The 54,711-nt window shown below is 69.8% G+C and carries 55 protein-coding genes, 3 pseudogenes and 1 riboswitch (2 of these 59 running past the window's edge); of the genes and pseudogenes, 26 read left to right on the top strand and 32 right to left on the bottom strand.

Going from position 1 to position 54,711, the window contains the following annotated elements:
- Both ACFWSK_RS01785 and ACFWSK_RS01780 read left to right on the top strand, forming a co-directional pair.
- Window positions 1–453 carry the 3' portion of an SPFH domain-containing protein gene (locus tag ACFWSK_RS01785; RefSeq protein ID WP_383780518.1) on the top strand. 588 nt of this gene lie to the left of the window's left edge, so only the last 453 of its 1,041 coding nucleotides appear in the window; its start codon lies off the left edge, out of view; its stop codon occupies window positions 451–453.
- A gap of 23 nt (window positions 454–476) precedes the next feature.
- On the top strand, window positions 477–881 hold the full coding sequence (locus ACFWSK_RS01780; RefSeq protein WP_383780516.1) for a hypothetical protein: 405 nt from the start codon (window positions 477–479) through the stop codon (window positions 879–881).
- Window positions 882–914: 33 nt separating this feature from the next.
- On the opposite strand, the gene ACFWSK_RS01775 is transcribed toward ACFWSK_RS01780, so the two are convergent.
- Window positions 915–1,820: an SMP-30/gluconolactonase/LRE family protein gene (locus ACFWSK_RS01775; protein WP_383780798.1), complete on the bottom strand. Its 906-nt coding sequence runs from the start codon at window positions 1,818–1,820 to the stop codon at window positions 915–917.
- Window positions 1,821–1,928: 108 nt separating this feature from the next.
- On the opposite strand from ACFWSK_RS01775, the gene ACFWSK_RS01770 reads away from it, so the two are divergent.
- The 6 genes from ACFWSK_RS01770 to ACFWSK_RS01745 all read left to right on the top strand — a co-directional run bounded on the left by ACFWSK_RS01770 (window position 1,929) and on the right by ACFWSK_RS01745 (window position 7,835).
- The gene (locus ACFWSK_RS01770; RefSeq protein WP_383780796.1) at window positions 1,929–2,366 is read left to right on the top strand and encodes an Lrp/AsnC family transcriptional regulator; all 438 of its coding nucleotides are present in this window, start codon (window positions 1,929–1,931) and stop codon (window positions 2,364–2,366) included.
- Between the two features lie 157 nt (window positions 2,367–2,523).
- Window positions 2,524–4,053, top strand: coding sequence for an SDR family oxidoreductase (locus ACFWSK_RS01765; protein ID WP_383780513.1), 1,530 nt, complete (start codon window positions 2,524–2,526; stop codon window positions 4,051–4,053).
- Between the two features lie 73 nt (window positions 4,054–4,126).
- Window positions 4,127–5,506: a cryptochrome/photolyase family protein gene (locus tag ACFWSK_RS01760; protein ID WP_383780511.1), complete on the top strand. Its 1,380-nt coding sequence runs from the start codon at window positions 4,127–4,129 to the stop codon at window positions 5,504–5,506.
- 153 nt (window positions 5,507–5,659) lie between these two features.
- Window positions 5,660–6,916 (top strand): ATP-binding protein, encoded by a 1,257-nt coding sequence (locus ACFWSK_RS01755; RefSeq protein ID WP_383780508.1) that lies wholly within the window; start codon window positions 5,660–5,662, stop codon window positions 6,914–6,916.
- Between the two features lie 111 nt (window positions 6,917–7,027).
- Window positions 7,028–7,234, top strand: a complete 207-nt coding sequence (locus ACFWSK_RS01750) for a DUF5988 family protein (RefSeq protein ID WP_383780506.1) — start codon at window positions 7,028–7,030, stop codon at window positions 7,232–7,234.
- A 178-nt stretch (window positions 7,235–7,412) separates the two neighbouring features.
- Window positions 7,413–7,835 carry a DUF6069 family protein gene (locus tag ACFWSK_RS01745; protein ID WP_383780504.1) on the top strand — a complete coding sequence of 141 codons (423 nt, stop codon included), beginning with the start codon at window positions 7,413–7,415 and terminating at the stop codon, window positions 7,833–7,835.
- Window positions 7,836–7,872: 37 nt separating this feature from the next.
- Here the strand turns inward: ACFWSK_RS01745 and ACFWSK_RS01740 are convergent.
- Window positions 7,873–7,962: pseudogene (locus tag ACFWSK_RS01740) on the bottom strand (IS630 family transposase); the annotation flags it as partial.
- 68 nt (window positions 7,963–8,030) lie between these two features.
- Here ACFWSK_RS01740 and ACFWSK_RS01735 point away from each other — a divergent pair.
- The 3 genes from ACFWSK_RS01735 to ACFWSK_RS01725 all read left to right on the top strand — a co-directional run bounded on the left by ACFWSK_RS01735 (window position 8,031) and on the right by ACFWSK_RS01725 (window position 10,147).
- Complete coding sequence (locus tag ACFWSK_RS01735) at window positions 8,031–8,177, top strand: hypothetical protein (RefSeq protein ID WP_383780502.1); 147 nt, start codon at window positions 8,031–8,033, stop codon at window positions 8,175–8,177.
- A 353-nt stretch (window positions 8,178–8,530) separates the two neighbouring features.
- A riboswitch (cyclic di-AMP (ydaO/yuaA leader) is annotated at window positions 8,531–8,717 on the top strand.
- A 4-nt stretch (window positions 8,718–8,721) separates the two neighbouring features.
- On the top strand, window positions 8,722–9,540 hold the full coding sequence (locus ACFWSK_RS01730) for a transglycosylase SLT domain-containing protein (RefSeq protein ID WP_383780499.1): 819 nt from the start codon (window positions 8,722–8,724) through the stop codon (window positions 9,538–9,540).
- A gap of 106 nt (window positions 9,541–9,646) precedes the next feature.
- Window positions 9,647–10,147: a GNAT family N-acetyltransferase gene (locus ACFWSK_RS01725; protein ID WP_383780496.1), complete on the top strand. Its 501-nt coding sequence runs from the start codon at window positions 9,647–9,649 to the stop codon at window positions 10,145–10,147.
- 89 nt (window positions 10,148–10,236) lie between these two features.
- Here the strand turns inward: ACFWSK_RS01725 and ACFWSK_RS01720 are convergent, their stop codons facing one another.
- The gene (locus ACFWSK_RS01720; RefSeq protein WP_383780493.1) at window positions 10,237–11,127 is read right to left on the bottom strand and encodes a PepSY domain-containing protein; all 891 of its coding nucleotides are present in this window, start codon (window positions 11,125–11,127) and stop codon (window positions 10,237–10,239) included.
- Between the two features lie 186 nt (window positions 11,128–11,313).
- Here ACFWSK_RS01720 and ACFWSK_RS01715 point away from each other — a divergent pair, with 186 nt between their 5' ends.
- From ACFWSK_RS01715 to ACFWSK_RS01695, 5 genes are all read left to right on the top strand, one after another.
- A complete protein-coding gene (locus ACFWSK_RS01715; RefSeq protein ID WP_383780490.1) occupies window positions 11,314–11,562 on the top strand; it encodes a DUF6296 family protein in 249 nt (82 codons plus the stop codon).
- Window positions 11,563–11,793: 231 nt separating this feature from the next.
- Window positions 11,794–12,555 carry a DeoR/GlpR family DNA-binding transcription regulator gene (locus tag ACFWSK_RS01710; RefSeq protein ID WP_383780794.1) on the top strand — a complete coding sequence of 254 codons (762 nt, stop codon included), beginning with the start codon at window positions 11,794–11,796 and terminating at the stop codon, window positions 12,553–12,555.
- Entirely contained in the window at window positions 12,552–13,499 is a 948-nt protein-coding gene (gene pfkB / locus ACFWSK_RS01705) for a 1-phosphofructokinase (RefSeq protein WP_383780488.1), read from the top strand. The genes ACFWSK_RS01710 and pfkB overlap by 4 nt, the downstream gene beginning before the upstream one ends.
- Window positions 13,500–13,581: 82 nt before the next feature.
- Window positions 13,582–15,582: a fructose-specific PTS transporter subunit EIIC gene (locus tag ACFWSK_RS01700; protein WP_383780486.1), complete on the top strand. Its 2,001-nt coding sequence runs from the start codon at window positions 13,582–13,584 to the stop codon at window positions 15,580–15,582.
- Window positions 15,583–15,653: 71 nt separating this feature from the next.
- Window positions 15,654–15,926, top strand: coding sequence for an HPr family phosphocarrier protein (locus tag ACFWSK_RS01695; protein ID WP_383780484.1), 273 nt, complete (start codon window positions 15,654–15,656; stop codon window positions 15,924–15,926).
- Window positions 15,927–16,036: 110 nt separating this feature from the next.
- Here the strand turns inward: ACFWSK_RS01695 and lepB are convergent, their stop codons facing one another.
- From lepB to ACFWSK_RS01665, 6 genes are all read right to left on the bottom strand, one after another.
- Complete coding sequence (gene lepB, locus ACFWSK_RS01690) at window positions 16,037–16,729, bottom strand: signal peptidase I (protein ID WP_383780482.1); 693 nt, start codon at window positions 16,727–16,729, stop codon at window positions 16,037–16,039.
- A gap of 146 nt (window positions 16,730–16,875) precedes the next feature.
- Entirely contained in the window at window positions 16,876–17,193 is a 318-nt protein-coding gene (locus tag ACFWSK_RS01685) for a hypothetical protein (protein ID WP_383780479.1), read from the bottom strand.
- A gap of 147 nt (window positions 17,194–17,340) precedes the next feature.
- On the bottom strand, window positions 17,341–17,850 hold the full coding sequence (locus ACFWSK_RS01680) for a DUF664 domain-containing protein (protein WP_383780476.1): 510 nt from the start codon (window positions 17,848–17,850) through the stop codon (window positions 17,341–17,343).
- A 56-nt stretch (window positions 17,851–17,906) separates the two neighbouring features.
- Window positions 17,907–18,140 (bottom strand): hypothetical protein, encoded by a 234-nt coding sequence (locus ACFWSK_RS01675; protein ID WP_383780474.1) that lies wholly within the window; start codon window positions 18,138–18,140, stop codon window positions 17,907–17,909.
- A gap of 5 nt (window positions 18,141–18,145) precedes the next feature.
- Window positions 18,146–18,823, bottom strand: a complete 678-nt coding sequence (locus ACFWSK_RS01670; RefSeq protein WP_383780472.1) for a TNT domain-containing protein — start codon at window positions 18,821–18,823, stop codon at window positions 18,146–18,148.
- Window positions 18,824–18,979: 156 nt separating this feature from the next.
- Window positions 18,980–19,420 carry a nuclear transport factor 2 family protein gene (locus ACFWSK_RS01665; protein ID WP_383780470.1) on the bottom strand — a complete coding sequence of 147 codons (441 nt, stop codon included), beginning with the start codon at window positions 19,418–19,420 and terminating at the stop codon, window positions 18,980–18,982.
- A 97-nt stretch (window positions 19,421–19,517) separates the two neighbouring features.
- Between ACFWSK_RS01665 and ACFWSK_RS01660 the strand changes: the two genes are divergently transcribed.
- The gene (locus ACFWSK_RS01660; RefSeq protein ID WP_383780467.1) at window positions 19,518–20,090 is read left to right on the top strand and encodes a PadR family transcriptional regulator; all 573 of its coding nucleotides are present in this window, start codon (window positions 19,518–19,520) and stop codon (window positions 20,088–20,090) included.
- Window positions 20,091–20,443: 353 nt separating this feature from the next.
- Here the strand turns inward: ACFWSK_RS01660 and ACFWSK_RS01655 are convergent, their stop codons facing one another.
- The 3 genes from ACFWSK_RS01655 to ACFWSK_RS01645 all read right to left on the bottom strand — a co-directional run bounded on the left by ACFWSK_RS01655 (window position 20,444) and on the right by ACFWSK_RS01645 (window position 24,874).
- Window positions 20,444–20,959, bottom strand: a complete 516-nt coding sequence (locus tag ACFWSK_RS01655) for a DinB family protein (RefSeq protein WP_383780465.1) — start codon at window positions 20,957–20,959, stop codon at window positions 20,444–20,446.
- Entirely contained in the window at window positions 20,956–21,786 is an 831-nt protein-coding gene (locus ACFWSK_RS01650; RefSeq protein WP_383780463.1) for a DUF4389 domain-containing protein, read from the bottom strand. Before ACFWSK_RS01650 ends, ACFWSK_RS01655 begins: the two co-directional genes overlap by 4 nt.
- 193 nt (window positions 21,787–21,979) lie before the next feature.
- Window positions 21,980–24,874 (bottom strand): glycoside hydrolase family 48 protein, encoded by a 2,895-nt coding sequence (locus ACFWSK_RS01645; protein ID WP_383780460.1) that lies wholly within the window; start codon window positions 24,872–24,874, stop codon window positions 21,980–21,982.
- 322 nt (window positions 24,875–25,196) lie between these two features.
- Here ACFWSK_RS01645 and ACFWSK_RS01640 point away from each other — a divergent pair, with 322 nt between their 5' ends.
- Both ACFWSK_RS01640 and ACFWSK_RS01635 read left to right on the top strand, forming a co-directional pair.
- Entirely contained in the window at window positions 25,197–26,690 is a 1,494-nt protein-coding gene (locus ACFWSK_RS01640; RefSeq protein WP_383780457.1) for a cellulase family glycosylhydrolase, read from the top strand.
- A 16-nt stretch (window positions 26,691–26,706) separates the two neighbouring features.
- Window positions 26,707–28,431 (top strand): glycoside hydrolase family 6 protein, encoded by a 1,725-nt coding sequence (locus ACFWSK_RS01635; RefSeq protein ID WP_383780454.1) that lies wholly within the window; start codon window positions 26,707–26,709, stop codon window positions 28,429–28,431.
- Here the strand turns inward: ACFWSK_RS01635 and ACFWSK_RS01630 are convergent.
- Window positions 28,416–29,117, bottom strand: a complete 702-nt coding sequence (locus ACFWSK_RS01630; RefSeq protein WP_383780452.1) for a VanZ family protein — start codon at window positions 29,115–29,117, stop codon at window positions 28,416–28,418. The two genes, ACFWSK_RS01635 and ACFWSK_RS01630, sit on opposite strands and share 16 nt — an antisense overlap.
- 134 nt (window positions 29,118–29,251) lie before the next feature.
- Here ACFWSK_RS01630 and ACFWSK_RS01625 point away from each other — a divergent pair, with 134 nt between their 5' ends.
- Window positions 29,252–29,752, top strand: coding sequence for a tetratricopeptide repeat protein (locus ACFWSK_RS01625; RefSeq protein ID WP_383780450.1), 501 nt, complete (start codon window positions 29,252–29,254; stop codon window positions 29,750–29,752).
- A gap of 239 nt (window positions 29,753–29,991) precedes the next feature.
- On the opposite strand, the gene rpmG is transcribed toward ACFWSK_RS01625, so the two are convergent.
- Complete coding sequence (gene rpmG, locus ACFWSK_RS01620; protein WP_362847823.1) at window positions 29,992–30,156, bottom strand: 50S ribosomal protein L33; 165 nt, start codon at window positions 30,154–30,156, stop codon at window positions 29,992–29,994.
- A gap of 363 nt (window positions 30,157–30,519) precedes the next feature.
- Between rpmG and ACFWSK_RS01615 the strand changes: the two genes are divergently transcribed.
- Window positions 30,520–31,953: a PP2C family protein-serine/threonine phosphatase gene (locus ACFWSK_RS01615; RefSeq protein ID WP_383780448.1), complete on the top strand. Its 1,434-nt coding sequence runs from the start codon at window positions 30,520–30,522 to the stop codon at window positions 31,951–31,953.
- A gap of 114 nt (window positions 31,954–32,067) precedes the next feature.
- Here the strand turns inward: ACFWSK_RS01615 and ACFWSK_RS01610 are convergent, their stop codons facing one another.
- The gene (locus tag ACFWSK_RS01610) at window positions 32,068–33,561 is read right to left on the bottom strand and encodes a hypothetical protein (RefSeq protein WP_383780446.1); all 1,494 of its coding nucleotides are present in this window, start codon (window positions 33,559–33,561) and stop codon (window positions 32,068–32,070) included.
- Between the two features lie 231 nt (window positions 33,562–33,792).
- Between ACFWSK_RS01610 and ACFWSK_RS01605 the strand changes: the two genes are divergently transcribed.
- Entirely contained in the window at window positions 33,793–34,926 is a 1,134-nt protein-coding gene (locus ACFWSK_RS01605; RefSeq protein ID WP_383780443.1) for an aminoglycoside phosphotransferase family protein, read from the top strand.
- Window positions 34,927–35,080: 154 nt separating this feature from the next.
- Here ACFWSK_RS01605 and ACFWSK_RS01600 read toward each other — a convergent pair whose 3' ends face one another.
- The gene (locus tag ACFWSK_RS01600) at window positions 35,081–36,412 is read right to left on the bottom strand and encodes an N-acetylmuramoyl-L-alanine amidase (protein WP_383780441.1); all 1,332 of its coding nucleotides are present in this window, start codon (window positions 36,410–36,412) and stop codon (window positions 35,081–35,083) included.
- A gap of 326 nt (window positions 36,413–36,738) precedes the next feature.
- Between ACFWSK_RS01600 and ACFWSK_RS01595 the strand changes: the two genes are divergently transcribed.
- Window positions 36,739–38,958: a germacradienol/geosmin synthase gene (locus tag ACFWSK_RS01595; RefSeq protein ID WP_383780439.1), complete on the top strand. Its 2,220-nt coding sequence runs from the start codon at window positions 36,739–36,741 to the stop codon at window positions 38,956–38,958.
- Here ACFWSK_RS01595 and ACFWSK_RS01590 read toward each other — a convergent pair.
- The 9 genes and pseudogenes from ACFWSK_RS01590 to ACFWSK_RS01550 form a co-directional block, all read right to left on the bottom strand.
- A pseudogene (locus tag ACFWSK_RS01590) lies at window positions 38,940–39,309 on the bottom strand (glycoside hydrolase family 95-like protein); the annotation flags it as partial. The gene ACFWSK_RS01595 and the pseudogene ACFWSK_RS01590 overlap by 19 nt on opposite strands.
- Window positions 39,310–39,556: 247 nt before the next feature.
- Window positions 39,557–39,880, bottom strand: a pseudogene (locus tag ACFWSK_RS01585) (glycoside hydrolase N-terminal domain-containing protein); the annotation flags it as partial.
- Window positions 39,881–39,994: 114 nt separating this feature from the next.
- The gene (locus ACFWSK_RS01580) at window positions 39,995–40,495 is read right to left on the bottom strand and encodes a hypothetical protein (protein WP_383780437.1); all 501 of its coding nucleotides are present in this window, start codon (window positions 40,493–40,495) and stop codon (window positions 39,995–39,997) included.
- Window positions 40,496–40,608: 113 nt separating this feature from the next.
- A complete protein-coding gene (locus tag ACFWSK_RS01575) occupies window positions 40,609–41,010 on the bottom strand; it encodes an ACT domain-containing protein (protein WP_383780435.1) in 402 nt (133 codons plus the stop codon).
- 10 nt (window positions 41,011–41,020) lie between these two features.
- Complete coding sequence (locus ACFWSK_RS01570) at window positions 41,021–41,650, bottom strand: CGNR zinc finger domain-containing protein (RefSeq protein WP_383780432.1); 630 nt, start codon at window positions 41,648–41,650, stop codon at window positions 41,021–41,023.
- A gap of 227 nt (window positions 41,651–41,877) precedes the next feature.
- Window positions 41,878–43,044 (bottom strand): thiolase domain-containing protein, encoded by a 1,167-nt coding sequence (locus ACFWSK_RS01565; RefSeq protein ID WP_383780430.1) that lies wholly within the window; start codon window positions 43,042–43,044, stop codon window positions 41,878–41,880.
- Window positions 43,037–44,089 (bottom strand): thiolase domain-containing protein, encoded by a 1,053-nt coding sequence (locus ACFWSK_RS01560; protein ID WP_383780427.1) that lies wholly within the window; start codon window positions 44,087–44,089, stop codon window positions 43,037–43,039. Before ACFWSK_RS01560 ends, ACFWSK_RS01565 begins: the two co-directional genes overlap by 8 nt.
- On the bottom strand, window positions 44,090–45,037 hold the full coding sequence (locus tag ACFWSK_RS01555; RefSeq protein WP_383780425.1) for a Zn-ribbon domain-containing OB-fold protein: 948 nt from the start codon (window positions 45,035–45,037) through the stop codon (window positions 44,090–44,092).
- A 15-nt stretch (window positions 45,038–45,052) separates the two neighbouring features.
- Complete coding sequence (locus ACFWSK_RS01550; protein ID WP_383780423.1) at window positions 45,053–45,853, bottom strand: crotonase/enoyl-CoA hydratase family protein; 801 nt, start codon at window positions 45,851–45,853, stop codon at window positions 45,053–45,055.
- 168 nt (window positions 45,854–46,021) lie between these two features.
- On the opposite strand from ACFWSK_RS01550, the gene ACFWSK_RS01545 reads away from it, so the two are divergent.
- From ACFWSK_RS01545 to ACFWSK_RS01535, 3 genes are all read left to right on the top strand, one after another.
- Window positions 46,022–47,650 (top strand): acyl-CoA synthetase, encoded by a 1,629-nt coding sequence (locus ACFWSK_RS01545; RefSeq protein WP_383780421.1) that lies wholly within the window; start codon window positions 46,022–46,024, stop codon window positions 47,648–47,650.
- Window positions 47,651–47,965: 315 nt separating this feature from the next.
- Complete coding sequence (locus ACFWSK_RS01540) at window positions 47,966–49,039, top strand: nitrous oxide reductase family maturation protein NosD (RefSeq protein ID WP_383780418.1); 1,074 nt, start codon at window positions 47,966–47,968, stop codon at window positions 49,037–49,039.
- Window positions 49,040–49,074: 35 nt separating this feature from the next.
- Window positions 49,075–50,145 (top strand): methyltransferase, encoded by a 1,071-nt coding sequence (locus ACFWSK_RS01535; RefSeq protein WP_383780415.1) that lies wholly within the window; start codon window positions 49,075–49,077, stop codon window positions 50,143–50,145.
- A 68-nt stretch (window positions 50,146–50,213) separates the two neighbouring features.
- Here ACFWSK_RS01535 and ACFWSK_RS01530 read toward each other — a convergent pair whose 3' ends face one another.
- From ACFWSK_RS01530 to ACFWSK_RS01500, 7 genes are all read right to left on the bottom strand, one after another.
- Entirely contained in the window at window positions 50,214–50,546 is a 333-nt protein-coding gene (locus ACFWSK_RS01530) for a TcmI family type II polyketide cyclase (RefSeq protein ID WP_383780413.1), read from the bottom strand.
- A 13-nt stretch (window positions 50,547–50,559) separates the two neighbouring features.
- The gene (locus ACFWSK_RS01525; protein ID WP_383780411.1) at window positions 50,560–51,039 is read right to left on the bottom strand and encodes an SRPBCC family protein; all 480 of its coding nucleotides are present in this window, start codon (window positions 51,037–51,039) and stop codon (window positions 50,560–50,562) included.
- A gap of 1 nt (window position 51,040) precedes the next feature.
- Complete coding sequence (locus tag ACFWSK_RS01520) at window positions 51,041–51,298, bottom strand: acyl carrier protein (RefSeq protein ID WP_383780408.1); 258 nt, start codon at window positions 51,296–51,298, stop codon at window positions 51,041–51,043.
- A gap of 16 nt (window positions 51,299–51,314) precedes the next feature.
- Window positions 51,315–52,565, bottom strand: coding sequence for a ketosynthase chain-length factor (locus ACFWSK_RS01515; protein WP_383780406.1), 1,251 nt, complete (start codon window positions 52,563–52,565; stop codon window positions 51,315–51,317).
- The gene (locus ACFWSK_RS01510) at window positions 52,562–53,830 is read right to left on the bottom strand and encodes a beta-ketoacyl-[acyl-carrier-protein] synthase family protein (protein WP_383780404.1); all 1,269 of its coding nucleotides are present in this window, start codon (window positions 53,828–53,830) and stop codon (window positions 52,562–52,564) included. Before ACFWSK_RS01510 ends, ACFWSK_RS01515 begins: the two co-directional genes overlap by 4 nt.
- Window positions 53,827–54,261 (bottom strand): cupin domain-containing protein, encoded by a 435-nt coding sequence (locus tag ACFWSK_RS01505; RefSeq protein ID WP_383780402.1) that lies wholly within the window; start codon window positions 54,259–54,261, stop codon window positions 53,827–53,829. Before ACFWSK_RS01505 ends, ACFWSK_RS01510 begins: the two co-directional genes overlap by 4 nt.
- A gap of 76 nt (window positions 54,262–54,337) precedes the next feature.
- Window positions 54,338–54,711 carry the end of a TcmI family type II polyketide cyclase gene (locus ACFWSK_RS01500; protein WP_383780400.1) on the bottom strand. It continues 751 nt past the right edge of the window, so the window shows 374 of its 1,125 coding nt (coding positions 752–1,125); its start codon lies off the right edge, out of view; the stop codon is at window positions 54,338–54,340.

The following is a 54,711-nucleotide window of genomic DNA, read 5'->3' as shown; positions in this document are numbered from 1 at the left end:
CAGCGCCAGGCGCAGATCCTCACCGCCGAGGGCGACAAGCAGTCCGCCGTGCTGCGCGCGGAGGGCAACCGCACCGCCGAGATCCTCAAGGCCGAGGGCCAGTCCAGGGCCATCGACGAGGTGTTCCAGGCCGTGCATCGCAACGATCCCGATCCCAAGCTCCTCGCCTACCAGTACCTCCAGACACTTCCCCAGCTGGCACAGGGCCAGGGCAGCACCTTCTGGGTGATTCCGAGCGAGGTCACCTCCGCGCTGCAGGGCATCTCCCGGGCCTTCGGTGAGGCGCTGCCCCAGTCACCGGCCACACGGGAGAGGACGCCCGACGACAAGGCCGCGTACGACGCCGCCGACGACACGGCACAGGCCGCCGAGGCCGCGGCCGAGGCCCTCGCCGACGCGGCGAAGGCCGATGGCGCCTCCGCCGGCCCTCTCCCCTCGACAGGCCCTCGGTGACGACGGTGTGGCAGGCTCGCCCGATGACTGACGGGCGGAGCCACCACCGGACGGAGTACGTACGCTTCCAGGCCGTCGTCCCGAATGAGCGGGGCCACTTCACCGGGGTGTTCGGCCTGGTCAACAACCTCGGTCGCAGTGGCCGGCTCAGCACCGCCGAAGATCGCTTCCGTCTCCTCAACAACGCCTGGTACGACGCCGCCCATCCCGACCCCTCGACGGTGGACCCGGCGGTCCACGACCTGGCCGTCAACCCCGCCGCCGCCTGGTTCAAGGCGACGGCGACGCATCTCCCCGAACGTGTCGACGGGTATCCGGCCATGCTCCGGGCCCACGGCATCGCATGCGAGACGCTGAGGTCGACCGCACCGGGGCGCGTGGTCCACGAGGACGACGTCCAAGTCGTCGTCGTGCCGCGCCCGTTGTGACCGGTCGGGCCTCCGGCCTGCCGCGACCTGGGATCAGCGGACCCGCGGCAGTCCCGTAACCGCCATCACGAGCGAGTACAGCGAGGTCGTCGCCGTGATGAAGAGCCGGTTGTTCTTCGGTCCACCGAAAGCGATGTTGGAGACCGGCTCGGGCACATGCAGTCGGCCGATGAGGGTGCCGTCCGGGTCGTAGCAGTGCACCCCGTCGTCGAACGCGGCGGCCCACAGCCGTCCGCCGTCGTCCAGACGGATGTTGTCGAAGCCGCCGTCGGTGCGCTCGGCGAAGACCCTGCCTTCGGAGAGAGTGCTATCCGCGCGCACATCGAAGACGCGGATCAGCCGGGCTCGCGTGTCGGCGACGTACAACTGCCTTTCGTCCGAGGAGAAGACCAGGCCGTTCGGCCCGTCGAAACCGTCCGCGACCCTGCGGACCTCACCGCTCACCGGATCGATCCGGTAGACGTCGCAGGTGCCGATCTCGCTCTCCGCGCGGTACCCCTCGTAGTCGCTGGTGATCCCGAAGTCCGGGTCCGTGAACCAGACCGAGCCGTCGGAGCGTACGACCGCGTCGTTCGGACTGTTGAGGCGCTTCCCCTCGAAACGGTCGGCGAGCACGGTGACGCGGCCGTCGTGCTCGGTGCGGGTGACGCGGCGGTTTCCCTGCTCGCAGCTCACCAGCCGGCCCTCGCGGTCCAGTGTGTTGCCGTTGACGTGCCCCGCGGGGGAACGGAAGACGCCGATCGCGCCCGTCGTCTCGTCCCAGCGCAGCAGGCGGTCATCGGGGATGTCGCTCCAGATCAACTGCCGCCAGGCAGGCAGGTAGAGCGGCCCCTCGGCCCAGCGGCAGTCGGCGTGGAGCCGTTCGAGCCGCACGTCGCCGTTGGTGCACCTGCCGGTGCGGAAACGCTCGTCCAGTACCTCGTACAGGTTGTTGACCATCGTGCCGGACACAGTCCACCCCTCACAGACATTCCCGAACCACATTCAGGATGATCTCAATATGTCAGAACCAGATATGGTGTGACCATGGGAACTCCGAACGGGACCGTGGACGCTATCGACCGCGCGCTGATCGCGGAGCTCCAGCGCGACGCCACACAGGCATATGCGGCGCTCGGCAAGGCGGTCGGGCTCTCGGCGGGCGCGGCGCACGAGCGCGTACGCAAGCTGCGCGAGCGCGGCGTCATCCGCCGTACGACGGTGGAGGTCGAGCCGGCCGCCCTCGGCCGCGGCGTGCTCGCCTTCGTCATGGTCGACTCCTCGGCCTGGATGGGCGACTCGGCGGACGCCTTCGCCGCCATCCCCGGGATCCAGGAAGCGCACGTCATCGCGGGCGCCGCCTCGGTCCTGGTGAAGGTGCGCACGGCAACCACCGAGGAGTTGCAACAGGTCCTGCGGCAGCTGTACGCCATCGAGGGCGTGAGCGGCACGCACGCGACGGTCGCGCTGGAGACCTTCTTCGAAAGGCCCGTCTCCCCGGCCTGACCGTCCCTAGGTTCCGACGCCGTGCCGTCGTCGTGCATCTGCGGACACCGCATGTACTGAAATCGCAGTACGGGACGCGCCCGGGTACGCCCCGGGAAGCCGGACCGCCGCCGTGCGGACACAGTGGACGAAGGACACGAGCCGAAGCGGAGGCGCTATGGAGAGCATGGACACCGGGACCGGGCTGCGCTGCCTGGTGACGGGGGCGACCGGGTACATCGGCGGCCGCCTCGTCCCCGAGCTGCTGGACGCGGGTCACGGCGTGCGCTGTCTGGCGCGCACTCCGGAGAAACTGCGTGACCACCCGTGGGCCGACCGGGCGGAGACCGTCAAGGGCGACGTGACCGACGCGGAGTCGCTCCGCCCGGCCCTGCGGGACATCGATGTCGCCTACTACCTCGTGCACGCGCTGGGCACGGGCTCCGGCTTCGAGGAGACGGATCGAGAGGCGGCCCGCACCTTCGGCCGGGAGGCACGGGCCGCGGGTGTCCGGCGCATCGTCTACCTCGGCGGTCTCACTCCGTCGGACGTCCCCGAGGAAGAACTGTCACCGCATCTCCGCTCCAGGGCGGAGGTGGGCAGAATGCTCCTCGGCTCGGGCGTGCCGACCACGGCGCTGCGTGCCGCCGTCATCATCGGCTCGGGGTCCGCGTCCTTCGAGATGGTGCGCTATCTCACCGAGCGGCTGCCGGTCATGGTCACGCCCAGTTGGGTGTCGACGAGGATTCAGCCGATCGCCGTCCGCGACGTACTGCGCTATCTCGTGGGCAGTGCGCGGATGCCGGACGAGGTGAACCGCTCCTTCGACATCGGCGGCCCCGACGTCATCACGTACCGCGACATGATGCAGCAGTACGCGCGGGTGGCGGGTTTGCCGCACCGGCTGATCCTGCCGGTGCCCATGCTGACGCCAAGACTCTCCAGCCACTGGATCGGGCTGGTCACGCCGGTGCCCCGGTCGATCGCCCGCCCGCTCGCGGAGTCCCTGCGCCACGAGGTGGTGTGCGACGAACACGACATCGCCCAGTACGTCCCCGACGGGCCGGGGCAGCCCTTTCCGTTCTCCACCGCGCTCGCTCTCGCCCTGCAGCGGGTCCGCGAGGCCAAGGTGACGACCCGCTGGTCCTCGGCCTCGACCCCCGGCATTCCCAGTGATCCGCTGCCCACGGACCCCGACTGGGCGGGCGGAAGCCTGTACAGCGATGTGCGGGAACGCGAGGTGGACGCACCGCCCGAGGCGCTCTGGCGCGTGATCGAGGGCATCGGCGGCGACCACGGCTGGTACTCGTTCCCGCTGGCCTGGGCCGTACGGGGCTGGCTCGACCGGCTGATCGGCGGGGTCGGGCTGCGCCGCGGCAGGCGGGACGCCGAACGGCTCAGGATGGGGGACTCGCTGGATTTCTGGCGGGTCGAGGAGATCCGGCCGGGGCGCCTGCTGCGGCTGCGCGCGGAGATGCGCCTGCCCGGTCTGGCCTGGCTGGAGATGTACTGCGAGAAGGGCGCCGACGGCCGGTCGCACTACCGCCAGCGTGCCCTGTTCCACCCGCGCGGCCTGCTGGGCCACGCCTACTGGTGGAGCGTGTCCCCCTTCCACGCCGTCGTCTTCGGTGGCATGGCCCGCAACATCGCGCGCGCGGCCACCAAGGTCGCCGCACCCACACGGGTGAAATCCACGGCACTTGACTGAACGCCGCAACCAAGGAGTGCGGCGGGACGGAAGGTGTCAGCGTTCCGCTCCGACTCCTGTCAGAGGTACCCCCATGACCGTCGCAGTCGTCCTGTTCACCTCCAATCTGCGGCTGCACGACAATCCGCCCCTGCACGCGGCACTCGCGGCGGCGGACGAGGTGGTGCCGCTGTTCGTCCTCGACGAACACATCGCGGACGTGGGCTTCGGTGTGCCCAACCGCCGCGCCTTCCTCGCCGACTGCCTCGCCGACCTCGACGCCGGCCTCCGCGACCGCGGCGGACGTCTGGTGATCCGCTCGGGCGTGCCGGCCGAGGAGGTGTGCCGCGTGGCCGCCGAGGCGGGGGCCCGGGACGTGTACCTGGCGGCGGGAGTCACCGCGTACGCACACCTGCGCGAGGAGGGGCTCCGCACCGCCCTGGAATCGCAGGGGTGCCGACTGCACGTCCATGACGCGGTGGTCACGGCCGTCGCCCCGGGCGCGCTGACCCCGGCCGGTTCGGGTTCCGACCACTTCGCGGTGTTCACGCCGTACTTCCGGCGGTGGTCCGGGCAGCCCGTGCGGGAGGTGTTCGCGGCCCCCCGCACGGTGCGCGTGCCGCGCGGTCCCGGCTCGGAGGCCGTTCCCTCGCGTACGGCCGTGCCGGGTGTCGCCGAAGGACTGGCCCGGGGTGGCGAGACCGAGGCACGGAAGCGGTTCGCCGCGTGGTACCGCGACGGGATCGCGGAGTACGAGGACCGCCACGACGATCTGGCGGGCGATGCCACCTCACGGCTCTCCCCCGACCTGCACTTCGGAACCCTCTCCCCCGTCGAGCTGATCCACCGGGCCCGTACGACGGGCGGAGCGGGCGCCGACGCCTTCGTACGCCAGCTGTGCTGGCGGGACTTCCACCACCAGGTCATGGCCGCCCGCCCGGCGGCCGCGCACGCCGACTACCGGACACGGCGGGACCGGTGGCGCACCGAGCGGTCCGCGGCCGGCGACATCGCCGCCTGGCAGGAGGGCCGGACCGGTTATCCGGTGGTGGACGCCGCCATGCGCCAACTGCGCCACGAGGGATGGATGCACAACCGCGGACGCCTGCTCACCGCGAGTTTCCTCGCCAAGACCCTGTACGTCGACTGGCGGATCGGCGCCCGGCACTTCCTCCGCCTGCTGGTGGACGGCGATGTCGCGAACAACCAGCTCAACTGGCAGTGGGTGGCGGGAACGGGCACGGACAGCCGGCCCAATCGCGTACTCAACCCCGTACTCCAGGGCAAGCGGTACGACCCCGACGGCACGTACGTGCGCCGTTGGGTGCCCGAGCTGACGGGCATCGAGGGCGGTGCGGTGCACGAGCCGTGGAAGCTGCCCGGCCCGGCGCGGGCCCGGTACGCCTACCCGGAGCCCGTCGTGGGACTGGCGGAGGGGCTCGCCCGGTTCAAGGAGGCGCGCGACCTGGCGTGAGGCTCCCGCAGCCCCGCCCCGTACCCGGAATCCACCGCTCGTACCGTTTCCCTTTCGTACGACTGCGGCCGTGGTGTTGTCCTCGACGGCGCACGACGGCCGGCCGCTGGGGATCTAGCGTCTCCGGGACCACCCCGAGGCGAGGAGCGGCACGTGAACTGGCTCATCCATGACTACCGCGAGGACGATCTGGCGGCAGTAGTCCATCTCATCGATACGACGGCGGGCCTCGGCCAGGAGTCCGTCTTCTCCCTCGCCGAGTGCATCAGCGCACTGACGTCCCGCCAGCCCGCGGTGGTGGCCGTCCACCGCGGGCGGCCCATCGGCGCCGCACTGGCGCATGTGTCGGGGGGCCGGGCCTGGGTGATGCGGATCGCCATCGAACCGGCCTGGCGCGGCCGGGGCCTGGCCAGCGCGCTGCTGGTGGAGCTCGAACGCCGGCTGATCGAGGCGCGGGTGCGCCGGATCGCCTACGTGCTGGCGGAGGAGGAACTGCTCGGCGAGGGGCTGCGCAAGGCCGGGTACACACGGCGGCCCGCCGTCGCCTATTTCGAGAAGGCGGAACCGGCCACGGGCACCCCGGCCGATCTCCTGGAGGAACTGGGCGGCAGGGTGCTGTCCGGTGATCTGTGGGACAGGGTGGCGGGCATGGAGGCGGAGAAGAGCCTCATCGAGCGCCGTGTCGTCATGCCCCTCGCCGAACCGGAGCGTGCGGCCCGGCACGGGGTCCTCCCGCCCCGCGCCATCACCCTGTTCGGTCCGCCGGGGACCGGCAAGACCACCTTCGCCCGGGCCATCGCCTCACGCCTCGGCTGGCCCTTCGTCGAACTGCTGCCGTCCCGCCTTGCCGACGAGGGCAATCTCGCCGCCGCACTGCGCACGGCCTTCGCCCGGATCGCGGAACTGGAACGGGTGCTGGTCTTCATCGACGAGGTCGAGGAGATAGCTCCCGTACGCGGAGAGCGCCCGGAGCCCGGCCTGCACGGCGTCACCAATGAACTCCTCAAGCTCATCCCCGGCTTCCGTGAACGGGACGAGCGGCTACTGGTGTGCGCCACCAACTCCATCCGCTCACTGGACCCGGCCTTCCTCCGTCCGGGGCGCTTCGACTACCTGGTGCCGATCGGCACCCCGGACGCGGCGGCGCGGGCGGCGATCTGGTCACGCCATTCGGCCCGGCGGGACGACGTCGACGTGGACGCGCTGGTCGCGGCGAGCGAGCTGTTCACCCCGGCCGACATCGAGCACGCGGCCCGGACCGCGGCCCAGGCCGCCTTCGAACGCGACGTCGCCGAGGCCGGTGCGGACACCGACGACTATCTCGCCGCCCTCGGCCAGTGCCGGCCGACCGTCACCCCTGCCGTCATCGCCGAGTTCACCGCCGACATCACCACGCACGCCCGCACCTGAGCCGATACCGGAGCTGCCCGTCATCCCGGGCCCCCTGCCCCTCCGGCGCACGATGCCGTGACCTCGGCGCGTCATGGAGGAGCCGGGCAGCTCTCCGGGCAGACTTTCCCCATGGCCAACGCAACGAAAGCAGCCCTAGAAGGCGGCCCCGACGACCTTCCCGAGCGGATCGTCTCCGTCACCGGACCCGGGCCGGACGTCAAGGTCCCGTTCCGAGGCGGGTACGAACACTTCAAGGCGACCGACCGTCAGAAGGAAACCTCCGAGGGCCAGTTGCCCGTCTACGAATGGTGGGAGCGCACGGAAGTACCCGGTTAGTCGACAGCGGGCCTGCTCTCGTCGTACCACGGGATGTCGCACAGACGGCTCTTGACCTCAAGCGCGGTTCAGGTTGGAGGCTACTCGTACGCACCACTGGCGGCCAGTGGCGGCGCAGCACTTCACACATCGGAGAAGCCCCATGTCGAGCAATACGGTTCAGAACCCCGGCCCCGCAGTGTCTGACGCACCCCCGGTCCACCGCTCCGGCCTCACCTGGTGGAAGGCGCTGGCCACCGGGGCGGTCTGCGCGGTCGTCGTCAATCTGGTCGTCCTCGCCGTCGCCAAGCTGGCCGATGCCTCGCTCATCATCGTCAACGGCGGCGAAGAGCATCCGATCACGGTCGGGGGCGTCATCGGCGCCTCGGTCGTCCCGCTGGTCGTCGGGACGGGCGCCGCCCTGCTGCTGTCCCTGTGGAAACTGGTCTTCCTGCGGATCGCGCAGTACTTGGGCGGCGGCCTGGCACTGCTGTCGGTCGCCGGTCCGCTGTCGTCCGGCGCCGATGGCGGCACCGTCGCCGCCCTGGCCCTGATGCACATCACCCTCGGGGTGATGGTCGTCACCACTCTGGAGCTCCACCGCCGCCACCGGCTCCTCTAGGGCTGTGGCCGTGAACCGACCTTTGCCGGGTTGGATGTCAGGCGGCGATGGGTAGTGGTCTGCCACCCCAGCGGATGCCCTTCTCGTTTCGGATGCGGGCGCGTTCACACCGTTGGGGGGCCAGGACGTGTCAGCCTCAACGCGGCCGACCCGGCGGGGATCGGCGCCGGCGCGATCGCCGGTCCCGAGGGAATCGTGCGCCAGCAGGCCGGCGCGGGCGAGGAGGTCCTCGTCGACGTCCTCGATCTCGACACCGTCACGCGCGTCCGTACGGTTCCGCCGGCCTCAACCGGCCGTGGGACCAGCTCGCACGGTACGGCAGCCGCGTCCGCCTGCCGATGACGGAGGGTCGTTCCAGCCGACCCCGAACGGCCAAGCCGCGCGGAAGCCAAGCAAATAAGGCGAATACGGACTTTTAGCGGCAATGGTCCTCTATGGCTCATAGCATTCTTTTGACCCGAACCGCACTGACTCCCCTTCGCGCAAATCGCCCTTTTCGGACTCAGTGGCCAGCGTCACGTCACGGATCGGCAGCTTCCCGATCCGTGCCCCGCATCCCTTCTGCGGGAAGAGAGTTGACTCCGCGGTCCGGGTGAATTCAGCGGCGATCCCGTTCATCGATCTTGTAAATGAATTGTGATCCGGAATTCGGGGCTTGTCGCTTTCGGCTTTTCTCGCCTACGGTCACCCTCAATCCGGATGGAACGCCGAATCCTGCCGCCGTCCGGGAACCCAGACCACCCACGCCCGGCAGGAGCGGGGGACCCAGGTAAGTCGCCGATCCGTTATGCGGAACGGCTTGGGGTTAAGTCGCATGCACCTGCGGCCAGGCATCTCCAGCCTGAACCCGACAGCTCACCTCGTAGGCGACGGAGAGGAATTCGCCATGCCCACGATGGGTAAGCACCGTCGTACCAAGTCCAGCCCGCTGACCCGGGGTCTCGTCGCCATCACCGCGGGCGGAGCCGTTCTCGCCCTTCCGGTGATCGGCGCCACCACCGCGTCCGCCGCGCCCGCGCAATCGTTCTCCGCCGAAAAGGCAGGTGCGCCGGCAGCCGCTCCTGCCAAGGCAATCACCGCACAGAAGGCCGGGATCACCAGCTATTCCGTGATCAAGGGTGATTCCCTGCACAAGATCGCCGAGGGACACTCCCTGAATGGCGGTTGGCAGAAGCTCTACAAGGACAACGAGAAGGCCATCGGCGACAATCCTGGGCTTATTCGCCCGGGTCTGAAGCTGACCATTGGCGCCAAGTCCGAGGCCAAGGCTTCCGGTTCGTCCACCGACCGCACGGCTGCGGGCAGCGACCGCGCGGACCGTTCGGAGCGGTCCAGCACACTGGCCGCGAAGACCGCCGCGCCCGCCGCCCAGCCCGCGACGTACACGAACGACCTCGACGGCTGGATCAAGGAGTCGCTGGCAGTCATGGCCGAGCACGGCATCCCCGGCACCTACGAGGGCATCCACCGCAACATCATGCGCGAGTCCTCGGGCAACCCGCAGATCGTCAACAACTGGGACTCGAACGCCGCGGCGGGCACCCCGTCCAAGGGCCTTCTCCAGGTCATCGACCCGACGTTCGAGGCGTACCACGTGCCCGGTACGTCGACGGACAGCTTCGACCCGGTCGCCAACATCACCGCGGCGTGCAACTACGCCGCCGACAAGTACGGCTCCATCGACAACGTCTTCGGCGCCTACTGATACTCCGGCACCGGCCGCGGTTCACGACTGCCGGGTGGTGAGGGTCCGACAGGCCCTCACCACCCGGCAGTTCCGCATGTGCGCCGACCATGGAAGACTCGCACGCATGCCCGAACTCCAGCTCCTGAGACCCGACCACGCCGCCGCCCTGCTCGCCTTCGAGCAGGAGAACCGGGCCTACTTCGCCGCCTCGGTCCCGGACCGCGGCGACGAGTACTTCGCACGGTTCGACGCACGGCACAGCAGCCTCCTGGCCGAGCAGGCCGACGGGCTGTGCTATTTCCATGTGCTGGTGGGCGAGGGCGGCGAGGTGCTTGGCCGGGTGAACCTGGTGGACGTGGCGGACGGCTCCGCCGACCTCGGATACCGGATCGCCGAGAAGGCCGCCGGGCAGGGCCTGGCCACGACCGCCGTCCGCCAGGTATGCGTACTGGCCGTCACTCAGTACGGTCTGACCGCGCTGCGGGCCTCGACCACGCTGGACAACGCCGGCTCCCAGGCCGTACTGGCCAGGACGGGCTTCGTACGCACCGGCGAGACCGTGCTCGGCGGCCACCCGGGCCTCTCCTACGAACGCCCCCTGGACGCGGACGCGCTGCTCCCCTGACATCGGTCACGGGAACAGCGCGGGATGTCCGCACCTGGCTGGTGGTGGCGAGCCGGAATCCGGCCCGCCACCACGGCGCGGGGACCGCGTCAGTCGCGGTCGGTCTCCTCGCGGAGGATCTTGCCGCTGGCCGCGTCCACCTCGAACTCGCTCTTGTTCCAGTCCGCGGCGACGACGTCGACGGCCCAGACAAGGGTGTCGTCGTCGTTGGTGTCCAGGCCGATCGAGGTGACCTTCCCCTTCTGCTTGTCCGTGGCGACCTTGGCCGCCTGCTGGGACGTCTGCTTCGCCTTGGTGATCCAGTCGGCCATCTCACGCTTGTCGGCCGCGTCCTGATCGGTGTCCGCGGCCGTCTCGATCACCTTGCCGGAGACGGCGTCGATACGGACGGTGTGGGCGGTCCCGTCCTTCTCGACGACCTCCGCCACCCACACCGGACCGGTGGGGCTGCCGCTCGGGGAGGCGCTGCCGGTGGGGCTGCCACTCGGACTTCCACCGGGGCTGGCCGCTCCGGTCGGGCTGCCACTGGGGCTACCGCTCGGGCTGGCCGTGCCGCCGGGGCTCGCGCTTCCGTTCGGCGAAGCGCTCGCGCTCGCGTCGGTGCGCCGGTCGGTGTCGTCGTCCAGGCCCTCCAAGTCGAGCTCGGCCAGCTTGGTGTCAGGAACGGCTCCGACCGCGGTCGTGGCCGCCTTGTCGAACGTGACCTTCGTGGCTTCGAGGAGCTTCTTGCGTTCGGCCTGGTCCTCGGTCAGTTTCGCCCCGCCGGTCGGGCTGCCTGAGGGACTGGCGTAGGGAGTGGTCGTCTGCTTCGGGATGACCTTGGCGGCCTCCGATGTAGCCGCCCCTGTCTGGTCGCCACCCTCATGCCCGCAGCCCGCGACCAGCGCGGAGGTGACGACGGCGCACAGCGCACCGGCGGCGGTACGGAGACGGCGGGCGCGCGGGGAGACGGTGGTTTTTCGTCGGAATTCAAGGCTCATACACGCATCCCTAGCCCCCGCACCGGCCGGTCATGTTGTCCTACGGGACGGGTCACCCGATCGACCTCGCGGCTCCGTCCGTTGGCCGCCATCCGCCCCGGGCGCGCCTCGGTCGAGGGTGCGGAACAATGGATGGGCACAGCCACGGACACCGGCTCCCGCCGGCGCCCGGTCGGGAGGCCCCTCATGGATTACCCGGAGAGTTACGAGCTGATATTCCAGACCCACGGTGCGGCTGACGACGTGGTCGTCGTCCGGATGACCGACCGGTCCGGGGCGGGCGGATACCCGGTGTACGAGGACGAGACCGGAATCGTCCGCGCGGAGATCAGCTACCGAGGCGAGGTTCGCATGCTGGCCAGCGGCGGCCACCAGGTACCGGGGATCCCCCTGCTGGTGCGGCCCCTGAGCGGAGGGGCACCGCGCACCCGCTGAGCAGCCCATGACACGCACCGGGACACGACCCGCGTCCCGGTGCGCGGCCTGCTGTGCGTCTCGGAGCTGACGTGCTGCACAGCGCGTGCTGCACAGCTGTCGTGCTGCACACCTGACGCGCCAAAGTCCGTTCATGCCCGTTCTTTGCCCGAACCTGTTTACATTCAGGTACCCCAGACGTAACCTGAGCGCGAAACCACAGACTCGGGCATGAAACGGATACGAAACCACATGTACGCACCGGAGCGGCAGCAGGAAATCCTCCGCCTCGCCCAGGAGAGCGGGCGCGTCGACGTGCTCTCCCTCGCAGAGGAATTCCAGGTGACAGCCGAGACCGTGCGGCGTGACCTCAAGGCGCTCGACCGGGCCGGGCTCCTGCGCCGGGTGCACGGCGGCGCGATCCCTGCCGGACGGCTCGGCTTCGAGCCCGACCTCGCCGAGCGCGACGCGGTGGCCGCGGACGAGAAGGACCGCATCGCCGCCGCCGCTCTGGGTGAACTGCCCGTCGACGGCAACGTGATCATCGACGCGGGCACCACGACGGCCCGACTCGCCGCCGCCCTCCCGATCGAGTCGTCCCTGACCGTGGTGACGCACGCGCTGCCCGTGGCCGCCCGCCTCGCCGACCACCCCGGAATCGCGCTGCACCTCGTGGGCGGCCGGGTCCGGCACCGTACGCGAGCGGCCGTCGACGCCTGGGCGCTCAGCGCCTACGCCGAGATCAACGCCGACGTCGTCCTCCTCGCCACCAACGGCTTCTCGGCCGAGGGCGGTCTGACCACCCCCGACCTCGCCGAGGCCGCCGTGAAGCGCGCCATGATCTCGGCCGCCCGCCGGGTCGTGCTCCTCGCCGACTCGGGCAAGTTCGGCCAGGAGCACTTCGCCCGCTTCGGCGATCTCTCCCACGTCGACCTGCTCATCACCGACACGGGGCTCAGCCCCGAGGACGCCCTCGCCATCGAGAGCCGGGGCACGGAAGTGGTACGCGCATGATCCTCACCGTCACCCCCAATCCGAGCCTCGACCGCACCTACGAGCTGCGGGACCTGACCCGGGGCGCGGTCCTGCGCGCCACCGGGGACCGGGTCGACCCCGGCGGCAAGGGCATCAACGTCTCCCGCGCGGTGGCGGCGGCCGGCCACCGCACGGTCGCGGTCGCTCCCCTCGGCGGACCGGAGGGCGCACTGCTCGCCCGGCTGCTCGGTGAGCACGGGATCGAGGCCGCCGGTGTGCAGATCGCGGACAGCACCCGGGTCAACATCACCCTCGTCGAACCGGACGGGACGCTGACCAAGGTCAACGCGACCGGGCCCGAGATCACGGAGTCCGAGGCCGAGACCCTGCTGGAGACGGTACGGACCCGGTCGTCGGACACGGACTGGATCGCCTGCTGCGGCAGCCTGCCGCGGGGCCTGCCGCCCGAGTGGTACGCCGAGCTGGTGGCACGCAGTCACCGGGCCGGTGCGCGGATCGCGCTCGACAGCTCGGGCGCTGCCCTGCTCGCTGCTCTGCGCGAGCGGCCGGATGTGATCAAACCGAACGCCGAGGAGCTCTCCGAAGCGGTCGGGCGGCCTCTCACGACGGTCGGAGACGCGGTCAAGGCGGCCGAGGAACTGCGCGGGCGCGGGGCACAGGCCGTACTGGCCAGCCTCGGAGCCGACGGACAACTGCTGGTGGACGGCTCGGGGACGTACTTCGGCAGCGCCCGGGTGGACACCGTCCGGAGCAATGTCGGGGCCGGCGACGCCTCGCTCGCCGGTTTCCTGGCCGCAGGGGGCGCAGGCAGGTCCGCACTGGCGGCCGCGGTCGCGCACGGCGCGGCGGCGGTCCAGCTCCCCGGCAGCGTGATGCCGACACCGGCCGACATCGACCTGTCATCGGTCGTCACGACCACGGACATCCCCCTGGACCGCGTGCTGACGGAGCCCGCGCCATGACGTCCGCATCCCTGAGACCCAGCCCGAAGCCCCACGTCCCCCAGGCCGCCGCCACGGCGGTCCACGAGCAAGGAGCCCCGCGATGAGTGAGCTGATCACCGCGGACCTGGTCGACCTCGATCTGTCCGCCGAGACGAAGAACGCCGCAGCGAGGTCGCTCGCCGAGCGGATGGTCGCCACCGGCCGCGTCACCGACCTCGACGGCTTCCTCGCCGACGTGGCCGCCCGTGAGGCGCAGATGCCGACCGGTCTGGACGGCGGCATCGGCATCCCGCACTGCCGCAGCGAGCACGTCAGTGCGCCGACGCTGGCCTTCGGGCGCAGCGGACAGGGCATCGACTTCGGTGCGCCGGACGGGCCGGCGGACCTGATCTTCCTCATAGCGGCGCCCGCCGGGGCCGACGACGACCACCTCACCATCCTGTCGAGCCTGGCGCGACGGCTGATGGATGCCGCCTTCACCTCCGCACTGCGCGCGGAGACCGACGCCGCCGCCGCGGCCGCCCTGATCCGCGGCGACGCACCGCCCGCCGCGCCGGAGGAGCCCGCGCAGGAGACGGAGACCAGCGGGGCCGTGCAGACAGCATCGGCCGAGGCCACCCCCGAGCCGTTCCGGATCGTGGCCGTCACCTCGTGCCCCACGGGCATCGCCCACACGTACATGGCCGCCGAGTCCCTGGAAGCGGCGGCGCGCGCCGAGGGCATCACCCTCAGCGTCGAGACGCAGGGTTCGGCCGGATTCGAGCGGCTCGACCCGGCCGTCATCGCCGCCGCCGACGCGGTGATCTGGGCGCACGACGTCGACGTACGCGAGAAGTCCCGGTTCGGCGGCAAGCCGATCGTCGACGTCGGGGTGAAGGCGGGGATCAACCGTCCCGCCGAACTGATCGCCGAGGCCCGGCGCAAGGCCGAGCGGGGCGAGGTCAGCGGTGTCCCGGACGACAGCGGTACGGGGCCGGGCGCCGCCGCGTCCACCGGCGGCAGCACGCACTTCGGCGTCCGGCTGCGTACGTACCTGATGTCCGGCGTCAGTTACATGGTTCCGTTCGTCGCGGCGGGCGGACTCCTGATCGCCCTGTCGTTCGCCATCGGCGGCTACGAGATCGCGAACGCCAAGTCCGTCGCCGATCACTTCGTGTGGGGCGAGGCCGACAGCTGGGCCGCTCTCCTCAACCAGATCGGCGGCGCCGCCTTCGGCTTCCTGGTCCCCGTGCTGGCGGGCTACATCGCGTACGGCATGGCGGACCGTCCCGCACTCGTCCCCGGGTTCGTCGGCGGCGCCATCGCGCTGACCATCGACGCGGGGTTCCTGGGCGGCCTCGTCGCCGGTCTGCTGGCCGGTGCGGTGGTGATGGCGATCCAGCGGGTGAAGGTCCATCCCACCCTGCGCGGCATCATGCCGGTGCTGGTGATCCCACTGATCTCCTCGGCGGTGGTCGGCTTCCTCATGTTCGTCGTCGTCGGCAAGCCGATCGCCTCGCTCCAGAAGGCGCTCACCGACGGGCTCAACGGGCTCTCCGGCTCCAACGCGATCATCCTCGGCATGGTGCTCGGCCTGATGATGTGCTTCGACATGGGCGGCCCCCTCAACAAGGTCGCCTACGCCTTCGCGGTCGGCGGGCTCGCCGACCCGACGACCGGCAGCCTCAAGGTGATGGCGGCGGTCATGGCCGCCGGTATGGTGCCGCCGCTGGCGATGGCTCTGGCCACCACCGTGCGCGCCAGGCTGTTCACGAAGACCGAGCGGGAGAACGGCCGTGCGGCCTGGGTACTGGGCGCGTCGTTCATCAGCGAGGGCGCCATCCCGTTCGCGGCGGCCGACCCCCTGCGGGTGATCCCGTCGGTGATGGCCGGTGGCGCGGTCACCGGCGCCCTGTCGATGGCCTTCGGCTGCACCCTGCGGGCACCGCACGGCGGCATCTTCGTCGTCCCTCTGATCGGTCAGCCGTTCCTCTACCTGGTGGCGATCGCGGCGGGTACGGCGGTGGCGACCGCGCTGGTCGTCGTCCTCAAGGGCTTGCGCCGCACCGCGCAGGACCCCGCACCGGCGGCCGACACCTCGAAGGTTCCCGTCGCCGCCTGAGCAAGGCGAGCGGCACCCCGTCCGGCTCCCCGGCATCCACCGTTCCGTAACCACCCCACAGGAGTGATCGCATGTACCAGTGCACCGTCGCCGTAGGTTCCCGCAGCGGACTGCACGCCCGCCCGGCCTCGCTGTTCGTCCAGGCGGCAGCCCGCCAGCCGGTCAAGGTGACCATCGGCCGGGAGGGACAGGAGCCGGTCGACGCCCGCAGCATGCTCTCCGTGCTCGCTCTGGCGGCCCAGCACGGAGATTCCGTGGTGCTGTCGGCCACCGGTGACGGGGCCACGGCCGCGGTCGACGAACTCGCCGCGCTGCTCGCACGGGATCTGGATGCCACTGTCTGATCCGCCGCGCCGGTGACGCCGGCCCGCGGCGAACCGGGCTTCCGGTTCGGCCCCGTTGTGGTGATGCCTCTGCCTCCCGGCCGTTCACGGCCGGGAGGCAGAGGCATGGATCAGCGGCCGAAGGTGTCGGGCACCGGCAGTGTGTCCCAGCGGGTCACCGGCCAGGCGACCACCACCGCGCGTCCCACCACCTCGTCGACCGGCACCATGCCGCGGTAGGGATCGTCCTGGTGGTAGCGGGAATCCCCGGACGCCTGACGGTGATCGCCCATCACCCAGACCCGGCCGTCGGGCACCGTGACCTTGAACTGGCCCGCGTCATCGGTGCTGCAGGCGGTGTTGCCCGGGTAGACGTAGGGCTCGTCGAGCGGCTTCCCGTTTACCTTCACCGGCCCTTCGCCCTTGCACTCCACGGTGTCCCCGGCGACGCCGATCACCCGCTTGATGAGGTCCTTCTCCTCGGCGGACGGCATCACCCCGACGAAACCGAGCACCTTCTGGAAGGCGTTGGCGGGCTCGGTGGGCACACCCCTCAGCCAGTCGGACGGATCGTGGAAGACGATCACTTCTCCGCGCTCGGGCTCGGACCCGAACCACGGAGTCAATTTGTCGACCAGGACCCGGTCGCCCTTCTGGAGCGTGTTCTGCATGGATTCCGACGGAATCGAGAACGCCTGGAGCAGGAAGGTCTTGATGAACAGCGCCAGCAGCAGGGCGACGCCGATGAGAACCGGCAGTTCCTTCCACAGGGGGCGCTGCTTCTTCGTCCGCGTCCTCGTCCGCCGTGCGCCCGTCAGCACCATCAAGCCGCTCCTCGCCCCGTGTTCGCCGCTGTCCCCGCGTGGGCAGCACCGGCTCACTCTAGGCGTGATCACTGTGGCGAAGGAGCGGATGAGGTCGTTGACCGGACTTTCAGGCGTACGTCAGGGGCGTATGCAGGGGCGTATGTTCACGGAGCGCCGGGCAGCGGGGGCGCGGGTGGCTCGGTGTGATGCGGATCGGGAACCGTCGCGCCGCCACCGCCCCGTACCGCCTCGACGACCGACTGATGGAACGCCCTGCTGTCCGCTTCGGACGGGCAGCGCACGGGGCTGCCGACCAGGGTGAACCAGTCCGAGGCTCCGCTGAACTGCACGGCCACTTCGGCCTCGCCGTCGGCCCATGTCGTATGGACGGTGAGATCGCCGCCCACGACGCCTGCTTCTTTGGTGCGGACTCCGCCGGCTCCCGCGAAGACACCGCTGGTCGTCCACGATGCCCAGCTCATGACGCGACGCCCTTTCGGACAGTGACGAACCTGTCAAGCGGACTTCTCCGAGTATGACACCGCGGTTCGGAGCGTGCACGGGCGTGCCCCCGCGCCTACCGGCCCAGGGACAAGCGACATGTCTTCGGGTCCGGCACACGGGGCGCCTCACCGGCGCTCCAGTGCTCCCCTGACGAAAGCCGCCTGGCCGGCGTGCTGGAGATCGTCGGCGAGGACGCTGACCAGCCGGACACCGAGGGTGACCGGCGGTGACCAGCTCTCGTCCACGACGCGTTCCAGTGCCCTGCCGTCCAGGCCCCTGATGTATCCGACGCTCTGCTCGTGGACGGCGTCGTAGTAGCCGAGAAGCAGGTCGGCCGAGTCCACCCGTACCGCGGCGACCTGTTCACTGCTCTGTCCGTAGCCGGTCGCGTCTTCGGCGAAGGGCAGACCGAACCGGGAGGCCCAGCCCTGGGACAGCCACACCTGCTCGGTTCCCGCCGCGTCCGCGACGTGGTCGTCCTGGATGCGTGTGAGGTGCCAGACGAGCCAGGAGATCGAATTCGCCCCCTCGTCGAGCCGGGCGTTGAGGTCGTCGGGCGGAAGGCCGTCGACCGCCGTGTGCACCGCTTCCCTGATGCGCTCGAACGCGTCGGCCAGGATGCCAGCTGTGTTCATGGGACCACCATGGCCGGTGCTTCCCGGCGCCCGGCGCCCGACACGCGGCCCGCACGTCAGATGAGCAGCCCCAGCAGGTGCGCGCAGGCCGTCCGCTCGTCCGGGTGCCGGGCGACGACGTCGTAGGCGCCGCGCTCGAACGCCCCGGTCTCCCACACCGCGTCGGGCGCCTTCCGCAGGAACAGGAAGTCGGTGGGTGTGGGGACCGGTTCGTGGACGCCTTCGATGCGGTAGTAGCCGTCGGGTACGCCCGCCGCCCGCAGCGCGGCCCGGAGTTGCAGGCGGTCCATGGGCCCTAGACTCCGGCGGGCTTCAGGTAGCCGTGGTCCAGCAGCCACTTCACGTTGAGCCGCTGGCCCGCGCCCGGGTCGAGGAAGACGGCGTCGAGCTTGATCTGCTGACCGCCGCCGGGCTGCTCGAACCACGGCGCGATGCTGCCCTGCCAGACCCAGAAGGGCTTGGCGACCTTGTAGACGCGGTAGTCGCAGGCGACGGCCGCGTCACGGGTGTTGAGGCTCTGCGGAGGCAGTGCGCGCTCGGCGTAGGCGTCGCCTGCCGGGGCGAGGTAGCTGCCGTACTCCGAGCCGAAGCGGTCCAGCCGCTGGCCCGTGCGGAGCTTGGCCGGCTCCTTGTCGAGCTCGCCGTTGACCTCACCGAAACCGTCGTTCGGCGGGTACTTCCAGCTCCCGGAGTCCGCCGGGCCTTCCCAGTACTTCTTGAGGAAGTCGGCGGGCGAGAGGTCTCCCGTCCTCTCGTAGCCGTTCAGCAGCGGACCGACGGGGGCCTGCTTCTTCTTGGGCAGCCACTTGGGCCCGAGTCGCGCGTCGCCCTCGAACTCTCCGGTGCAGGGTTCGTGCCGCGGCGCGGCGGCCGGCCTGTTGTTCTCCTGGGGGATCGCGGCGCTCGCGGCGGGCGCGCTCAGCAGCCCGGCGGTGATGCCCAGGGTGGCAAATACGGTGCTCATACGGTTCATTGGCGTGACACCTCGGAAGTCGAAGATCGATCGGACAGCTGACGCAGGGTAGCGCCAAGATCGCTCCGAGTGTCCGCACCATGCCGGAATTCGCCCCGAACGAGCCAGGGGCGCCCGAGCCGGAGGTCCGGCCCCGGCGCCACCGGCGGGGGCCCGTCAGCCGTCGGCGGGGTCCGGTACGAGACCGTCGGCGACCAGGCCCGCGAGGACGGCGTCACTGAGCGCCCGGACCGCGGACAAGGGGCGGACCATCACGGTGAACTCCTTGACGCGGCCCGACTCGTCGAACTGGAGCAGGTCGATGCCGTGGATCTCCTTGCCGTTCACCGTGGCCCTGAAGACGAGGATCTCCGACGGCGCCGTGGCTCCGTCCACGGCGGTCTCCGCCGTGCCGTCCAGCTGACCGACGTAGCGGAAGTCCTCGAACGTCCTCAGCAGCACGCCGAAGAGGCCCAGCACCATCGGCCTGCCCTCGAACGGGGTGAACTTCACCGGGCTGTAGAGGCGGATGTCCTCGGTGAACAGCGGTTCCAGGGCGGCCAGATCACGCTTCTCGACCGCGGTACGAAAGCGTTCCGCGGTGTCGGCACTCGTCATGGCTGTCTCTCCTCGCACTCTGTATACTCAAGAATCTGACTACTCAATTTCCAGACTATGATGCAGGCAGAACCGGCACAGCGGAAGGGGGTGGCCCATGGCTTTGCGTCACGCCGTACTCGCGGCACTGCTGGACGGTGAGTACAGCGGCTATCAGCTGGCGAAGGCGTTCGACATCGGCGTCGCGAACTTCTGGCACGCGCTCCCCCAGCAGGTGTACGCGGAACTGTCGAAGCTTGAGCAGGACGGGCTGGTCGCCGGACGGCAGGTGGTCCAGGAGACGCGCCCCAACAAACGTCTGTTCCGCGTCACCGAGGCGGGCCTGGCGGAGTTGCAGCGGTTCGCGGCCGCCGCTCCGAAAGCCGCGTTCATCCGGGACGACCTCCTCGTCAAGGTCCAGGCCGTCGACCGCGTCGACGCGGGGCCCGTGATCGAACAGCTGGAGGAACGCGCGGCGGTCGCCGACGCCAAGATCGAACTCTTCGGCAAGCTGCTGCTCCGGCTGCGCGGCCCGGTGGACGAGGACGAGTTCCTGCGTGGCGGCGAGCGGATCGGACCGTATCTGACCTGCCTGCGCGGGCTCGCCTTCGAGCGGGACAACCGGGACTGGTGCCTGCGGATCGCCGACGTCCTGCGGGAACGGAGCGGCCTGAGCAACTCGCCTTCCTGACCGGCGCGTTGCTTTGGAATGATCGTCGCCCATGGAGAACTGGTGGGTACGGGCGGGTCATGGGCTGCGGTTCGACCGGGGGCCGGCCGGTGCGGCCCGGCTCTCGGAGGGCGCCGACTGCCTGGTCGTGGTCGACGTGCCCTCGTTCACCACGTCGGTCACGGTCGCCGTCGAGTCGGGGACGCGCGCTCGCGGGGACCGAGGGCGTCGCGGACGCGGTCACGCACAGCGCCTCCGGGCGGGAGCTCGTCGACGGCGGTTACGGTGAGGACGTCGCCGTGGCGACGGAGCTGGGCGGCAGCGCCGTCGTGCCGGTCCTGACGGACGGGGCGTTCGACGCCGCCTGACTGCTGTCAGTGCCCGGTGGCGCCGTCCAGGCGTTCGCGCAGCAGGTCCGCGTGGCCTATGTGCCGCGCGTACTCCGCGACCATGTGGACGTGGACCAGGCGCAACGAGTAGACCGCGCCGTTGTGGGTGAAGGTGTCGTCGAGCGAGGCGTCGGCGACCGCCTCGTCCGCCAGCCGGATCTCCTCGACCAGGCGTGCGTAGTCCTCCTCGGCGCGCTCCGCGGCCAGATCCTCGAAGTCCGCGTCCTTGCCCAGCTCCTGCGCGTACATCGGCGCCAGGGGCAGACCGGCGAACCGGTCACGGAACCAGGTGCGTTCGACCTTCGCCATGTGCCGCAGCAGACCCAGCAGTGTGAGGTTGGAGGGCTCGACGGACTGTTCGGCGAGCTGTTCTCCCGTGAGTCCCGCGCATTTCTGGAGGAGCGTGCTGCGGTAATAGGAGAGGAAGCCCTCCAGGGTCTCGCGCTCCCCCGCGGCGAGGGGTCCGGACGTCCGGGTCACTTCAGGTGCTGTCCATGTCATCGAGCGATCATGCCCGTGGACCGCGCGGTCCCGCGACCCTGTTCGCCCGTGGCGATGTCTTCGTCGGTGCCGTCGGAGGACCAGGAGGCCGCCGAGGAGCCCAGGCCGCCCAGGAGGCCGAAGACCAGGAAGAGGACGACCAGCGCCTTCGCGGCCCCGCTCATGATCAGGGGCCTGGTCGCGGAGCGTGGGCGTTGAAGGGTGACGGAGAGATCGTCGTCCCCGAAGAGCCCCCGGGGGTAGGCCGGTGTGAGCATCAGGGCGTAGGCGGAGAAGCGCATCCGGTAGCGCAGTGTCGCCGCGGTCGCCTCGAAGAGCGGCCGGGGCATCCGGCCCAGGATCAGCGTGATGACCCACCAGATGAACGACAGCGCGAACCAGCCGCTCGTCGCGAGAGCCTGCACGATCGCCGCCGGAATCATGAGGAAGACACGGAAGAGCACGGCGAGCCGGTTGAGGTCCGTCGGGCGCACCTCGATCTGTACGGGATAGTCCGGCGGCGGAGTGAGGGCGAACGGCGGATAGCGGTCGATGAGCAGCATCTCGCTCGCGGCGACCCGCATCCGGTAGCCGAGATACTTCGCGAGGTAGGCGAATACGGGGCCGGGCAGCCGCCCCAGGACGAGTGCCGCGAACCAGCCGAAGATCGCGGTGAAGACCGCGGCGATGTGGAGGACGAACAGCACGAGGAAGTGCGGGAGCAGCAGGAGCAGACGCAGCAGGACGGTGAGCCGGCGCTGACGCGTGGGCTCGATGACATCGAGGACGGGCAGGAATTCGCCCGGGTCCCCCGCGACACGGCCCGGACTCCACTGACCGTCCGCCATGGTGCTCCTCCTGGGCAGGTGAGCCGCACGCTTCGGCACGTACGGCGTCATCCCACGCTGGGTGCGTGCGGGGCGGCACGCAAACGGCGACGGGCCGAACGGGTGCCGGACCCGGCGGGACGGGCGCAGCACGGAGGTACGGGGTCCCGGCCCGCACCTCCGTGCTGTCACCGCTCACACTCACCTCACGCACTCACTCCATGAGGTCTCCGTACGCTCCGAGGGCCAGCGCGATGTCGGCCTGTGCCCAGAACCGGTGGTAGGTGAAGACCGGAGCGGCTCCGCCGTCGAGGTAGCTCTGGACCTTCGGCCAGTTCGGGTCGTCCTTGTAGAACGACCGGATGGAGGCGAACGTCGAGTTGGCGTTGACGGTGTCGCCGTTGGGCATGGCGCCCGTCCAGCCGCCCGGCACGTACACCGGGTCGTCGAACCGGTTGTAGTCGGCGCGGGTCTCGGGAACCGCCACCCCCGCGTCGTCCTGGTAGTGGTCCCACATGCCGTCGAGAAGCGCCTTCGCCGCGGTCTTCGCCGCCGCGTCGCCGGACTTGGCCGCGTAGTAGGTGAGCGTCCGGGCGTAGGCGCCGGCCACACCGACGTCGTTGGTGTAGTCGGCGACGGTCACGTGGAGCCCGCTGTTGGCGCCGGGGCTCGACGCGTTCCAGGTGTCGGGCGCACCCGTCCACTTGAGGGTGGAGGGCACCCGGTACGTACCGTCCGGGTTGATCGTCGTCTCCGACAGGGCCCAGTCGACCCACTTGTCGAGTACGGCCTTGGCCTGGGCGTCGCCCGACTCGTGGTAGTACTCGGCGACGCGTTCCATGGACCACGCCTGGAAGCCGAACCACTGGTTGGACGGCGGGTCGTGGTAGACGGGCTTCTCGTCGTAGTACATCCCGTGGAAGGTCGGGGTACCGGCCGGCGGCTGGGCGTAACTGCCCTTCCAGCTGTTCGTCGCGCCGCCCGCGATGGCGCCCTCGTCGGACTGCAGCCACTGGTAGAAGTCCAGCTGCCGGTCCAGGCTCTTGGCCCAGTCCTGTTGTCCGGTGGCCGACTTGGGCTTGAGGTCGGGTACCGAACTCAGCGCGTACGCGGCCATCGGGTTCTGGTACCCGCCGTGCGCGTGGCTGCTTCCGATCCGCCAGGACCAGCCGGCCGCGGTGTCGGTCGCGCCGCCCCAGGCGTAGTACCAGGACATCAGATAGTGCGAGCTGTCCTTGCCGGTGCCCGCCGGGCAGGTACGCGGGCCGACGCAGCCGCCGACCTTCTTGAAGTACTTGTCGAACATGGCGTAGCGCAGGTAGTCGCCCATCTTGGCGGCCTTGCCGACCGTCGCGGAGACCTCGCTCCCCTTGCCCTGCTCCTTGGCCCACATGTCGGCCCAGTAGGCGGCCTGCACGGCGCGTGCGTCGGCGTCGGGAGCGTTGGTGAACTTCCACTGCTTGGCGTAGGAGGCGTCCCCGGTGAACAGGTCCAGGTAGCCGTTCTTGCCGCCGTAGGCGAACTTGTCGCAGGTCGGGTGGGTGACGGTCTCCCAGACCGACTCCTGCGGTCCGCGCTGGAAGGTGTTGATGTACGAAGGGCCGGTCTCGGCGGGTCCTGCCGAGCAGGTGCCGGGTGTGTTGCCGAAGCCGTAGACGTTGTCGACGTCCTGGATCCAGTGCATGCCGTAGATGTCGTCGGTGCCGTACGCGCTCTTCAGCTCACCCGCGATCGGGTCGGAGCCGGAGGTCGCCGACGGATCGAGGACGGCGGGGTACTGGGTCGGCGCGTCGTGCTCCGGTGCGTACGTGGCGGGCTTCGACGCGTTGTAGAAGGAGTTCGTGGGCTGATCGGCGTGGGTGGGGATCATGTACTTCTCCATGGTGTCCCACGCACCGTTGAACTTCGTCCAGTCCCCGGTGATCTTCCCGTACATCGCCTGTAGCCAGATCAGGTAGCTGTACGCCTCCGATGTCGTCTCGTGCCCGTGGTCGGGGGCCTCCACGATCAGCGTCTCGACGGAGTGGTACGGAATGCCCTCCGGCGAGAAGTAGCCGTTCGCCGGGTCGGTGATCTTCCCGTACAGATCGAGGAAGCGTGCGTCGTACGTCTTCGTCGCGGCCAGCTGCGTGACGGTGACCTCGGCCTTGGCATGGCCGGGAGCCGTCACGGTGAACGTCGCGGCGCCCGTGCCCGAACTGTTGGCGCTCACGGTCACCTTCTGCGCCGTTGACCAGTTCGACGGTGTGAAGGAGAGGCTCGCGCCGCCGGTGACGGTCAGTCCGGTGTTGCCCGCAGTTCGGGCCACGCTGACGGTGACGGGCGCGGCCGGCGCGGTGGACAGCGAGACGCCGAAAGTCCCCGATGTGCTCTGCCGGACGCCCAGTTGGGCGGGCGAGGCGACGACTGCGGGGCCCGCGACGACCGTGATGCCCGCGGGAGGTGACTCGGCCGATCCGCCCAGGCTGTCGTAGGCCCGTGCGTAGACGGAGTGCCCGCCCGCCGGGAGACCCGTGGCGTTGTAGGAGTACGGAGAGGTCGTGTCGGTGCCGAGGAGGGTCGTGTCGTCGTAGAACTCGACCTTGCTGATGGTGGCGCCGCCCGCGGCCGCCGCCGTCGCGGCGAGCGGGACCGGGTCGCCCACGGTGAAGACGGAGCCCGCCGCCGGGCTGGTGAGGACGGCGATCGGCGGCTGATGGGCGCCCGCGCAGACAGTCCCGTTGACGGCGAAGCCGGTGGGGGCGGTGTTCGTACCGCTGTAGGTGAACTGCGCACCAGTCGATACGGCTGCTCCCGGGGCGATGGTCCCGTTCCAGGAGGCGTTCTTGACGGTGACGTTCTTTCCGGACTGGGACCAGGTGCCGCTCCAGCCGTTCGTGAGCGTCTGGTTTCCGGCGTAGCTGTAGGTGAGGGTCCAGCCGGCGACCGGCGCGGAGGCCCGGTTGGTGACGGTGAGTTCGGCGGTGAAACCCGAACCCCAGTCATTGGCCTTGTAGTCGACGCCGCACTGGACGGCGGCCGCCTGGGCCGGGGTGCCGGCGGCGGCGGTCATCCCCAGGGGGAGCGCCAGGGCGGCGACGAATGCCGTCCATAACCGTCGGGATTTCATTCCGGTTCTACCGGATCTCCTTGGTACCCACGTACTTCGTGCGCTTACCGATGGCATGCGCGGGTTCCTCTCGCGGCTCGGCGACATGGGGGGTGTGCGGGATTGAGCACAAGCCTTGAACCAGTGGGAGCGCTCCCAGCATGGGGACGGGGAAAAAGGGAGTCAAGAGACTTGAAGAGTCGAATAAATTCGATAGCAAGAGATCAGAACGGGTCTGTTGACCGACACGAGTTGACGCTCTAACGTCATGCCACACCAGTGGGAGCGGTTCCATCAGTCGACGTGCCGTAGGGGGCACGTCCGGTCTGTAAGGAGTCGCTCCGTGCGACACCCCCCGCATTCGCCACATCTACGGCACGTGTTCCGCTTAGTCCTGGCAACTGTTCTCGCCACGGTCGGCATCACCGTCGCCCCCGTGGTCACCGCCTCCGGCTCCGCACCCGTCTGCACGGTGGAGTACACGACCACCAGTCAGTGGGACGGCGGATTCCAGGGGTCCGTCACGCTCACCAACCTGGGCTCCTCCGTGAGCAGTTGGAGCCTGGGATTCGATCTGCCCGGCGACCGCAAGGTCACGCAGGGCTGGAACGCACGGTGGTCGCAGTCGGGCAGGACCGTCACCGCCGCGAACGAGACCTGGAACGGCACGCTCGCAACCGGTGCGAGCGTCAGTGCCGGCTTCCTGGCATCGGGAGCCGGTACGGGATCGGCGCCCGGCACGTTCACGCTCAACGGGACGCCGTGCGGCGGCGACCCCGGCCCCGGTCCGACCGACCCACCGGACCCGACCGATCCGCCCGACGGCCCGCCCGTGCTGAAGGTGTCGGGCAACAAGCTCGTCGACGAGACCGGCGCCACCCGCCGGATGCTCGGCGTCAACCGCTCCGGCGGAGAGTTCATGTGCGTACAAGGACATGGAATCTTCGACGGTCCGGTCGACGACGCCTCTGTCCAGGCGATCGCCGACTGGAACGCCAACACCGTCCGTATCCCCCTGAACGAGGAGTGCTGGCTGGGCCTGGACAACATCGACCCGCGCTACGCGGGCGACAACTACATCAACGCCGTGAAGGACCTGGTCCAACGGGTCAAGGACCACGGCATGACACCCATGGTCGAACTGCACTGGACCTGGGGGCAGTACACCGGCAACTCGGCGGGCTGCTCCGACGTGCACGCCAGCTGCCAGAAGCCCATGCCCGACGCGCAGTACACACCGGCCTTCTGGTCCTCGGTCGCCTCGACCTTCAAGGACGAGCCGACCGTGGTGTTCGACCTGTTCAACGAACCGTATCCGGACCGGGCCACGCCCACCATCGGACAGGCATGGACCTGCTGGCGGGACGGCGGGACCTGCCCGGGCATCGGTTACGAGGTCGCGGGCATGCAGGACCTGGTCGACGCGGTACGGGCGACCGGCGCCGGGAACCTGATCCTGGCCGGCGGGCTCGCGTACTCCAACGACCTCGGTCGGTGGCTCCAGCACAAGCCCAACGATCCGGCGGGCAATCTCGCCGCCGCCTGGCACGTCTACAACTTCAACGTCTGTGCGAACGAGGACTGCTGGAACTCCACGCTCGCACCGGTCGCCGCCGAAGTCCCCCTCGTCGCAGGCGAGATCGGCGAGAACACCTGCTCCCACGGCTTCGCCGACCGGGTCATGCGGTGGTTCGACGACCGCGGACTCTCCTATCTCGGATGGACCTGGAACACCTGGGACTGTTCCTCGGGTCCGGCCTTGATCAGCAACTACGACGGTACCCCCACCCCGTACGGAATCGGGTTGCGCGATCACCTGCGCGCCCTCGACAACTGAGGAAACGGAAACTCTCATGAGCCGCACGAGCCGCACCCCCCTCCGCAGATCACGCACCGCCCTCATCGCGGCGGGAGCGCTGGTCGCCGCCGCAGCGGGCACCGCCGCCGCAGCCGTACCGTCCGCGGCGGCAGCCGCCGGATGCACCGTCGACTACAAGATCCAGAACCAGTGGAACGGCGGCTTCACCAGCGCCGTGACCATCACCAACACCGGCGACGCGGTCAACGCCTGGCAGCTGCAGTGGTCGTTCGCCGCCGGCGAGCAGGTCTCGCAGGGCTGGAACGCCACCGTTTCGCAGAGCGGCACAGCCGTCACCGCGAAGAACGTCTCGTACAACGGTTCCCTGGCCACGGGCGCCTCCGCCTCCTTCGGCTTCAACGCCAGCGGCAACGGAAACAGCACTGTGCCGGCGACGTTCAAACTGAACGGTGTCACCTGCAACGGCGGCCCGACGGACCCCACGGACCCGACCGACCCGCCGACCGGTGACCGCGTCGACAACCCGTACGTGGGCGCCGACGTCTATGTGAACCCCGAGTGGTCGGCGAAGGCCGCGGCCGAGCCCGGTGGCTCCCGGGTGGCCAACGAGCCCACCGCCGTCTGGCTCGACCGCATCGCCGCCATCGAGGGCGTCAACGGCGGCATGGGTCTGCGCGACCACCTGGACGCGGCACTCGCCCAGAAGGGCACCGGCGAACTCGTCGTCCAGCTCGTCATCTACAACCTGCCGGGACGCGACTGCGCGGCGCTCGCCTCCAACGGCGAGCTCGGACCCACCGAGATCGGCCGGTACAAGACCGAGTACATCGACCCGATCGCGGCGATCCTCGCCGACCGCAAGTACGCCGGACTGCGCATCGTCAACACGGTCGAGATCGACTCACTGCCGAACCTGGTGACCAACACCGGCAGCCGTCCCACCGCCACCCCGGCCTGCGACGTCATGAAGGCCAACGGCAACTACGTCAAGGGTGTCGGCTACGCGCTCAACAAGCTCGGCGACGCCCCCAACGTCTACAACTACATCGACGCCGGACACCACGGCTGGATCGGCTGGGACGACAACTTCGCCCCGTCGGCCGACACGTTCAAGGCAGCGGCCACCGCCGAGGGCGCCACGGTCAACGACGTGCACGGATTCATCACCAACACCGCCAACTACAGCGCGCTGAAGGAAAAGAACTTCTCCATCAACGACTCCATCAACGGAACGTCCGTACGGCAGTCGAAGTGGGTGGACTGGAACCGCTACACGGACGAGCTCTCCTTCGCCCAGGCATTCCGCACCAAGCTGGTCTCGATCGGCTTCAACTCCGGTATCGGCATGCTGATCGACACCTCCCGCAACGGCTGGGGCGGCACCGCCAGGCCCGCCGGCCCGGGAGCATCCACCAGCGTCGACACCTACGTCGACGGCGGCCGTTACGACCGGCGCATCCACATGGGCAACTGGTGCAACCAGTCCGGAGCCGGTCTCGGCGAACGACCGCAGTCGGCCCCGGAGCCCGGCATCGACGCCTACGTCTGGGTGAAGCCCCCGGGTGAGTCGGACGGCTCCAGCAAGGCGATCCCGAACGACGAGGGCAAGGGATTCGACCGAATGTGCGACCCGACATACACGGGTAACCCCCGTAACGGCAACAGCATGTCGGGCGCGCTGGCGAACGCCCCGGTCTCCGGACACTGGTTCTCCGCCCAGTTCCAGGAGCTCATGAAGAACGCCTACCCGGCACTCTGACCCCGACGGCGGCCGGGCCGGGGCGCTCCCTCACCCTTGCCCGGCCCACGGTTGCGGATGCGGGTGACCAGTTCACGGACACGGGCCGGAGCGGAAGCGCTCCGGCCCTCTGGGGCCTTGGCGCGGGGCTTGATCCGGGGCTTCGTACGGGTCTTGGTCCCAGCCTGCGTCCCGGCCTTGGCGACTCTCCGGGTACCCGCCTTCGAAGCTGCCGGTTCGGCGTCATCCGGTGCCGCTGCCGGTGAGGTGTCGCCGAGCGCGTGATAGCGGTGGCTGATTCTGCGGCCCACCAGCAGATAGCCGAGGAGGGCTCCGGTCGTATTGAGGATCACGTCATCGATGTCGAAGGCCCGTCCGGCGACGAGTGCCCCCTGCACGAGCTCGACGATCACCATGACCGCCGCGGTCAGGAGAATCATGCGGATCATCCGCAGTCTGCGCGCCACCAGAATCGGCAGCAGCACCCCGAACGGTGCGCCCAGCAGCAGATTCCCGCCCGCCTGCTTGCAGGCGGCGAGGAACGTGTAGTCCTCCGCGTACTGCCGCAGTGAGCGTCCGGGCCGCAGGTTCGAGGTCACGAGGTCTTCGGAGGCCGGTGACGGAGTGAGCGTCACATGGGCCAGGACAACGGAGAATGCGACCAGTCCGACAATAGTCGCCACGAGCATCGACGCCCGGAGCAGCATCCGGCCCCAGCGTCTCTCTCCGGATCGTTCCGCTTCAGCAGTCATGTGCGAACGACTGCCCCGAACTTCCCCGTCCACACGCGCAGTCGCGTCCCGACCGCCGGCAGGCCTGGCGGGGCTGCGACGATGGGGGCATGAGTGCACAGGACAAGGACAAGTTGCTGGCCGAGGCCGTACGGCTACGGGTGGACGGCCGCCCGGAACAGGCCCGGGAGCGTCTTCTCGCGCTCACCGCCGCATTCCCCGAGGCGGCCGATGTGGCCTACCAGACCGCCTGGGTCCACGACGTGCTCGGCCTGGAGACCGAGGCCGTCCCGTATTACGAGCGGGGTCTCCAGCTGCCCGGTCTCACGCGGGAGGAACGCCGGGGCGCGCTCCTCGGGCTCGGCAGCACCTACCGCGTACTCGGCAGATACGGGCAGGCCGTCGAGACGCTCCGCCGCGGCGTGTCCGAGTTCCCGGAGGACGGGGCGCTGCGGAGCTTCCTCGCCATGGCGCTGTACAACGTCAACGAGCACCAGGAGGCGATGGAGATCCTGCTGCGCCTGGTGGCCACGACGAGCACCGACCCCTACGTGGCGCGCTACCGGCCGGCCATCGAGCACTACGCGGCGGACCTCGACGAGAGCATGTGACACCACCGAGTCCTTGCGCACGGGCGCGCACGGACCGGAAAAGGGGGAGCCCCGGTCGGATCGGGGGAATCCGGCCGGGGCGGTTCATGGGTGGGTGCGGAGAGCGCCGCACCCGGCGGGGGCTCCGTTCACCCACATATAGGTGAACGGTAAACCACCCCGACCATTCCCAGGAATCGGCACCCCCGGATGTGACCGAGAGCACCGACCGGGGCCCGTCACCCCACCCGGTCATCGCGTCAGCGGGCCTCACGGAAGAGGACGTGCTGCCCCGCGGCCGGGTCGTACTTGCGCAGCTCCAGCCGGTCGGGGTTGTTGCGGCGGCTCTTGCGCGTCACATAGGTCTGCCCCGTGCCGGCGGTCGACCGGAGTGTGACTACGGGCCTGGTTTCACTGCGCGCCATGGGCACCTCCAGATGCGTACACCGACCCCCTTCCCGCGATGGGAATGGGTGTCGTTTTCGTTCAGGTCGGTTAACACGCAGCGGAGCGGCCCCATTCCCCACCCGCCAATACGGGGGCGCACATCGTTCCCGAATCGCGCGCGGGCGTGCGCCGGGGGCCTGGCATCGTGAACGACTGACCCTCAACGCCCCTTTAACAGCAAGGGTGTTCGGAACCGCGCCGCATCGCAGGGCCCATGACATATGCCGGAAGCAACAACGTATCGAGTGTTGCCAAACCCCTTACGGGCTCCCGCAGCCTGTGCGACAGTCGTCACGGTCAACCCTTGAGAACTGGCCGCCGCGCCTGTATCGGAGTACGAGATGCCGTCCCATCTGTTCGCGGACCGCCCCGCACCACAGCCTCCCGAGCGAGATGCCGTCGACGCGTTGATCCACCGGACCCGTCGGCTGCGTGGAGATGTGGACGCCGTGCGACGGGACGCCGTGGTGATCGACGAGGACGACCCTCAGCTGCGCTGGCAGCGCGCGCTCTGCGACCTCGCGGTCCACCATCTCGATGATCTCGACGGACACCTGGGACAGCTCAGGGAAGGGCTGCCCGTACAGGCCACCGGCGAGGCGGAGCCGGCGGCGGCCCGGGAGCGGGTCATCGACCCGCGGCCCGGCTCTCTGCTCAGCAGGGTCGGCAGCGCCGAATGGAATCTGCTGACCGACGAGGTCAGCTGGTCCGAGGAGCTGTACGAGATCTTCGGCAGGACTCCCGCATCAGGGCCCATGTCGCTCGACGAGCTGCCGTCCTTCCTCCTCCCCGAGGACCAGCCGCTGCTGACGTCGATGGTGACGGCCTGCCTGGTCGACGGCAAGCCGATAGACGGCGAGTTCCGCATCCTGCGGAGCGACGGTCACATGCGCACGCTGCACATGATGGGGGAACCCGTGCTCGACGCGGACGGGTGCACCGCCTCCATGTGGGCCGTCCTGCGTGATGTGAGCGAACTGCGGCGCAGCCAGCGTGCCGTCGGACGGACCCGCGAATCGGCGAGCCGCGAGCAGCACATGGCGCGGACCGAACACCGGATGGCCGTCGAGTTGCAGGAGGCCGTGCTGCCTCCGTGGCGTGGTTCGCTGCGGCTCCCTCGACAGGGAGCCGGCGCTCTCGACATCGCGGGCCACTACCTGCCGTCGGAGTCGAGCAACCTGATCGGCGGCGACTGGTACGACGCGCTGGAACTGCCGGACGGCAGGACACTGCTCACCGTCGGCGATCTGACCGGCCACGGTATCCCGGCGACCTCGGCCATGGCCATGATCCTCGGAGCGCTGCGCGGCATGGCCGTGGCCGGGATCGAGCCGGGAGCCCTGATGGGCCACCTCAACCAGCTGCTCGAATCGACGGTGCAGCCGGCCCTGGGCAGCGCCGTGTACTGCCGCTTCGACCCCGGGACCGGAAGCCTCGCCTGGGCGCAGGCAGGTCACCCCGCGCCCCTGCTGTTCCGCGGCGGAGCGGGGCGTCCCTTGCCCCGGCCCGAAGGCGTACTGCTCGGCGCGGCCCCCGGAGTCGCCTATGAGCAGGACGAGGTGCGGCTGCTCCCCGGAGACGTGCTGTTGCTGCACACGGACGGCCTGACACGTCGCAGGGACCGGGGTGCGGGCCCGGAGGCACTGCTCGCTCTTGCACCGCGCTTCGCACAGGCCCGCACGGCGCAGGACTGTGTACGAGCCGTCGTCGAGGAGTTCGGCGGGACCGAGCGCCTGGACGACGCCTGTGTGCTGGTTGCCCGCATCGGAACCTGAAGCGGGACGGGAACAGGGCAGCGCGAATCGGCTCGGCACGCCATGAGGGTGTGCGGTTTTCGCGCTGTGACGGGTGGACGGTGACACGGCGTCCGTCAACGGCGCCGTCCGGGATCAGATCTGGCTGCCTCGGGACTTCTTGAAGGTGCTCTGAGGCAGGGCCAGTTCGATCTCCTCGCGCAGGTCCTCGATCTTCGCGTACCCCGCGAACTGACCCGTGAGCCGGTACATCTCCCGGAGCCTGTCCCAGGTGCGGTGCGAGGAGGTCTCCCCCATCGACACCAGGGCGAGCCGTGCGTACCGGTCGGCCTGCTCGGGGTCGTCGGCGATGAAGCAGGCCGAGGCGAGCGAGATGTAGTCGAAGATCTTGGACCGCTGGCGACCGTTTATGCGCAGGTCCAGCGCCTGCTTGGCGTGGCGCTGAGCGGTGGTCGCCGCCGCCGGATCGTGCTCGGCGAGCGTACGGAACGCGAGTGCCTGCATGCCGTGCATATCGGCCTCGTCGAACATCTGCATCCAGCTGGGCGGCGGGACGTCGCCCTTGTCCGAGACGAAGAGCTCCTCGGCTTCTCCGAGCGTGCGCCGCATGGCCTGGCCCCGGCCCATGGAGGCTTGTGCCCATGCCTCGATGGTGTGGAGCATCGCCCTGGTACGCGGCAGTGTCTCCTCTCCGGAACCGGACTTGGCGAGCTTCATCAGGTCAAGGGCGTCGTCGGGACGGCCCAGGTGCACCATCTGGCGTGCCGCCCTGGACAGTGCCTCGCCGGCGCGTGGCCGGTCGCCGCCCTCGCGCGCCGCGTGGGCGGCGATCACGAAGTACTTCTGGGCGGTGGGTTCTAGGCCCACGTCGTGGGACATCCAGCCCGCGAGCACGGCGAGGTTGGCGGCGACGCCCCACAGACGCCGCTGGAGGTGGTCGGGGTGGCGGTAGGAGAGCATGCCGCCCACCTCGTTGAGCTGGCCCACGACCGCCTTGCGCTGGAGGCCGCCGCCATGGGAGGCGTCCCAGGCACGGAACACCTCGACCGAGCGCTCGAGCGCCTCGATCTCCTCGGAGCCGATGGGGGCCGCCTCGTACCGGTCGAAGCCGGCGTTGTCCACGTACATCGCGTCATTGAGGCGTGGAGCATGGGCCGCCGGAGCGGGGTCGGTGTGCAGCCAGTCGTACATGGCGCCGGTGAGTGCTGAGCCAGCGGCGAGCGCCGCGCCCGCGCCCACCAAGCCGCGTCGGTTGAGCATGAGGTCCATTCCCGTGAATTCGGTGAGGACCGCTGCCGTCCGTTCGGGCGCCCACGGGAGGCCGTCGGGATTCTTCTCCATCCCTGTGTCCCGCCGTTTCCCCACACGCCCGCGCCGGCCGAACCCGAGGTCCTCGATGGTCACGACACGGCCGAGTCGCTCGGTGAACAGGGCAGCCAGCACTTCGGGCACGGGATCTCGGGGGGACTCCCCCATATCGATCCAACGCCTGACCCGCGAGGTATCGGTCGCCAGTTGGAGGTGGCCCATGGCCGCCGCCTGTCGGTTCACCATTCTCGCGAGTTCGCCCTTGGACCATCCGGCCAGGCCGAACAGGTCGTTCAGGCGGGTGTTGGGTTCTCCGCTCACGTCAAGCCCCCAGGTTCTCGGCTGACTTGACACTAACCCTCTGGCAGATGCGGGTCGACTATTCGCCAGGGTTCGCCAGGGTGCGCCAGATGGTCTGCCACCCGTAGCCCGGTGTCAGGTAGGAAAGCGCCACCCCGCCCGGCAGCCCTAGGTACTCCCCAGGGTGCCGGACGGCCGCCGGCCGGGGCGGCGCACGCAACTTGTCGGCGCACGAAGGGATCTGTCTCGCTCATGTACACAGCATCGTCCTCCGTGTCCGCCCCGCCCCGCCCGTACCGTCCGATGGGGGCAGGTGGCGGCCCGTATCTCGACCCCCACGCCGCTCCGGCGCCCGGCCCGGGTCGGACGAGGCGGCCGGGGGGGCTGGGTACGCAACCGCTCAGCGGGAGAATCGACTTGTCCGGCCCCCAGGGCGCGCAGCTGAGGATGGCCATCGCCTCGGTGCACCGCATCTGCCCTGAGTTCAATCCCGTGCAGGTGCTGCGGCGCAGCGGCCGGTCGGTCCTCATCGTCGGAACCACCGGGCGCACCACGGCTGTGGCCAAGTGTTTACTGGACCACTCGCCCGCGTGGACGGAGCGGTTCAGACACGAAATAGCGGCATACCGCGCCTTCGTCCGTCATCGCCCACCGGTGCGGGCACCCCGGCTCATCGCCGCGGACCCGGAGAACTGCACGCTGGTGATCGAGCGCATGCCGGGAAGGGTCGCGGCTCTGACGAGGCATCCGGTGGAGGCCCCGCCGCGGGCGGATGTGCGGGCGGCTCTCGGAGCGATCAACCGGGTCAACAGCTGGCGGCCGCCGGCGGGCCTGTTCGAGGCGCCGCTGGACTACGCGTCACGGATCGCCCGCTATCACGAGTTGGGGCTCTTCACCGACCGTGACCTGGGTGATCTGCAGAAGCTCCTGCACGGTCTCGCCCACGCGGGCAACAAGCAGGGCATGGGGCAGTTCTGCCACGGTGACGCGCTCCTGTCGAACATTCTGCTGTCGCCAACCGGCCCCGTGCTGGTCGACTGGGAGCACGCGGGCTGGTATCTGCCCGGGTACGACCTGGCGACGCTGTGGACGGTGCTCGGTGACGCCCCGGTGGCGCGGCGCCAGATCAGTCAGCTGGCCCAGGTCAACGGACCTGCGGCGCGTGACGCGTTCCTGGTGAACCTCATGCTCGTACTGACGCGCGAGATCCGTACGTACGAGACCGCTGTGCAGCGGACCATGCGGGAGGCGCCGCCCGCGGGCGGCGGCCAGGACAGGCCGGGTGCGCTCTCGTCGGGCGAGGAGCAGCGGCTGTTGCTGCGCCGGCTGCACGATGACTGCGCCATGGCGCGCCGGGCCGTGCGTGCCGCCGTGGGAACCCGCTGACCGCACCGACGGGGAGGAGCGTGCTGCGGGACCGGTGCCGACACATCGGTTCCGCAGCACGCCACGTGCTGTGCTGGTGAGCGGTCCCCCTGTTGAACGGGCGAGAACGCGGCCGCGGTGGGGCCAGGGGCGCCGCCGTGGGTGCACCCTCGCGTCAGCGGGCTCGCACCACGTCCACGTCCGAGGTCTTCACGAAGCCGATCCGGTGGCCGATCTGCACCGTCACGTACTTCTCCTCGCCGCTGAAGTACGTGTGGTCGTACGGCTTCGAGGAATCGATCGTCGGCGCGTAGTAGTACCCGGTGGGGGCCTCGCCGCCGCCGGGGAACGCCTGGCCGGGCTTGATCGTGTACGGGAGCGCCGTACCGACCCGCTGGCCCGTGAAGTCGGCCGGGTAGTCGGCCTTGTCCGGGTAGGCCACCCCGTACACCGGTACCTCGCCCTTGCCTGCCTTGGGCTTCACGACGTGACCGGAGGTGGGTGTGGTGACCCCGGCTCCGCCCGGTGTCCGGAACCATGCCTTGTGGCCGTACCACCAGATCGCCGTCCAACCCCCTGTGCGGCCGGCGACCACGGCTCGCTGGGTGGCGGTGATCTTGCTGCCCCAGTCGGCCGCGCAGTTGGTGCCGGGCGAGCCGTCCGGGTGCAGCCCGGGGTCGGAGAAAAGCGGGGATCCGGCGTCCGGCTCCGTGTGGAGCGGGACCGCGCTACTGCCCTGAAGCGGCAGGTCGACACCCTTCTCGCAGTCGCGGAACGCCTGCTTGTTGCTCTTGAAGTCCGGGCTGACGGTGACGAGTTCGCTCTTGGCCGGCGCGGTCGGCACGGTTGGCCTGCCCAGCAGCGCCATGAAGCGGTTCCAGTCCCAGTAGGGACCCGGGTCCCAGTGCATGTTCCGTGTGCCCACGGTGCTCGTGGGCGGCACCGAATCGTGGCCGATGATGTGTTCGCGGTCGAGCGGTATGTCGTACTCGGCGGCGAGGTGACGCACGAGTTTCGCCGTCGACCGGTACAACTCCGGTGTGTACCACTTGGCACCCTCGGCGGCGACGCCCTCCTGCTCGATGCCGATGGAGTGGGTGTTGAGGTACCAGTTGCCCGCCTGCCAGGCGACATCCTTGTTCTTCACCATCTGCGTGACATGACCGTCGCCTGAACGGACGACGTAGTGGGCCGAGCTCTGGTTCCGGGGGTTCTGGAAGATCCTGAGAGTCGTGTCGAAGTCGACCTCGGTGTCGTGCAGCACGATGAACTTGATCTTGTTGGTCTTCGCCCGGTCCGCCGTGTCGTAGTTGCCGTACGTCTCCTTGTCGGCCGGGTCGCCCGTCTGCTCGTAGGCCGCGGGCACCCAGTCGCAGCCGAGGTCGCGCGGACACTCCGGCCGCACCTCTTCCGTTTCGGCATGGGCCACCGGAGCGAGCAGTCCGACGCCGAGCGCCCCCACCGTGGCCAACGCGAGAGCGAGTCTGGTCCGTTGCTTGGACGTCAAATGACAACCCTTCTGAGAACCGGTGGTGGGCGCACACACTCTGTGGCGGGTGGTAATGGTGCGTCAAGTGTGCTGCGGAAATGGCGAAACGAGCCACTGGACCAGACCAGTGACAGGGGGTCTGACCTGCGGTTGGAAAGATCCGACCGGAGTGCTGCCGGGTCCCGTTACCCGAGTTTTACGAGATGCCCCCGACCGCCGCACTTGTGTGACTAATCCACGTCGTGCGTGCCCCGGATGGCGGAGGGGTAGTGCTGGCGCGGACAGGACCGGTCCGTGCGAGCAGCGCGCGGATGCGTGGAGGTACTCGGAAAGGCCGCAGGCACATGGCACAGCCCTTCTCACTGCCGGACTTCTATGTTCCGTATCCGGCACGGCTCAACCCTCATCTGGAGGAGGCACGGCGCCATACCAAGGAGTGGGCACGCCGGATGAACATGCTGGAGGGATCCGGCATCTGGGAGGAGAGCGACCTCGACGCGCACGACTACGCGCTGCTCTGCGCGTACACCCACCCCGACTGCTCCTCCGACGCCCTTTCGCTGGTGACCGACTGGTACGTGTGGGTCTTCTTCTTCGACGACCACTTCCTGGAGACGTTCAAGCGCACACTGGACCGGGAGGGCGGGAAGCGGTATCTGGACCGGCTGCCCGCCTTCATGCCGATGGACCTGGCCGAGGGCACTCCGGAGCCCGAGAACCCGGTCGAGGCGGGGCTCGCCGACCTGTGGGCACGCACGGTGCCGTCCATGTCGGACGCCTGGCGGGCCCGGTTCGCCGAGAACACCGAGCATCTGCTGAACGAGTCCCTGTGGGAACTGTCCAACATGGACGAGGGGCGGATCGCCAACCCCGTCGAGTACATCGAGATGCGCCGGAAGGTGGGCGGGGCCCCCTGGTCGGCGGGGCTGGTGGAGTACGCCGCGGATGCGGAGGTGCCGGCATCGGTGGCCGGGTCACGGCCGCTCGGGGTGCTGCGGGACGCCTTCTCGGACGCGGTGCATCTGCGCAACGACCTCTTCTCGTACCAGCGCGAGGTGGAGAACGAAAAGGAGAACAGCAATGGAGTTCTGGTCCTTGAGCACTTCCTCGGGTGTACGACGCAGGAGGCCGCCGACGCCGTCAACGATCTGCTGACGTCACGGCTCCAGCAGTTCGAGAACACCGCGCTCACGGAAGTGGGCCCGCTCTGTGCCGAGAAGGGGCTCACCGCCGCCGAGACGGCCGCCGTCTTCGCGTACACCAAGGGGCTTCAGGACTGGCAGTCCGGTGGGCACGAGTGGCACATGCGGTCCAGCCGTTACATGAACGGCGGTGGGGTTCCGGCCGGGCCCGCCGATTCCGGCTGGGGCATGGCCGCCGCGTCGATCCGCTTCACCCCGCGGGCGGAGGCGGCCCGCCTGCGCAGCCATACCCATGTGCCGTTCCAGCACGTCGGCCCGTCCCTGCTGCCCGACTTCGACTTCCCCTACCCGCTCACCCTCAGTCCCCACCTGGCGGCGGCCCGGGACCGGAACATCGTGTGGGCAGGGCGGATGGGCATGCTCGAAGGGGTGCCCGGCCGGCCGGGCTCGCACGTCTGGGACGAGCGGCGGGCGCGCAATATCGATCTGCCGCTCTGCTCGGCGGGCCTCGACCCGGACGCGACACCGGAGGAACTGGACCTGTCGTCGAACTGGCTGACGTGGGGGACGTACGGCGACGATCTCTATCCGGTCATCTACGGGCGGTCCCGCGATGTGGCAGGGGCGTGGGCGGCCAATGAGCGGCTGCGGCTGTTCATGCCGCTGGAGGGCGGGCCTGTTCCGGAGCCGTCCGACGCGATGGAGCGCGGGCTCGCCGACCTGTGGGAGCGGACGGCCGGGCCGATGGACGACGCTTCGCGGCGTACGTTCCGCAAGTCGGTGGACGACATGCTCGACAGCTGGCTCTGGGAGCTGTCCAACCAGGTGCAGAACCGCATTCCCGACCCGGTCGACTACATCGAGATGCGGCGCTTCACGTTCGGCGCGGACATGACGATGCGGCTGTGCCGACTGTCGCACGGTGACCGGGTGCCCGCCGACGTCTACCGCAGCGGGCCGATCCGTTCGCTGGAGAACGCGGCGGTCGACTACGCGACGCTGCTGAACGATCTCTTCTCGTACCAGAAGGAGATCGAGTACGAGGGCGAGGTCCACAACGCCGTCCTGGTCGTGCAGAACTTCTTCGGGGTGGACTACCCGACGGGTGTGTCCATGGTGCACGAGCTGATGAAGGGCCGGATGCGGCAGTTCCAGCATGTCATCGAGCACGAACTGCCGGTGCTCTACGACGACTTCGCGCTGGGGGCGGAGGCCCGCGAGATCCTCGACACCTATGTGATCGATCTGCAGAACTGGATGGCCGGGATTCTGAACTGGCACCGCTACTGCGTCCGCTACTACGACGCCGACCTGCGGTCGGGTACGGGCGGAGCCCCGTGGCACCTCAGCGGTCCCACGGGGATCGGCACGTCGGCGGCGCAGGTGGCCTCCCTCCTGACGCCTCAGGCGGTGAACACGTAGCGCCGGCCCGCGAGGGTCTTGAACCTCCGGTAGCCGCCGGTGAACAGGCCGCTGTGGACGGTCAGTTCACCGGTGCGGCCGGCGGTGAGGACGATACGGGTGGCCTCTCCGCCCGCCCAGGTGATGTCGACGGTGACGCCGCCGCGCGCCCGCAGCCCCCGGACCGAGCCATCCGGCCAGGCGGCGGGGAGCGCGGGCAGGATCTCCACCGCTCCGGTACTGGCTCTGGAGCAGCATCTCCGCCATACCTGACGTGGCACCGAAGTTGCCGTCGATCTGGAACGGGGGGTGGGTGTCCCAGAGGTTGGGCAGGGTGGAGTTCTTCAGCTGTTCGGTGAGCATCTTGGTCGCTCACATGGGTGGCGCGCAGCTTCTCGTACGTCTGCCCGGCGGCCGTCTCGACGGCGCGGGTGACGGCACCGTGCGGGTCGTCACCCCGGTAGGCGGGGTGACGGTCGGCGTAGTCGGTGCCCACCGCCAGGACGAACGTGGCGCTGTCGGCGCCCTTAACGGTGAGGGTGCCGTCGGCGCCCGCGGTGTCGAGGCGCTGCTGGACTCCGGCGAGCGCGCCCGGTCTGGGGGTGGTCCAGTTGCCGGAGTCGTGTCCCGGGACGGAGCCGGGCCCGCCGGTCCACAGGGTCTTCTCGTTGAGCGTGAGCCGCTCCGACGCGAGGGTGCCGAAGACGCTGGCGCCGAGCGCACCGCTGCCGATGGGCGGTGAGCCGCGTTCCCAGTCCGCGGCGGGTGCGCCGTACTGGAGCAGGAGTGCCGATGACGCCGCCGCCTCGGACGCTCCCGCTGATTCATCGGACGTACCGGCCGCTGCGGCCGTTCCTGCCAGGGATGGAATTCCCCCCACCAGGGCGCCTGTTGCGCAGATTGCGGACTTCACTGTCGCGCGTCGCGTGATCCCGGATGTCATGCCTACGACGCTGAAAGTCCGATGACTGCCTGACAAGGCACATGACAAAGCCGCCTCTTGGACGGAGGCGGCTGAGGCTAGGACAGAAGCGAACCGGGCCCGTGGCGGGACGTTTCAGCCCTGCTGGAAGAGCTCCGCGGGGAGCGGCTTCAGCAACGCGTAAAGATCGTCGGTGATCGGCCGGTCCCAGCTGGCGATGGTGACCAGGACGCCGTCGCTCCGGTCGAACTGGACGCAGGAGATACGGCTCTCGGAGAGCTTGACGCGCCGGACGATCAGGAGGTTGTCGCCCTGCATGACCGGCGAGTCCTCGGTGCCGGTCACCTCGACCGGCTCGTCGTTCTCGAGCGCGAGCAGCAGTTGGGCGACCTCGAAGGGGACCTGGCCCTCTTCGGTGTCGCGGGCGGGCGAGCCCTCGGGCAGATTGCCGATGATCATCGCCGGGCCGCGCCCGCCGAACAGGTCGTACCGCAGAAACACGCCCTGGCAGGTCCCGTCGGGGGCAGGAAGCAGACCGGCGCCGAGGTTACCGGGCCAGTCCCCCGGATCCATGGCCAGGACGTCGAAATCCGGGCCCGCGGGTGTGGCGGCGCTACGGCGGCGGAGGAAGGACATGCCGACATGGTACGTGTCCCGGCTCACGCCGCGGAGCCGGGCCCGGCCCCCGGGCGGCCGTGACCGGCGCTTTCCGGGTCAGCCGGAGGCGTGGGGGCCGGGACCGGCTCGGGTCAGGCCGACTCGGCGGCCAGCCGCTCCAGCACACCCACGGCCTCGGCGGCCCGCTCGTAGGGGACGAACAGGTGGTCGTGGTGGTATCCGGCGACCACATTGCAGCTCAGCCCGGCGTCCGTGAGGGCGAGCGCCACGGCGGCGGTCAGCCCTACGGCGTCCAGGGCCGAATGGACCCGGAGGGTGATCCAGCCGGCCACGTAGTCGTGCGCCAGACCTGCGGCGTCCGCTTCCGCCTCCGGCAGCACCAGGGTCAGCCCCTCGCGCTCGGTGACCGTGACGACGGGGGAGGCACCCTCGGGCACCTCCCCGTCCGGCACCGTGGTGAACACGTAGCGGCCGGGGTTGAGCTCGGGTCGCATGCTCTTCAGCAGGGTTCGCAGATCGCGCTCGCCAGTCATGGGCGTCAGGCTACGGCTGCGGTGCGCGGTGCCGCTCGTGGTGGCGGGCCACCCGGGCGCGATTGCCGCAGGACGGTTTGCACCACTCCTGGCGGGGGTGCTCCTTGAGGAAATAGCGCACGCACCTCGGGGCGTGGCAGGCACGCAGGGAGCGTCGGTCGGGTCCGGCGAGGAAGCCGATCGCGGCGCGGGCGAGCGTGGCGGCCACGGTGTGGGGCCCCGTCCCGGCGGGGGTGGCCGGACGGTCGGTGGACATCGGTTCGCCGCCTTCCCGCCACTCCAGGACCGGCACGGTGGGGACGGCTGCCGCGGCGGCGTTGAGCCGTTCCAGCGCCTCGGTGACCGGCAGGAGCCGCCCGGCATCGGCGGGGCTCGGCTCGCCGGGGCTTACGGCGTGCGCGAAGAGCGCGCGGACCGCGGCACGCAGCGACCGGACGGCCGCGAGGGTGGCCGCGTCGGCCTGCCAGTCGTCCTCCGACACCCGGCCGAGACTGTCGGGATGCTGCCGGACCCACCGGGTGAGGCCCGCGGGAGCGTCGAGGTCGTCGGCGACACCCCCCTGTCCGTCGTGGCGGATGGTGAGGGCGAGAGCGAGCGTGAGCTGGGTGTCGGGCCGGGCATCGGGCCGGGTGTCGGGCATACGCCTAACGATAAGGCCGACCCCAACCATTAACGCAGGGTTACGTTAGGTTGAACTCACTGTGCCGCGCGTTCACCACGGACGCACCCCATTCCGCCGGGGTGAAGATCAGCTAAGGGCTCCCGTGCCCTTGCTGCCCGACTGCCAGTCGGCCTTGCTCAGGTCGAGCCCCGGCTCGTCCCAGCCCGCGAAGTGCGTCGGTCGACCGTCCCCGGCCAGGGCCCGGTTCAGCTCGTCGGCGGCTGGGAGCCGACGAGCCACATCGAGAAGAACTGCGCCCCTCCCCCGTAGGCGTGACCGAGCGCCTTGCGGGCGCCGTCCACCTGATGCCCGCCGGCCAGTCCGCGTACCTGAAGGGCTGCCTCGGCGAAGCGGATCATGCCGGACGCCCCGATGGGGTTGGTGGACAGAACCCCGCCCGAGGGGTTCACCGGCAGATCGCCGTCGAGTTCGGTGGCGCCGGACTCGGTGAGCTTCCAGCCCTCCCCCTCGACCGCGAACCCGAGGTTCTCCAGCCACATCGGCTCGTACCACGAGAACGGGACGTACATCTCGACGGCGTCGATCTCCCGGCGCGGGTCGGTGATGCCCGCCTGCCGGTAGACATCGGCCGCGCAGTCCTTGCCGGCCTGCGGGGAGACGAAGTCCTTACCGGCGAACAGCGTCGGTTCGCTGCGCATGGCTCCGCCGTGCACCCAGGCGGGCGGATGCGGCGAACGGGCCGCCCCGCCCCGGTCGGTGAGGATCATGGCGCAGGCGCCGTCGGACGAGGGGCAGGTCTCGGAATAGCGGATCGGGTCCCAGAGCATGGGGGCGGCCTGGACCTTCGCCAGCGTGATGCCGGGGTCCCGGATGTGCGCGTACGGGTTCAGCAGGGCGTTGCGCCGGTCCTTGTACGCGACGAGGGAGCCGACCGTGCCGGGCGCTCCGGTGCGGCGCATGTACGCACGGACGTGCGGGGCGAAGAAGCCGCCCGCGCCGGCCAGCAGCGGCTGCTGGAAGGGGACGGGCAGGGAGAGGCCCCACATGGCGTTCGATTCGGACTGCTTCTCGAAGGCGAGGGTGAGGACGGTGCGGTGGACGCGGGCGGCGACGAGGCTGGCGGCGACGAGGGCCGTGGAACCGCCGACCGATCCCGCGGTGTGGACGCGGAGCATCGGCTTGCCGACGGCGCCGAGTGCGTCGGCGAGGTAGAGCTCCGGCATCATCAGGCCCTCGAAGAAGTCGGGTGCCTTACCGATGACGACGGCGTCGATGTCCGCCCAGCTCAGCCCCGCGTCCTCCAGTGCGCGGAAGGCGGCCTCGCGGACCAGTCCGGCGATGGAGACGTCGTGCCGGGCGGCGACGTGCTTGGTCTGGCCGACGCCGACGACGGCTACGGGTTCCTTAGACATGGGCGCGCTCCCCTTCCAGTACGGCGACCAGGTTCTGTTGCAGGCAGGGGCCCGAGGTGGCGTGGGCGAGTGCCCGGTCGGACTCGCCGCGGTGGATGCGTGCGGCGGCTTCGCCGAGACGGATGAGGCCGGTGGCCATCACGGGGTTGGCGGCGAGCGCGCCGCCCGACGGGTTCACGTCGACGTCGTCACCCAGTCCGAGCGCCTTGCGCAGGACGACTTCCTGGGAGGTGAAGGGGGCGTGCAGCTCCGCGGTGTCCACGGGACGTTCGAACGCTCCGGCGCGTTCGGCCGCGAGGCGGGTGGAGGGTGAGTCGGTCAGGTCGCGTACGCCGAGGGAGTGGGCCTCGATGCGGTGGTCGATCCCGCGGATCCAGGCGGGGCGGGCACACAGGGCGCGGGCCGTGTCCCCCGCGGCGAGGATCACCGCCGCCGCGCCGTCCCCGATGGGCGGGCAGTCGCCGGTGCGCAGCGGCTGTACGAGATAGTCGCCGGCCGGAACGCTGCCCCTGAGCTGGGCGTGCGGGTTGGCCGTCGCGGTGGTGCGGCTGCGGGCGGCGATCCCGGCGAGCGCGGGTTCGTCGGTGGCTCCGGCGTCGATGAGTGCCTGGGCCTGGAGTGCGGCGAGTGCGACGGAGTCGGGCCAGAGGGGGGCGACGTAGTACGGGTCGAGCTGGCGGGTGAGGACATCGCGGACCTCGCCGGACGAGGACTTGCCGTAGGCGTAGACGAGTGCGGTGTCCGCCTCTCCGGTCCGGATCTTCACCCATGCCTCGTACAGGGCCCAGGCGCCGTCCGTCTCGACGTGCGATTCGGAGATCGGCGGATGGGCGCCGACACCGTCGAGCGCCATGGTGAAGGAGAACGGGCGGCCCGCGAGGTAGTCCGAGGAACCGGAGCAGGTGAAGCCGATACCGCTCGCCTTCAGGCCCGTCGCGTCGAGGACCTGATGCAGGACTGGCATCAGCATCTCGACCTCGGAGAGTTCGTCGGTGCGCCGCCGGTGGCCGGTCTGCGCGAAGGCGACGATCGCCACGTCTCGCATCTACACCAGCTCCTTGTACGTGTCGTAGTCGGCGTCGGGTTCGCCGGTGGGCCGGTAGTGGTCGGGGTGGCGGCCGCCCTGCGTCCAGACGGGTTCCACGCGCAGCCCCATGCGCACCTGGTCGTAGGGGATGCCCCCGATCCGTGCGTGCAGGGCGAGGTCGGCGCCGTCGAGGGCGATGTGGGCGTAGACGTAGGGGACTTCGATGGCGGCGTTCTTCGCCTTGATGTTGACGATGCAGAACGTCGTGACGGTGCCGCGCGGCCCCACCTCGACCCGTTCGTCGGTGGCGACTCCGCAGGTGGGGCAGGCGCCGCGCGGCGGGACGTAGACCTTCCGGCACGCGGGGCAGCGTTCACCGACGACGCGCTGCCCGGCCAGCGCTTCGAGATAGGCGCTCTGCGCGCGGCCCGGGTGGTACGTGTAGTCGAGCCGGGCGGGTGTGACGATGCCGGCGACCGGGTCGGCGAACTCGCCGCTGTGCGGGCGGGGTTCGGCGGTTACGCTCTCGCTTGCGTACGGTTCGAAGCAGGCGATGTCCGTGATGGCGCCGGTGCGGTCCGGTGCCCAGCGGATACGGACGCGCATGCCCGTGCGGACCGCTTCGGGGCCGGGCGCGTCGAGGACGTGGAGCAGCGCCGTGTCGGCGCCGTCGAGCCGGACGAGGACCCAGGCGAAGGGGGTGCCGAGCGGCTGGTCCCGGCGCGGGGAAGGGTTCCAGGCCCAGGTGGTGACGGTGCCGGTGGCCGCGACCTCGACCAGGTCGCCGATCTCCTCGGCGGTGACGGGGTCGTACTCGACGGGCGGGACCAGGATCTCGCCCCGGCCGGTGCGGACACCGAGGACGGTGCGTTCGCGCAGCCCGGTGAGGAAGGCGCTCTGGACGGGGCCCAGCGAGCGGGTGAAGGGGAATTCGACCACCAGCGGGGCGCTGAGGACCTCGGGCACGGTTGCCTCCTTGGCTCAGGAGCGCCGGTAGACGGGCGGGCGCTTCTCGGCGAAGGCGCGGGCGCCTTCCTTGGCGTCATCGGTGGCGAAGACCGGCAGGCCCCGCGTCAGTTCGGCGGCCAGGCCCTCGCTCTCGGTCATCTCCGCGCTCTCGTACACCGACGCCTTGACCGCCTCGACCGCGAGCGGACCGCAGGCGTTGATCTGTTCGGCGACGGCGAGTGCCTGCTCCAGGGCGGTGCCGTCGGGGACGACCCTGCCGATCAGGCCGATACCGGCGGCTTCCGCCGCGCTGTACGGACGGCCGGTGAGGAGCATTTCGAGGGCGTGGGTGCGGGCGATCTGGCGGGGCAGGCGCACGGTGGAGCCGCCGATGGGGAAGAGACCTCGTCTGACCTCGAAGAGGCCGAAGGTGGCGCCCGCTCCGGCGATGCGGATGTCGGTGCCCTGGAGGATCTCGGTGCCGCCGGCGACGCAGTGGCCCTCGACGGCGGCGATGACGGGTTTGCGGGGGCGGTGGTGGCGCAGCATCGCCTTCCAGTGCAGGTCGGGGTCGGCTTTCATCCGGTCCCGGTACTGCTCGCCCTCCATCCCTTTGCCCGCGAGGGCTTTGAGGTCCATGCCGGCGCAGAAGGAGCCGCCCGCGCCGGTGAGGACGACGGAGCGGAGCGTGTCGTCCTCGTCCGCCGCCAGCCAGCCGTCGTAGAGCCCGACGAGCATCGGCAGCGAGAGTGCGTTCTTGGCCTCCGGCCTGTTCAGAGTGAGCACCAGCGTGGCGCCTTCGCGCCGCACGCTCAGGTGTTCCGTACCGCCCATTGCCTGCCTCCAGTCTCAGGACCTAGAACAGGTTGCAGTAGGAGGGGCCGCAGTTCAATAGTTTTCTGACAGTCAGTCAGATTACTTCTGTGCCTCCTCTTCCCAGTTGCGCCGGTCGGCGCTGTAATGACCGCCGAGTCGCCAGTCACCCCGGGGTCAGGAGGAACGGTGGAGTACAACCTTGCCGACCTGTTCGAGTCGGTCGTCGACGCCGTTCCGGACCGCGAGGCGCTCGTCTACCTCGACCATCCCGGCACGGGTGCCGAGCGCCGTCTCACCTACACCCAGCTGGACACCGCCGCCAACCGGATCGCACACCACCTGCTGGACGCCGGCATCCGCCCCCGCGAGCACCTGGGGCTGCATCTCTACAACGGCATCGAGTACCTCCAGACCGTGCTGGCCTGCCTCAAGGCCCGCATCGTGCCGGTGAACGTCAATTACCGTTACGTGGAGGAGGAGTTGGTCTACCTCTACCGGGACGCCGATCTGGCGGCGCTGGTCTTCGACGCCGAGTTCGACGAGCGGGTGACGGCAGCCGCCCCGCAGGCGGCGAAGCTGCGCCACCTCGTACGCGTCGGAGAGCCCGCCGCGGGCACTCCGGGCCCCCTCGGCGCCGTACCGTTCACCGACGCGGAAGCGGCCGGCTCGCCCGCGCGCGGCTTCGCGCCGCGCTCGGCCGACGACCTGTTCATCATCTACACCGGCGGCACGACCGGCATGCCGAAGGGCGTGATGTGGCGCCAGGAGGATCTGTTCTTCTCCGGACTCGGGGGCGGCGCTCCGACGGGCGAGCCGGTGAAGACCCCGCAGGAACTGGCCGAGCGGGTCGCCGCGGGCGGTGACGGCATCACCTTCTTCCCCACTCCCCCGCTGATGCACGGCACCTCCACCCTCACCGCGTTCATCGGCTTCAACTTCGGCCAGCGCGTCGTCGTGCACCGCAGGTTCGCCCCGGAGGAGGTGCTCCGGACCATCGAGAAGGAGAAGGTCACGAGCGTGTCCCTGGTCGGCGACGCGATGCTGCGACCGCTGATCGACGCGCTCAAGGGTCCGCTGAAAGGCGTCGACTGCTCGTCGATGTTCTCCGTCTCCAGTTCGGGCGCGATCATGTCGGACTCGGTGCGCGCGGAGTTCCAGGCGCTCGTGCCTACGGTGATGCTGCTCAACAACTTCGGCTCGTCGGAGTCCGGCTTCAACGGCACGGCGACAGCCGACTCCGGACCCGACAGGGGCTTTCGGGTCCAGGTCAACTCCCGTACGGCCGTGGTCGATCCGGCGACGTACGAGCCGGTGGTACCCGGTGAGCCGGGGCGGATCGCCCAGCGCGGTCATGTACCGCTCGGGTACTACAACGATCCCGCCAAGACCGCCGAGACCTTCTTCCGGAAGGGCGAGGAACGCTGGGTGCTGCTGGGCGACATGGCGACCGTCGACGACGACGGCATCGTCACCGTGCTCGGGCGCGGGTCGCAGTGCATCAACACCGGCGGCGAGAAGGTCTATCCGGAGGAGGTCGAGCAGGCACTCAAGGCCCATGCGGATGTGTACGACGCGCTGGTCGCCGGAGTGCCCGACGCCCGGTGGGGCAATCGCGTCGCGGCCGTGCTGCAGCTGCGCGAGGGAGCTGCCCGGCTGGACCTGGACGCCGTGCAGGCGCACTGCCGCACCCGGCTGGCCGGCTACAAGATCCCCCGCAGTGTCGTCCTCGCCGACCGCATACGGCGGTCACCGAGCGGCAAGGCGGACTACCGGTGGGCCAAGGCGGTCACGGCGGCCGGCACCCCGCAGGACTGAACCACCCCACACGCCTCGGTCCCGGCGGGGCACCCGGGCCCCGCCGATGGCGTACTCGACGCCGGCCGGCGCGTCAGCTGCCCCGGTCGTGACCACGCCGGCGAGCCGGGGCGCGCGGGCAGAGGGGAACACGGCACACCGGGGCCCGGCCTCATCGATGGCTGCCTGCCCGACCTGCCCCTGTCCGACCAGGGCGCCTGGTCCGTCACCGGATGAGCGCAGACGGCGGGTCGGGCGTAAGCCATTTAGGCACGCTATGCGCTCACCAGATCACCCTGTGTGGCCGCAGGGGGGGATCACCCATAGCTTCGGCTCATGAAGAACAAACACCTCACATGCCTGGCCGGCGTCGTGCTCGCCACGGCCACGGGACTGAGCCTCGCCGTCCCCTCCTCCTCCGCAGCCGTCGAAGGCGGACATGTAGTCCGTCCGGGCGAGTCGATCCAGAAGGCCGTGGACGCCGCACGGCCGGGCGACGTCGTTGTCGTTCTGCCCGGCACCTACAGGGAAAGCGTCCTCATCACGAAGCCGGGCCTGACCCTGCTCGGCACCGGGGGCAGGACCGTCATCAGGCCGGGGGCGGCGGCCGCGGAGGCCGGCAACGCCTGCGCGAAGGCCGGAAGCGGAATCTGCGTCCTGGGCGCGTCGGGCAAGCCCGTCGACGACGTGAGCATCCGCTCGCTGACCGTCTCGGGTTTCAAGAAGAACGGCATCTGGGCCTCCTGGACCGACCGGCTGACCGTCCGCAAAGTGACCTCCACGAACAATGGCACCTGGGGCATCGGCCAGGAGCGCTCCACCCGGGGTGAGTTCCGGAACAACACCGCCCGCGACAACGGCGACGCCGGGATCTTCCTCGCGAACACGGTCAGCGAGGAGGCCGGGGCCACCGACACCCTCGGAGCGCAGATCCGGGACAACACCCTGACCGGGAACCGGATCGGCGTCACTGTCCGACGGGTCAGGAACCTCACGGTCCAGGACAACTTCATGACCGGTAACTGCAGCGGCGTGTTCGTCGTGGGCGACGAGTCGAAGCCCCGGGCCGGCGCGATGACCATCCAGGGCAACCGGATCGTCGCGAACAACAAGTTCTGCCCCGCGAACCCCCGGCTGTCGGCCATCCAGGGGACCGGCATCGTCCTCACGGGCAGCGAGGACACGACCGTGCGCTCGAACCTGATCCGGAACAACGTGGGCTCCACCCCGCTCTCGGGCGGGATCGTGCTGGTCAAGAGCTTCGTGGGCGCCCCCAACACCGGCAACTCCATCAGCGACAACGTGGTGGTGGACAACCGACCGGCGGACCTGGCCAACCGGGACACCGGAACGGGCAACACATTCGTCCGCAACCAGTGCGGGACGTCCGTACCAGCAGGGATGTGCTGACGCGTGATCCCCTGCACGAGAGGAATCGAGGCGGTATGACCACCGTGAGCCCCACCACCAGCACCCCCCAGACCCACACCCCGCCCACCGCCCCCACCCCGCCACCGGCCATGCGGCTGAGGGAACTCGCCTTCGGGGCGGCCTGCGCAGCAGCCGTACGCGCGGCTGCCCGGCTGCGGGTCGCCGACGCACTCGGGGAATCGCCCGCCGGCGCGGCGGAGCTCGCGCAGCTGGTGAACACCGAGCCCGTACCCCTGCAACGGCTGCTCCGCGCCCTGTGCTGCTACGGGGTCTTCACCGAGACCGCGGACGGGAAGTTCAGCCACACGGACATGTCCCGGCTGCTCCGCGAAGACGATCCGAACAGCCTGCGGTACATCTCCCTGTGGTGCACGGAGCCCTGGACCTGGGAGGTCTGGCCGCGACTCGACGACGCCGTGCGTTCCGGCACGAGCGTCTTCCCGGAGACATTCGGCAAGGGCTTCTTCGACTACCTGCACCAGGACGCGGCAGAGTCGGCCCACGTCTTCAACCGGGCCATGACCACGTCCAGCATGCAGTCCGCGCTGGATGTCGCCGAACTCCTCGACCTCACCGGGGTCTCCGTCGTCGCCGACATCGGAGGTGGCCAGGGACATGTACTGGCGAGTCTGCTGGAGAAGCACCCGGAGGTCCGCGGAACCCTGCTGGATCTGCCGGGCGTGGTCGCGAAGGCGGATGCCCGGCTCCGGGACGGCGGTGCGCTCGCCGGGCGGGTACACATCGTCGCCGGGGACTGCCGCGAGGACATCCCGGTCGAGGCCGATCTCTACATCATCAAGAACATCCTCGAATGGGACGACGACAGCACCCGCAGGACCCTGCGCAACATCGTCGCCGCGGCCCGTCCGGGAGCCAGAGTCGTGATCATCGAGAATCTCGTCGACGACACCCCGTCGATGAGGTTCACCACCGCCATGGACCTGCTGCTGCTCCTCAACGTCGGTGGAGCGAAGCACTCCAGGGACAGTCTGGTCGGCCGGCTGTCGGACTCCGGGCTGCTCGTGGGCGAGGTCCGTCCGGTCAACACGTATCTGCACGCGTTCGAATGCGTCGTCCCCGGCTGAGTTCTCCCTGAGCACGCAGAATCGCCCCTGGTCCAGCGCTTGCGCCGGGCCAGGGGCGATTCTGCGTGTCAGGCGGTGGAGTCGCGCTGCCACCGGTAGAACTGCTGGGCCATCGCGTCCTTGGGACCGCGCCATGTCTGCGGGTCGTAGGGGCTCACGAAGGCGGTGAGCTTGTCACTGATGTCCTTGAACGCCGGATGCTCCGTCACCTTGGCGATGGCCGGACCCGGAGGCTGTTCGGATTCGATCAGATGCAGGTACACGTCGCCGAACTGGAACAGGGTGCGCCGGTTGACCCCGACGAGGTGCGGCAGTTCGGTGCTGTCGGAGGCCGCGAACAGTTCGGCGATGTCGGGTGCGGATTCCGGCGCCATACGGGCGACGATGAGAGCGTGATGCATCGGGGGACGCCTTTCAGTTGGCCGTGACCGATGCGGAACGGCGCTCCCGGTCCCGCTCCTCGATCTTGTCCCGGATGAGTTCCATCTGGATGCGGGAGTTGCGGTTGATGTTCTCGGTCATCCACGCGTCGTCGACCGGGGCGTCGGGCCTCATCGCGAAGTCCTGGGTCCAGTGCATCTTCGTGCCGCCGGGGACCTCCGAGTACTTCCAGTGGATGTCCATGTGCTGGAACGGGCCCGGCTCGACGCGGCGGGCCCGGACGCTGCGCGCACCACGGTCGGTGGTGCGCTCCGAGACCCAGCTCCAGACCTTGCCGTTGTCGTCGGGGTGCATGGTCAGCCGGAACGTCGTCTTCTCACCCTCGCGCGCGATCACCTCGACCGCCGCGTACTCGCTGAACAGCCGCGGCCATTCCTCGAGGTCGTTCGTCACGTCCCACACGAAGTCCAGGGGTGCGGCGATGGTGATGTCGTTCTCGGTGTGTCCGGACACGTCAGGCTCCTGTCACGAGGGTGTTGTTGACGAGGTCGAGGAACTCGCGGGGCGACTTGCACCGGTCGGCGTCGGCCGGCAGGGGCCGTCCGTACCGGTTCTCCAGGACGGCCACGATGCCGAGGAGCCCCAAGGAGTCGAGGCCGTACTCCTCGAAGGCGGATGCGGGCCGGCTCTCCATCTGCTGGGGATCGACGGTGACCCCGGCACCGCTCTTCATCAGCGCGGCGAGTTCCTCGTAGGTCAGTTGAGCGTTCATGAGGGGCTTCTCCTTCTCACGACGGGATGGCGACGGGGTGTCGCAGTACGAGTGCCGAGTTCGAACCCATGAGTCCCCGGCTCAGCACGAGCGCCGTACGCAGTTCCGCGGGGCGCGCGCGACCGGTGACCACATCGAGGTCGTGGCAGACGTCGAAGACGTTCGGAGTGGGCGGAATCAGGCCGTGCTCCATGGCCAGCACGGCGGCGGCGGTGTCCAGTACGGGCGCTCCGCAGTAGGCGCGGCCGGTGCCGGCCTTGGGTGCCGTCACGGGTACGCGCCGTCCGTGCGGACCCAGGGCGTCCGCGATGGCCAGTGCTTCGGCACGGTCGGCCGCCGGTACGCCGAGCGCGTCCGCGAAGACGACGTCGATCTCCTCCGGCGCACAGCGGGCTTCCTTGAGCGCGCCGGTGATCGCCCGGGCAAGACCCTCCCGGGAGTGCTCCCACCCGGATGCTCCGGTGAACGTCGCAGCGTGGCCGGCGAGTTCGGCTCGGATGTCGGCCCCGCGGTCGCGGGCCGCCGTCTCCTCCTCGACCACCAGCATGGCGCCGCCCTCGGCCGGCACGAAGCCGCAGGCGTCCGAAGTGAACGGGCGGTAGGCGCGAGTGGGGTCCTCGCACGTGCTGAGGTCGTCGTACCCGAGCTGGCAGACGACCGAGTACGGGGCCAGAGGTGCCTCGGCCGCACCCACGACAACAGCGCCCGCACCACGGTGGATGGACCTGGCGGCGTGCATGAGTGCGTCCAGGCCGCCGGCCTCGTCACTGGCCACCACCGCGCAGGGCCCCTTGAACCCGCCGCGGATCGAGATCTGGCCGGTACTCGCGGCGTAGAACCAGGCAATGGACTGGTAGGGGCCGACGAAGCGGGAGCCCTCTCCCCACAGCCGTTGCAGTTCGCGCTGTCCGAATTCCCCGCCGCCGGACCCTGCGGCGGTCACCACGCCCACACTGAACGGCGCGCCCTCGTAGTCGGCGCGGCCGAGCCGGGCGTCAGCCAGGGCAAGGTCTGCCGCGGCCATCGCGAAATGCGTGAACCGGTCGGTCTGCACGAGGTAGCGCTCTTCGATCAGCGCGACGGCGTCGAAGTCCCTGACCTCGCCCGCGACGCGCAACGGCAGGTGCTCGCATCCCTCGCGGGAGACCCGGTCCAGGACGCTCAGGCCCTCCTGCGTCCCCTTCCAGAAGGCACCGGTGCCTGTCCCGTTGGGAGCCACGACACCGATACCGGTGACGACCGATCGCCGGTTCTGTCCGGTACTCAATGGGTCCTCCCAGCGGAACGGGTCAGGGCCACCGCGGACTGGAAACCACCGAATCCGCTGCCCACCGAGAGAACGCTGCGCAGCTTCATGGGACGCGCGACACGCGGCACGTAGTCGAGGTCGCACTCGGGGTCGGGGGTCTCGTAGTTCGCCGTCGGCGGCACCGTCTGATGGACCAGGGCCAGCACACACGCCGCGATCTCGATCGCTCCGATGGCGCCGAGCGAGTGACCGACCATGGACTTGATCGAGCTCATCGGCACCTTGTGGGCGTGCGTGCCCAGTGCCCGTTTCACGGCGGCCGTCTCGTGCCGGTCGTTCTGCTTGGTGCCCGAGCCGTGCGCGTTGACATAGTCGATCCGGGTGCCGTCCATCCGGGCGTGGTCGAGGACCGAGTTGATCGCCTCGGCCATCTCCAGCCCCTCGGGGGTCAGCCCGGTCATGTGATAGGCGTTGCCGAAGGTGGCGTAGCCCACGATCTCGCAGTACACGGTCGCACCACGGGCGCGGGCGTGTTCCAGTTCCTCCAGGACGAGCACGGCTCCGCCCTCACCCATGACGAAGCCGTCCCGGCGGGCGTCGAAGGGCCGCGAGGCGTGCTCCGGGTCGTCGTTGTTCGGTGAGGTCGCCTTGATGGCGTCGAAGCACGCCACTGTGATGGGGGTGATCGGCGAGTCCGACGCCCCGGTGACGCACACGTCGACCCGGCCGTCCTCGATGGAGTGGAAGGCGTACCCGATCGCGTCGAGGCCGGAGGTGCAGCCCGTCGAGACGGTCTGCACCGGGCCGTGGGCGCCGACCTGCTCGGCCACCGCCGAGGCGAGGGTACTGGGCGAGAAGGCCCGTTCCAGGTGGCGGCCGGCCGGGCGGGGGTCGACGTCCCAGCGCGCGCCGCTTTCGCTGACTGCGACGTAGTCGTGCTCGAGGCGTGTGGTGCCCCCGACCGCGGTGCCCAGGGACACCCCGATACGCCAGGGGTCCTCCCTCTCCAGGTCGAGTCCGGCGTCGTTCAGGGCTTCCCTGGCAGCCACCAGGGCGAACTGGACATACCGGTCGGAGCGTGTGACCTGCTCCTCGTCGAGACCGTGCGCCGCGGGATCGAAGTCGCACTCGGCGGCGATGCGCGAGCGGAACCCCGCGGGGTCGAAGAGAGTGATGCCCCGCGTCGCGGTGCGGCCGTTGGCGAGGAGATCCCAGAAAGCCGGCACGCCGATCCCACCGGGGGCGACGACGCCTACTCCGGTGACCGCCACGCGCCGGGTCATGAAGCGGTCTCGGTTCGTTCTGGAAGCGCGCTCAGCTCGGCGGTGTCGGTGTGCTCGGTGTCGACGTGACCGAGCTCCGGGCGCGGGGCGAGCGGGCCGAGGTGGAAGACCATGCGCGCTTCCACGTCGCCCACGTTGCGGAAACGGTGGCGCACGTGCGGGGGGATCAACAGACCCTGGTCGGGACGCATCCGGTGTGGTTCACCGTCCAGATCCACCTCGAGGAGGCCGCTCACGACATACACGAATTCCTCGGAGTACGGGTGGTAGTGCTCGCCGATGCGATCACCCGGCTCGACGATGGCCAGCCCCATGAAGCCGCTGGTGGCGCCCACCGCCGTGGGCGTGAGCAAGGCGCGCAGATCGCCTCCGCGCCTGCGGTTGGGCTCGGTCTCGCTCAGGTCCACGATGCGAGGTCGGAACGTGGTCATAACTGCTCTCCTTCGGGCCCGTTGCGGGCCGTGACGACGGCGTTGAGGCAGCCCCCCTGTGGTCCCGCCGCGCGGCTCAGGACTCCGCGGCCCGGCGGTCAGTGATCAGGCGCATCTCGGACCGCGCGAGGAATCGCGCGGCCTCCTGCTCGGACATCGGCATGCCGGCGTTCGCGCTGTCGTCGAGGAGACGTCCCAGCACGGCTGCCTTGCGGTCACCGTCGACGCCGAGCACCTGGGCGGGCTGCTCGGCGATCGGGCCGCTCACCTCGAGCAGACGGACGACGATGTCGTCGCGCTGGAAGATGGTGCTGCTGTCGATGGGGCTGGTCGGGTCGTCGGCAGCATCCTCGTCCTGGCCGGCGAGCAGCCGGGCAAGAGCCATGCCGCACCCCTCCTTGGCCTGGTAGAACAGCGCGTGCCGCTCGATGTCCCTGGGCTCGTGGCGGC

This window comes from Streptomyces sp. NPDC058620, from assembly GCF_042717135.1.
Taxonomy (GTDB): domain Bacteria; phylum Actinomycetota; class Actinomycetes; order Streptomycetales; family Streptomycetaceae; genus Streptomyces.
This window is presented reverse-complemented; position numbering and strand designations above follow the sequence as displayed.

What these genes read in the sequence shown, in the direction of transcription:
- ACFWSK_RS01780 (WP_383780516.1), top strand. Translation starts at nt 477, where the DNA reads ATGACTGACGGGCGGAGCCACCACCGGACGGAGTACGTACGCTTCCAG.
- ACFWSK_RS01775 (WP_383780798.1), bottom strand. Translation starts at nt 1,820, where the DNA reads ATGGTCAACAACCTGTACGAGGTACTGGACGAGCGTTTCCGCACCGGC.
- ACFWSK_RS01765 (WP_383780513.1), top strand. Translation starts at nt 2,524, where the DNA reads ATGGAGAGCATGGACACCGGGACCGGGCTGCGCTGCCTGGTGACGGGG.
- ACFWSK_RS01760 (WP_383780511.1), top strand. Translation starts at nt 4,127, where the DNA reads ATGACCGTCGCAGTCGTCCTGTTCACCTCCAATCTGCGGCTGCACGAC.
- ACFWSK_RS01750 (WP_383780506.1), top strand. Translation starts at nt 7,028, where the DNA reads ATGGCCAACGCAACGAAAGCAGCCCTAGAAGGCGGCCCCGACGACCTT.
- ACFWSK_RS01730 (WP_383780499.1), top strand. Translation starts at nt 8,722, where the DNA reads ATGCCCACGATGGGTAAGCACCGTCGTACCAAGTCCAGCCCGCTGACC.
- ACFWSK_RS01725 (WP_383780496.1), top strand. Translation starts at nt 9,647, where the DNA reads ATGCCCGAACTCCAGCTCCTGAGACCCGACCACGCCGCCGCCCTGCTC.
- ACFWSK_RS01720 (WP_383780493.1), bottom strand. Translation starts at nt 11,127, where the DNA reads ATGAGCCTTGAATTCCGACGAAAAACCACCGTCTCCCCGCGCGCCCGC.
- ACFWSK_RS01715 (WP_383780490.1), top strand. Translation starts at nt 11,314, where the DNA reads ATGGATTACCCGGAGAGTTACGAGCTGATATTCCAGACCCACGGTGCG.
- ACFWSK_RS01710 (WP_383780794.1), top strand. Translation starts at nt 11,794, where the DNA reads ATGTACGCACCGGAGCGGCAGCAGGAAATCCTCCGCCTCGCCCAGGAG.
- pfkB (WP_383780488.1), top strand. Translation starts at nt 12,552, where the DNA reads ATGATCCTCACCGTCACCCCCAATCCGAGCCTCGACCGCACCTACGAG.
- ACFWSK_RS01700 (WP_383780486.1), top strand. Translation starts at nt 13,582, where the DNA reads ATGAGTGAGCTGATCACCGCGGACCTGGTCGACCTCGATCTGTCCGCC.
- ACFWSK_RS01695 (WP_383780484.1), top strand. Translation starts at nt 15,654, where the DNA reads ATGTACCAGTGCACCGTCGCCGTAGGTTCCCGCAGCGGACTGCACGCC.
- lepB (WP_383780482.1), bottom strand. Translation starts at nt 16,729, where the DNA reads ATGGTGCTGACGGGCGCACGGCGGACGAGGACGCGGACGAAGAAGCAG.
- ACFWSK_RS01685 (WP_383780479.1), bottom strand. Translation starts at nt 17,193, where the DNA reads ATGAGCTGGGCATCGTGGACGACCAGCGGTGTCTTCGCGGGAGCCGGC.
- ACFWSK_RS01680 (WP_383780476.1), bottom strand. Translation starts at nt 17,850, where the DNA reads ATGAACACAGCTGGCATCCTGGCCGACGCGTTCGAGCGCATCAGGGAA.
- ACFWSK_RS01675 (WP_383780474.1), bottom strand. Translation starts at nt 18,140, where the DNA reads ATGGACCGCCTGCAACTCCGGGCCGCGCTGCGGGCGGCGGGCGTACCC.
- ACFWSK_RS01670 (WP_383780472.1), bottom strand. Translation starts at nt 18,823, where the DNA reads ATGAACCGTATGAGCACCGTATTTGCCACCCTGGGCATCACCGCCGGG.
- ACFWSK_RS01665 (WP_383780470.1), bottom strand. Translation starts at nt 19,420, where the DNA reads ATGACGAGTGCCGACACCGCGGAACGCTTTCGTACCGCGGTCGAGAAG.
- ACFWSK_RS01660 (WP_383780467.1), top strand. Translation starts at nt 19,518, where the DNA reads ATGGCTTTGCGTCACGCCGTACTCGCGGCACTGCTGGACGGTGAGTAC.
- ACFWSK_RS01655 (WP_383780465.1), bottom strand. Translation starts at nt 20,959, where the DNA reads ATGACATGGACAGCACCTGAAGTGACCCGGACGTCCGGACCCCTCGCC.
- ACFWSK_RS01650 (WP_383780463.1), bottom strand. Translation starts at nt 21,786, where the DNA reads ATGGCGGACGGTCAGTGGAGTCCGGGCCGTGTCGCGGGGGACCCGGGC.
- ACFWSK_RS01645 (WP_383780460.1), bottom strand. Translation starts at nt 24,874, where the DNA reads ATGAAATCCCGACGGTTATGGACGGCATTCGTCGCCGCCCTGGCGCTC.
- ACFWSK_RS01635 (WP_383780454.1), top strand. Translation starts at nt 26,707, where the DNA reads ATGAGCCGCACGAGCCGCACCCCCCTCCGCAGATCACGCACCGCCCTC.
- ACFWSK_RS01630 (WP_383780452.1), bottom strand. Translation starts at nt 29,117, where the DNA reads ATGCTGCTCCGGGCGTCGATGCTCGTGGCGACTATTGTCGGACTGGTC.
- ACFWSK_RS01625 (WP_383780450.1), top strand. Translation starts at nt 29,252, where the DNA reads ATGAGTGCACAGGACAAGGACAAGTTGCTGGCCGAGGCCGTACGGCTA.
- rpmG (WP_362847823.1), bottom strand. Translation starts at nt 30,156, where the DNA reads ATGGCGCGCAGTGAAACCAGGCCCGTAGTCACACTCCGGTCGACCGCC.
- ACFWSK_RS01615 (WP_383780448.1), top strand. Translation starts at nt 30,520, where the DNA reads ATGCCGTCCCATCTGTTCGCGGACCGCCCCGCACCACAGCCTCCCGAG.
- ACFWSK_RS01605 (WP_383780443.1), top strand. Translation starts at nt 33,793, where the DNA reads ATGTACACAGCATCGTCCTCCGTGTCCGCCCCGCCCCGCCCGTACCGT.
- ACFWSK_RS01595 (WP_383780439.1), top strand. Translation starts at nt 36,739, where the DNA reads ATGGCACAGCCCTTCTCACTGCCGGACTTCTATGTTCCGTATCCGGCA.
- ACFWSK_RS01580 (WP_383780437.1), bottom strand. Translation starts at nt 40,495, where the DNA reads ATGTCCTTCCTCCGCCGCCGTAGCGCCGCCACACCCGCGGGCCCGGAT.
- ACFWSK_RS01575 (WP_383780435.1), bottom strand. Translation starts at nt 41,010, where the DNA reads ATGACTGGCGAGCGCGATCTGCGAACCCTGCTGAAGAGCATGCGACCC.
- ACFWSK_RS01570 (WP_383780432.1), bottom strand. Translation starts at nt 41,650, where the DNA reads ATGCCCGACACCCGGCCCGATGCCCGGCCCGACACCCAGCTCACGCTC.
- ACFWSK_RS01565 (WP_383780430.1), bottom strand. Translation starts at nt 43,044, where the DNA reads ATGTCTAAGGAACCCGTAGCCGTCGTCGGCGTCGGCCAGACCAAGCAC.
- ACFWSK_RS01560 (WP_383780427.1), bottom strand. Translation starts at nt 44,089, where the DNA reads ATGCGAGACGTGGCGATCGTCGCCTTCGCGCAGACCGGCCACCGGCGG.
- ACFWSK_RS01550 (WP_383780423.1), bottom strand. Translation starts at nt 45,853, where the DNA reads ATGGGCGGTACGGAACACCTGAGCGTGCGGCGCGAAGGCGCCACGCTG.
- ACFWSK_RS01540 (WP_383780418.1), top strand. Translation starts at nt 47,966, where the DNA reads ATGAAGAACAAACACCTCACATGCCTGGCCGGCGTCGTGCTCGCCACG.
- ACFWSK_RS01535 (WP_383780415.1), top strand. Translation starts at nt 49,075, where the DNA reads ATGACCACCGTGAGCCCCACCACCAGCACCCCCCAGACCCACACCCCG.
- ACFWSK_RS01530 (WP_383780413.1), bottom strand. Translation starts at nt 50,546, where the DNA reads ATGCATCACGCTCTCATCGTCGCCCGTATGGCGCCGGAATCCGCACCC.
- ACFWSK_RS01520 (WP_383780408.1), bottom strand. Translation starts at nt 51,298, where the DNA reads ATGAACGCTCAACTGACCTACGAGGAACTCGCCGCGCTGATGAAGAGC.
- ACFWSK_RS01510 (WP_383780404.1), bottom strand. Translation starts at nt 53,830, where the DNA reads ATGACCCGGCGCGTGGCGGTCACCGGAGTAGGCGTCGTCGCCCCCGGT.
- ACFWSK_RS01505 (WP_383780402.1), bottom strand. Translation starts at nt 54,261, where the DNA reads ATGACCACGTTCCGACCTCGCATCGTGGACCTGAGCGAGACCGAGCCC.